Annotated in this window: 42 protein-coding genes and 3 tRNA genes (2 of these 45 running past the window's edge); 30 read left to right on the plus strand and 15 right to left on the minus strand. The window is 34.0% G+C overall.

What is annotated here, in order from left to right; all coding sequences use genetic code 11:
- Together RM520_RS13395 and RM520_RS13400 are read right to left on the minus strand one after the other, a co-directional pair.
- On the minus strand, positions 1 to 17 hold the beginning of the coding sequence (locus RM520_RS13395) for a C40 family peptidase (protein ID WP_311388336.1). 739 nt of this gene lie to the left of the window's left edge; 17 of the gene's 756 nt are visible here — the first part of the coding sequence; the start codon lies at positions 15 to 17; the stop codon falls past the left edge of the window.
- A gap of 17 nt (positions 18 to 34) precedes the next feature.
- Positions 35 to 1,210, minus strand: a complete 1,176-nt coding sequence (locus RM520_RS13400) for an acetyl-CoA C-acyltransferase (protein ID WP_311388365.1) — start codon at positions 1,208 to 1,210, stop codon at positions 35 to 37.
- A 106-nt stretch (positions 1,211 to 1,316) separates the two neighbouring features.
- Here RM520_RS13400 and RM520_RS13405 point away from each other — a divergent pair, with 106 nt between their 5' ends.
- The 5 genes from RM520_RS13405 (at position 1,317) to RM520_RS13425 (ending at position 9,999) form a co-directional block, all read left to right on the plus strand.
- Positions 1,317 to 3,356 carry an HD family phosphohydrolase gene (locus tag RM520_RS13405; protein WP_311388366.1) on the plus strand — a complete coding sequence of 680 codons (2,040 nt, stop codon included), beginning with the start codon at positions 1,317 to 1,319 and terminating at the stop codon, positions 3,354 to 3,356.
- Between the two features lie 161 nt (positions 3,357 to 3,517).
- Positions 3,518 to 5,899, plus strand: coding sequence for a TonB-dependent receptor (locus RM520_RS13410; RefSeq protein WP_311388337.1), 2,382 nt, complete (start codon positions 3,518 to 3,520; stop codon positions 5,897 to 5,899).
- Positions 5,900 to 6,010: 111 nt separating this feature from the next.
- Positions 6,011 to 6,094, plus strand: a tRNA-Ser gene (locus RM520_RS13415).
- A gap of 27 nt (positions 6,095 to 6,121) precedes the next feature.
- Positions 6,122 to 6,196, plus strand: a tRNA-Pro gene (locus RM520_RS13420).
- Between the two features lie 434 nt (positions 6,197 to 6,630).
- Positions 6,631 to 9,999: a hypothetical protein gene (locus tag RM520_RS13425; protein ID WP_311388338.1), complete on the plus strand. Its 3,369-nt coding sequence runs from the start codon at positions 6,631 to 6,633 to the stop codon at positions 9,997 to 9,999.
- 122 nt (positions 10,000 to 10,121) lie between these two features.
- Here RM520_RS13425 and RM520_RS13430 read toward each other — a convergent pair whose 3' ends face one another.
- Positions 10,122 to 10,265 (minus strand): hypothetical protein, encoded by a 144-nt coding sequence (locus tag RM520_RS13430; protein WP_311386357.1) that lies wholly within the window; start codon positions 10,263 to 10,265, stop codon positions 10,122 to 10,124.
- A 109-nt stretch (positions 10,266 to 10,374) separates the two neighbouring features.
- Between RM520_RS13430 and RM520_RS13435 the strand changes: the two genes are divergently transcribed.
- The 8 genes from RM520_RS13435 (at position 10,375) to RM520_RS13470 (ending at position 17,270) form a co-directional block, all read left to right on the plus strand.
- A complete protein-coding gene (locus RM520_RS13435; protein WP_311388339.1) occupies positions 10,375 to 12,441 on the plus strand; it encodes a tetratricopeptide repeat protein in 2,067 nt (688 codons plus the stop codon).
- Between the two features lie 15 nt (positions 12,442 to 12,456).
- On the plus strand, positions 12,457 to 13,842 hold the full coding sequence (locus tag RM520_RS13440) for a caspase family protein (protein WP_311388340.1): 1,386 nt from the start codon (positions 12,457 to 12,459) through the stop codon (positions 13,840 to 13,842).
- A gap of 51 nt (positions 13,843 to 13,893) precedes the next feature.
- The gene (locus RM520_RS13445; protein ID WP_311388341.1) at positions 13,894 to 14,298 is read left to right on the plus strand and encodes a hypothetical protein; all 405 of its coding nucleotides are present in this window, start codon (positions 13,894 to 13,896) and stop codon (positions 14,296 to 14,298) included.
- Between the two features lie 28 nt (positions 14,299 to 14,326).
- A complete protein-coding gene (locus RM520_RS13450; RefSeq protein WP_311388342.1) occupies positions 14,327 to 14,962 on the plus strand; it encodes a hypothetical protein in 636 nt (211 codons plus the stop codon).
- 115 nt (positions 14,963 to 15,077) lie between these two features.
- A tRNA-Arg gene (locus RM520_RS13455) sits at positions 15,078 to 15,151 on the plus strand.
- Between the two features lie 165 nt (positions 15,152 to 15,316).
- The gene (locus RM520_RS13460; RefSeq protein ID WP_311388343.1) at positions 15,317 to 15,838 is read left to right on the plus strand and encodes a 5' nucleotidase, NT5C type; all 522 of its coding nucleotides are present in this window, start codon (positions 15,317 to 15,319) and stop codon (positions 15,836 to 15,838) included.
- Positions 15,835 to 16,551: a carboxylesterase family protein gene (locus RM520_RS13465; protein WP_311388344.1), complete on the plus strand. Its 717-nt coding sequence runs from the start codon at positions 15,835 to 15,837 to the stop codon at positions 16,549 to 16,551. The genes RM520_RS13460 and RM520_RS13465 overlap by 4 nt, the downstream gene beginning before the upstream one ends.
- Positions 16,551 to 17,270 (plus strand): M15 family metallopeptidase, encoded by a 720-nt coding sequence (locus RM520_RS13470; RefSeq protein ID WP_311388345.1) that lies wholly within the window; start codon positions 16,551 to 16,553, stop codon positions 17,268 to 17,270. Before RM520_RS13465 ends, RM520_RS13470 begins: the two co-directional genes overlap by 1 nt.
- A gap of 55 nt (positions 17,271 to 17,325) precedes the next feature.
- On the opposite strand, the gene RM520_RS13475 is transcribed toward RM520_RS13470, so the two are convergent.
- Genes RM520_RS13475 through RM520_RS13485 form a run of 3 tightly spaced genes read right to left on the minus strand, consistent with a single transcriptional unit; the run spans position 17,326 to position 20,221 of the window.
- Entirely contained in the window at positions 17,326 to 18,504 is a 1,179-nt protein-coding gene (locus RM520_RS13475; RefSeq protein WP_311388346.1) for a class I SAM-dependent methyltransferase, read from the minus strand.
- Positions 18,505 to 18,511: 7 nt separating this feature from the next.
- Entirely contained in the window at positions 18,512 to 19,612 is a 1,101-nt protein-coding gene (locus RM520_RS13480; RefSeq protein WP_311386366.1) for an AI-2E family transporter, read from the minus strand.
- A 3-nt stretch (positions 19,613 to 19,615) separates the two neighbouring features.
- Entirely contained in the window at positions 19,616 to 20,221 is a 606-nt protein-coding gene (locus tag RM520_RS13485) for a DUF4159 domain-containing protein (protein WP_409220567.1), read from the minus strand.
- Positions 20,222 to 20,308: 87 nt separating this feature from the next.
- Here RM520_RS13485 and RM520_RS13490 point away from each other — a divergent pair, with 87 nt between their 5' ends.
- Positions 20,309 to 21,082: a DUF1223 domain-containing protein gene (locus RM520_RS13490; RefSeq protein ID WP_311386368.1), complete on the plus strand. Its 774-nt coding sequence runs from the start codon at positions 20,309 to 20,311 to the stop codon at positions 21,080 to 21,082.
- Here RM520_RS13490 and RM520_RS13495 read toward each other — a convergent pair.
- Genes RM520_RS13495 through tsaD form a run of 3 tightly spaced genes read right to left on the minus strand, consistent with a single transcriptional unit; the run spans position 21,079 to position 23,143 of the window.
- Positions 21,079 to 21,783: a 16S rRNA (uracil(1498)-N(3))-methyltransferase gene (locus RM520_RS13495; RefSeq protein WP_311386369.1), complete on the minus strand. Its 705-nt coding sequence runs from the start codon at positions 21,781 to 21,783 to the stop codon at positions 21,079 to 21,081. The two genes, RM520_RS13490 and RM520_RS13495, sit on opposite strands and share 4 nt — an antisense overlap.
- A gap of 1 nt (position 21,784) precedes the next feature.
- Positions 21,785 to 22,117 carry a TfoX/Sxy family protein gene (locus tag RM520_RS13500; protein ID WP_311386370.1) on the minus strand — a complete coding sequence of 111 codons (333 nt, stop codon included), beginning with the start codon at positions 22,115 to 22,117 and terminating at the stop codon, positions 21,785 to 21,787.
- A gap of 3 nt (positions 22,118 to 22,120) precedes the next feature.
- Entirely contained in the window at positions 22,121 to 23,143 is a 1,023-nt protein-coding gene (gene tsaD, locus RM520_RS13505; protein WP_311386371.1) for a tRNA (adenosine(37)-N6)-threonylcarbamoyltransferase complex transferase subunit TsaD, read from the minus strand.
- Between the two features lie 81 nt (positions 23,144 to 23,224).
- On the opposite strand from tsaD, the gene RM520_RS13510 reads away from it, so the two are divergent.
- From RM520_RS13510 to RM520_RS13525, 4 genes are all read left to right on the plus strand, one after another.
- Positions 23,225 to 27,667, plus strand: coding sequence for a translocation/assembly module TamB domain-containing protein (locus RM520_RS13510; RefSeq protein WP_311388347.1), 4,443 nt, complete (start codon positions 23,225 to 23,227; stop codon positions 27,665 to 27,667).
- Positions 27,668 to 27,792: 125 nt separating this feature from the next.
- Positions 27,793 to 28,779, plus strand: coding sequence for a 6-phosphofructokinase (gene pfkA / locus RM520_RS13515; RefSeq protein WP_311388348.1), 987 nt, complete (start codon positions 27,793 to 27,795; stop codon positions 28,777 to 28,779).
- A gap of 29 nt (positions 28,780 to 28,808) precedes the next feature.
- Positions 28,809 to 29,810, plus strand: a complete 1,002-nt coding sequence (gene gap / locus RM520_RS13520; RefSeq protein ID WP_311386374.1) for a type I glyceraldehyde-3-phosphate dehydrogenase — start codon at positions 28,809 to 28,811, stop codon at positions 29,808 to 29,810.
- A gap of 75 nt (positions 29,811 to 29,885) precedes the next feature.
- Entirely contained in the window at positions 29,886 to 30,737 is an 852-nt protein-coding gene (locus tag RM520_RS13525) for an N-acetylglucosamine kinase (RefSeq protein ID WP_311388349.1), read from the plus strand.
- Here RM520_RS13525 and RM520_RS13530 read toward each other — a convergent pair.
- Both RM520_RS13530 and RM520_RS13535 read right to left on the minus strand, forming a co-directional pair.
- On the minus strand, positions 30,730 to 31,110 hold the full coding sequence (locus RM520_RS13530; RefSeq protein ID WP_311386376.1) for a RidA family protein: 381 nt from the start codon (positions 31,108 to 31,110) through the stop codon (positions 30,730 to 30,732). The genes RM520_RS13525 and RM520_RS13530 overlap by 8 nt on opposite strands.
- A 41-nt stretch (positions 31,111 to 31,151) precedes the next feature.
- Positions 31,152 to 33,854: a putative LPS assembly protein LptD gene (locus RM520_RS13535; RefSeq protein ID WP_311388350.1), complete on the minus strand. Its 2,703-nt coding sequence runs from the start codon at positions 33,852 to 33,854 to the stop codon at positions 31,152 to 31,154.
- Between the two features lie 131 nt (positions 33,855 to 33,985).
- On the opposite strand from RM520_RS13535, the gene RM520_RS13540 reads away from it, so the two are divergent.
- The 12 genes from RM520_RS13540 (at position 33,986) to RM520_RS15325 (ending at position 50,344) form a co-directional block, all read left to right on the plus strand.
- Positions 33,986 to 35,236: an N-acetylmuramoyl-L-alanine amidase family protein gene (locus tag RM520_RS13540; protein WP_311388351.1), complete on the plus strand. Its 1,251-nt coding sequence runs from the start codon at positions 33,986 to 33,988 to the stop codon at positions 35,234 to 35,236.
- Positions 35,237 to 35,301: 65 nt separating this feature from the next.
- Entirely contained in the window at positions 35,302 to 36,267 is a 966-nt protein-coding gene (locus tag RM520_RS13545) for an MlaD family protein (protein ID WP_311386379.1), read from the plus strand.
- Positions 36,268 to 36,270: 3 nt separating this feature from the next.
- Positions 36,271 to 37,596: a (Fe-S)-binding protein gene (locus tag RM520_RS13550; protein WP_311388352.1), complete on the plus strand. Its 1,326-nt coding sequence runs from the start codon at positions 36,271 to 36,273 to the stop codon at positions 37,594 to 37,596.
- A 9-nt stretch (positions 37,597 to 37,605) separates the two neighbouring features.
- Positions 37,606 to 38,397: a (Fe-S)-binding protein gene (locus RM520_RS13555; protein WP_311386381.1), complete on the plus strand. Its 792-nt coding sequence runs from the start codon at positions 37,606 to 37,608 to the stop codon at positions 38,395 to 38,397.
- Between the two features lie 41 nt (positions 38,398 to 38,438).
- On the plus strand, positions 38,439 to 38,921 hold the full coding sequence (locus RM520_RS13560) for an ABC transporter ATPase (protein ID WP_311386382.1): 483 nt from the start codon (positions 38,439 to 38,441) through the stop codon (positions 38,919 to 38,921).
- A gap of 101 nt (positions 38,922 to 39,022) precedes the next feature.
- A complete protein-coding gene (locus tag RM520_RS13565; RefSeq protein ID WP_311386383.1) occupies positions 39,023 to 41,935 on the plus strand; it encodes a serine hydrolase domain-containing protein in 2,913 nt (970 codons plus the stop codon).
- 29 nt (positions 41,936 to 41,964) lie between these two features.
- Positions 41,965 to 43,107, plus strand: coding sequence for an N-acetyl-alpha-D-glucosaminyl L-malate synthase BshA (gene bshA, locus RM520_RS13570; protein WP_311386384.1), 1,143 nt, complete (start codon positions 41,965 to 41,967; stop codon positions 43,105 to 43,107).
- Positions 43,108 to 43,110: 3 nt separating this feature from the next.
- Positions 43,111 to 43,551: a hypothetical protein gene (locus RM520_RS13575; RefSeq protein WP_311386385.1), complete on the plus strand. Its 441-nt coding sequence runs from the start codon at positions 43,111 to 43,113 to the stop codon at positions 43,549 to 43,551.
- Between the two features lie 120 nt (positions 43,552 to 43,671).
- Positions 43,672 to 44,856: an OmpA family protein gene (locus RM520_RS13580; RefSeq protein WP_311386386.1), complete on the plus strand. Its 1,185-nt coding sequence runs from the start codon at positions 43,672 to 43,674 to the stop codon at positions 44,854 to 44,856.
- 145 nt (positions 44,857 to 45,001) lie between these two features.
- Positions 45,002 to 48,673 carry an efflux RND transporter permease subunit gene (locus tag RM520_RS13585; protein ID WP_311388353.1) on the plus strand — a complete coding sequence of 1,224 codons (3,672 nt, stop codon included), beginning with the start codon at positions 45,002 to 45,004 and terminating at the stop codon, positions 48,671 to 48,673.
- Positions 48,674 to 48,695: 22 nt separating this feature from the next.
- Positions 48,696 to 50,012, plus strand: coding sequence for an efflux RND transporter periplasmic adaptor subunit (locus RM520_RS13590; RefSeq protein ID WP_311388354.1), 1,317 nt, complete (start codon positions 48,696 to 48,698; stop codon positions 50,010 to 50,012).
- Positions 50,013 to 50,128: 116 nt separating this feature from the next.
- The gene (locus tag RM520_RS15325) at positions 50,129 to 50,344 is read left to right on the plus strand and encodes a DUF3347 domain-containing protein (protein ID WP_432264900.1); all 216 of its coding nucleotides are present in this window, start codon (positions 50,129 to 50,131) and stop codon (positions 50,342 to 50,344) included.
- Positions 50,345 to 50,422: 78 nt separating this feature from the next.
- On the opposite strand, the gene RM520_RS13595 is transcribed toward RM520_RS15325, so the two are convergent.
- From RM520_RS13595 to RM520_RS13610, 4 genes are all read right to left on the minus strand, one after another.
- Complete coding sequence (locus tag RM520_RS13595; RefSeq protein ID WP_311386389.1) at positions 50,423 to 51,115, minus strand: fibronectin type III domain-containing protein; 693 nt, start codon at positions 51,113 to 51,115, stop codon at positions 50,423 to 50,425.
- On the minus strand, positions 51,112 to 56,211 hold the full coding sequence (locus tag RM520_RS13600; protein ID WP_311388355.1) for a PQQ-dependent sugar dehydrogenase: 5,100 nt from the start codon (positions 56,209 to 56,211) through the stop codon (positions 51,112 to 51,114). The genes RM520_RS13595 and RM520_RS13600 overlap by 4 nt, the downstream gene beginning before the upstream one ends.
- A 127-nt stretch (positions 56,212 to 56,338) precedes the next feature.
- Positions 56,339 to 57,091, minus strand: a complete 753-nt coding sequence (locus RM520_RS13605) for a glycosyltransferase family 2 protein (protein WP_311386391.1) — start codon at positions 57,089 to 57,091, stop codon at positions 56,339 to 56,341.
- A 37-nt stretch (positions 57,092 to 57,128) separates the two neighbouring features.
- Positions 57,129 to 57,671: the 3' portion of a GDP-L-fucose synthase family protein gene (locus tag RM520_RS13610; protein WP_311388356.1), read on the minus strand. The gene runs 408 nt beyond the window's last position; only the last 543 of its 951 coding nucleotides appear in the window; its start codon lies off the right edge, out of view; the stop codon is at positions 57,129 to 57,131.

The raw sequence follows: 57,671 nt of genomic DNA on the forward strand, positions 1-57,671 counted from the left end.
CAAATCCCGTATTGCATTGAATTTGAATACTAGATTATTGGCGTTCAATTACAATTGCTGAAGCTCCACCGCCACCATTACATATTGCAGCAGCACCAATCTTGCCATTATTTTGTTGCAAAACATGAATGAGTGTCACCAATATTCTAGCCCCTGAACAACCTAAGGGATGACCAAGTGAAACAGCCCCACCATTGACGTTAACATTTTCGTCAGTTAACCCAAGTAGTTTAATGTTCGCTAAACCAACTACTGAGAAAGCCTCATTGAATTCAAAAAAATCTACATTCTTAATGCTGATTTTGGCTTTATCCAAAGCTTTAGGCAAGGCTTTCGCTGGTGCTGTTGTAAACCATTTTGGTTCTTGAGCAGCGTCTGCATAGCTTTTTATAGTTGCTAATGGTTTTAAATTTAGCTCTTTTGCTTTTTCAGAACTCATCAAAACTAGAGCAGCAGCCCCATCATTTATAGTAGAAGCATTAGCAGCAGTTACCGTTCCTTCTTTTGTAAAAGCTGGACGTAGTGCTGGAATTTTTTCCATTCTTACATTCTTATATTCTTCATCTTCCGTAACCAAAATGGGCTCTCCTCTTCTTTGAGGTACTTCAACTGGGACTACTTCATCAGAAAACTTACCTAATTTCCAGGCATCTGCGGAGCGGTTATACGATTGGATTGCATAATTATCTTGGTCTTCACGACTGAAGTCATGTTCTGTTGCACAAGCATCTGCGCATACACCCATCGCATTTTGGTCGTATACATCAACTAGTCCATCTTTTTGCATACCATCGACTAAAGAAGTGGGGCCAAATTTGACTCCGTTTCGCATGTGCACATAATGAGGTATTAAACTCATATTTTCCATACCGCCCGCAACAATAACATGAGCATCGCCCAAAGCAATGGCTTGGGCAGCTTGCATAACGGTTTTCATACCTGAAGCACAAACTTTATTTACTGTTGTACATGGCACAGTATCAGGAATACCTGCATATATCGCTGCTTGTCTAGCAGGAGCTTGACCTGTTCCCGCTTGCACTACATTACCCATTAAAACTTCATCAACCATTCCTGGAGCTAAATCAATTTTTTCTAAAGCACTCCTGATGGCTGTGGCGCCTAATTTTGGTGCTGGAATACTGGATAAGGAACCCATGAAACTTCCTATTGGTGTGCGTACAGCAGAGACGATTACTACTTCCTTCATCATTAAGAATTTAATCATGCGAAAATACTAAAATTAAACGCATATAATTTTTATTGGTAGGCTTGTTGGGTTCATTTTTCTATTTTTGGAAACAGGCAAGGATACTATGGGAAAATCGTTGGACAACTTCTACAAAAAGCAATCATTATTTTACAAGTATTTTCTTTACTTCATTTCTATTGCTTTGATTGTTTATTTTTTCCCGAGAGGCGGCAAGTTTAAGTACGACTTTCAAAAGGGAAAGCCTTGGCAATATGAAAACCTTTACGCCCCTTTTGATTTTTCAATTAAAAAGACAGCAGTTGAAATTGAAGATGAACAAGAAGAATTAAAAAGTAAAACTGCCGCTTATTACGCTTATGACAATACGATATATCAAAAAGCACTGAATGATTTTAGTGATGAATTTGAATCGTTATTTCAAGCAAGTGAATTACCTAGCTCAAAACAGCAAGAGCTATTTCAATTAGGAAATCAAGTTTTAGATTCAGTTTATGCTAATGGAGTTTTTGAACAACCTGATAAGCAAAGTGAGGTGATGCTTGTGGTTAATAATGCAGCAAGCTCATTAAACTCTGATGATATCATTACTCTTGAAAAAGCTAAGAGTATCATTCAAAATAAGTTTAGAACTGTTTTTCCAGATGAAGTACGATCTAAATTGATTACCGCTGTCTTTGAACAGGTTAAACCAAATTCATTTTATAATAAAGACTTATCAGATAGGGCACTTGCAGACGAATTATCAAAGATATCTTTTACAAGAGGTGATGTGTTAGAAGGAAGATTGATTATCGCTAAAGGGGAGGTGGTAGAATCAGAAAACTACAATATCCTTAATTCTTTAAAAACAGAATTTGAGTCAGAACTTTGGAAGGGAAGCAACTATTATTTTATTCTATTCGGTTATACGGTTCTAGTTGCTTTGGTGTTAATGATGTTATTCTTATTTCTTAAGAAGTACAGACCAGAAATTTATTCAAATAATACGAAGGTGACTTTTATTTTTGTCAATGTATTATTAATGGTTTTTATTACTACCCTGGTAGTTAAGAATAATGAAAACTACGTATACGTGGTTCCGCTTTGTATACTTCCATTAATTCTTAAAAACTTCTTTGATGCTAGGTTGGGCTTATTTGTTCATGTATTAACCATTCTTATTTTAGGATTTGTAGTCCCCAATAGCTTTGAATATATCTTTTTGCAAATAATTGCAGGTATTGTCACTATACTGACAGTTTCTGAGCTATATAAAAGAGCTAATCTGTTTATTTCTGTAGGTCAGATAACATTAATTTATATCATTGGATATTTTGCTTTTCATACCATTCATGAAGGAAATCTTGAGAATATTGAACTAGTAACATTTGGAATTTTTCTATTGAACGGAATGATTACCCTTTTCGCACAGCCTTTAATTTATTTGTACGAAAAGATATTTGGTTTAGTCAGTGATGTATCGCTTCTAGAACTCTCAGATACCAATTCAAAGCTTTTAAAAGAACTTTCGAATAAAGCACCTGGTACATTTCATCATTCTTTGCAGGTTGCGAATTTAGCTGAAGCTGCTGCCAATGAAATTGGTGCGAATTCAATGCTGGTTAGGGTAGGGGCCTTATATCATGATATTGGTAAAATGAATAACCCAACGTATTTTAGTGAAAATCAAATCACTAATGTTAATCCGCACGACGATTTACCACCAAAAGAAAGTGCTAAGATTATAATTGACCATGTTATTGAAGGAATTGAGCTGGCTAGAAAAAATGGTTTACCAGATAGAGTCATAGATTTTTTGAGAACGCATCACGGTACATCGTTCGTATATTACTTTTTTAAAAAACAGCAAGAGCTAGAACCAGAAGCAGACGAGGCACAATTTCGATATCCTGGGCCAATACCATTTTCAAAAGAAACTGCAATTTTAATGATGGCAGATTCGGTTGAAGCCGCTTCAAAGAGTTTAAAATCTCCAACCTATTTAATGATTGATGAGTTTGTTGAAAAAATTGTGAAAGGGCAAATGCAGGCTAATCAATTTTTAAATGCGAATATTACTTTTAAAGAAATTGAAATGGTTAAAAAAGTACTTAAGCAAAAACTCACTAACATTTACCATTTGAGAGTTGAATACCCCGAATAAGGCCTAAGGGTTAGTGTAATAAATTAATATACAGAGGTTTACTAGATTTTGATTCTTCCTGTTTACTGTTGTTAAATTATTTTAAATCATACGTTATAACATATTTTTTTAGTAATTTTGTTGTTATTGCGTGTAATACTATTGATTTTAAAACTAAAGCTATGAATTTAAAAACTACTCTTTCTATTGGTCTATTTTTTTGCTTTTTAACTGTTCCATCGTCGATCAAAGCTCAAATAGGAGGGCCAAATCTACAGGATTTAGAAGTCTACTTTGAATCGGATTTGCCGGAGGATTTTCAGCAAAACGAGCTAGATTCATTAATCTCTTGGCAAGAACGAATATTATTACACATAGACAAACCAATAGTAAACGAAGGGAGTCCTTTGTTTTTTAAGGCTTACACTTTAACAGGACCAAATAGGGTAAGAGCTACTTTGAGTAAAGTTCTTAAAGTGGAATTGATAAGCAAGTCACAAGATGTTCTTGTAACACAATACCATCAAATTCAGGAAGGAATGTCTGAAGGAGTATTTGAAATTCCGAAAAAATTAGAGAATGGTTCTTATACTTTGAGAGCTTATACAAGATGGATGCAAAATTATGGAGAATCGTTTTATGCTATAAAAAAACTGGTTTTAGGTGAAGTTGATGATGCTTTCGCTAATAACGAAGAAGTGGTTGTTTCTTTTCATCCAGAAGGAGGTGGCTTAATTAGCAACTTTAATAATAGGCTTCTGATTAAAGCTTCTACAAAAGAAGGTTATCCGGCAAATATAAAAGGTGATATAATTGATGAAGAAGGTAATAGAATAATGCCTTTAGTTTCTTTTGATAATGGCATAATGTCCACTATTTTTAAACCAAATTCCAATCAAAATTATAGGCTAAAAACTAACGATGGTAGTATTTTTAAGTTGCCAAGGGTGAATGAAAAGGGTTATGTTTTAAATGTTAATAATTTAAATCCAGAACTTTTAAACATTCGTGTACAGGCCTCTCCAGAGATTTCAAACAGGGTAGTTAAGATTAATGGAATCATGGGTGGTGTTACTTATTTTAGTAACAAATTAGATTTAAAAACTTCTCTTGCCGAGCTTCAAATTTCTAAAAAGGGAATTCCTTTTGGAGTAATGACAATTTCTTTGGTTGATGAAAATAATCAACAAGTTTCCAAACGTCCAGTTTTTATTGATGTTGATAATACTTTAAAGCTATCTATCGCTCCTTTAAACGAAAATGGCAAGAGTGGAGAACTAGCTTTTAAGGTTAAGGTTTCTGATAGTGATGATAATCCTGTTGCTACACAAGTAACATTAAGTGCCACGAATACAGTTTCAAGAGTTAACGAGATTAAAATAGAAGAACATAGCGGTTTTAATTGGGAACGAGATGAACTTGTTAAAACAGCAAAAAACTCAGCCAGAACAAATCGCTTTAAAAAAGATTTAGAATTATTGATCTCAAGTGAAAATAGCTCCCCATCTTTTCAAAACCTCCCAGATAAAATTAAATATCCTTTTCAAAAAGGATTAGACCTTTTTGGTTATGCCTATGATTTGAACAACAAGTTGTTAGAAAACACCAAAATTCAAATGTTAAGCGCGTCAGACGCAAATGTGGTAGTGAAGGAGCTGGAAACTGATGGTTCAGGACGAATACGAATAGAAAATTTGCAATTAGTAGGTGACAATGAATTGATTTTTCGTACAAAAGGTGACGATACCAAATCTCGATTAGTAAAACTGGTGCCCATACAAGAAAGTTATGACGAAGACCATAAGCCTAAATCAATACTTGATTTTAAAAAGACGAAAAACCGCGATGCGGTTCAAAGTTCGCCATGGCAACCTATTAGTAGTGACGATATGATAGAATTAGAGGAAGTAGTAGTTTTAGAGAGTAAGATGAAAGAGAATAAAACTACCCCATCTGTTTATGGAATTGTACCGGACAGAGTTGTTTTCCAAGATGTAAAACGACCGGTAACAATTCCACAACTCTTAATGGGTATACCAGGGGTGCAAGTCATAGGATTTGGTACATTGGAGCCTAGACTTAGTCTGCCAAGAGCGGCTGGTATGGGACCGGTTTTATGGGTTATAGATGGTTTTCCGCTAATACAGCCCACATCCCTTCTTGATATTATTAATTTAATCAGTAGTGCAGATGTTGAGAGAATAGAAATACTATATGGTGCTCAGGCAGCTATTTACGGAACTCGAGCCTCAGGTGGTGCAATTGTGCTTTATACTAGAAGTGCAGCTGGACTTGATTATATTAACAGAAAAGAAGGTCGTTTGAATTTTCAGGGTTATTATGAGTCTCTAAGTTTTGATAGTTATTCTGAGTTACTGTCTAAAAGGCCTAAAAAATATGAGGATAAAGCCACGACACTTTTTTGGAATCCTAATATTCAAACTGATGAAAACGGTGAAGCTATTGTTCGTTTTACGCCACCTATTGATTATAAAAACCTTAAAATTAAAGTAAGCACGGTTACTGAAAAGGGAGAAATTGCAAGTACTAAATTGATTTTTTAACTACATTAATTATTTTAATAAAAAACCATCAAAAATAGTTGCGTTGTTGATAATGAAAAAGTATTTTTGCATCCGCGTTTTGCGCAGGTTCTTACAAATATTAAGATTAAAGGAGAGGTGCCGGAGTGGTAACGGAGCAGATTGCTAATCTGTCGACGCGTAAGTGTCGCATGGGTTCGAGTCCCATTCTCTCCGCAATTTCTTTTAATTAAAGATAACCATCGGGGTGTAGCGTAGCCCGGTTATCGCGCCGCGTTTGGGACGCGGAGGTCGCAGGTTCGAATCCTGCCACCCCGACAAAAGCCAGTTCATAAAATGAACTGGCTTTTTTTATTTTGAGCTATAATGAGAATAGAAATCCATTGATAATTTTATATAAATTCTCTCAATAATACTTCATCAGAATCGTTCTTAAATTTGCCAGACAGTGTAATTTTAATTATTCGGACACATCAAAAACGTCAAATTAATTTCATTTTTTATGCGTCTAAATGAATGAACATAGAGCTCTTGAAATTAGAACGAACAGTTTTTCTTGAATTTTTGATAAAGGAGCCTTAAAACCTTAATTTAAGGCAGCTTACCAGCAAATAGTTTTAATATTTTTTCAAACAATTCATTTAATATTGAACAAAATTGTTCTCTATACCATCTTATCCGATAGTTTCACAACAAATTTTCTATAATTCTTTGTTTGGAATCTAAATTTATCCCTAGCTACCAAACAACCAATGATAAAAAGACCAAACGCATTCTTAATTACATTCAGAACATATTTTAGTAATTGGGCAATTTTGAAAAGTAAACAGAAAACCCTCAATTTGAATTCAAAAGAATATTCAACTCTGTTGAGCAAAGTTATTCTGGTAATTTCTTTAGTATGTTGTTTAAATATTTCTGCTCAGACCACAAATATTTCGGGTGTTATTAATGATTATACTGCAGTAACAGCTATAAGCTGCATATCAGGTGGAGAAATTGAAGTTGCCTCCACCACCTCTTTATCTCCTGGAGATAAAGTTTTACTTATTCAAATGAAAGGGGCAATTATAAATGAATCTGCTACAAGTTCTTATGGAACTGTAACTGACTATGGTGCTTCCGGTCAATATGAAGTACAGGAGATTCAAAGTATTTCTGGTAATACAATTTTCTTTACTTACTCATTAGAAAATAATTATGATGTTTTAGGTTCTGTTCAGTTAGTAAGAATACCCGAATATGATACAGCCAATATTAATGGGACCTTAACAGCGCAGTCATGGAATGGAACCACTGGAGGAGTCTTGATATTTTTCGCTAATAATGTATCGCTAAATGCAAATATTGATGTGCAGGGTTTAGGATTTAGGGGTGGTGCCGTTTCAGCCAATAATTCGACAAGAAATCAAGGCGGTTATTATTACCAAGCAGGTACGGGTAATGCCGGCTATAAAGGCGAGGGAATAGCAGAAGTTATAACAACAAAGGAAACCGGTAGAGGAGCACAAGCCATTGGTGGTGGAGGTGGAAATGCACACAATAACGGTGGTGGAGGTGGTGCTAACTATGGTTTAGGTGGTAATGGAGGAACATGGTCCAGTGAAACTTTTATTGGTTTTGGTGGAAAATCAGTCACAAACCAAATAACGGATAATAGAATTTTCCTTGGAGGAGGCGGTGGTGGTGGACATCAAAACAATAATGTAGCTGGAGCCGGAAGTGCTGGAGGAGGAATTATTATTATTCAATCTCAAACAATTACAGCCAATGGAAATCAGATTCTAGCAAATGGAATAGCTGGTGTTCAAGCACCTAATAATGATGGATCCGGAGGAGGAGGTGCTGGTGGTAGTATAATCCTTGAAATTGCTAATCCTTTAACTAATACCACTTTAGAAGCTTCAGGAGGAAATGGTGGAAATAACATTCGAAGTCATGGAGCTGGTGGAGGTGCCGGTGGAGGATTTATAGTGATATCAAGTTCTATTGGAGGCTCTGTAACCACCGTTGTAGCAGGAGGAACAGGAGGAACATCTGGAGGTGCAGTTCAAGCAACTGACGGAACTGTAGGTTTAGTAAGTACTTCTTTAAGTTTAATAACGTCTAATACATCATCTGGTCCAATTACAGAAATATGTAATAATGGTATTGACGATGATTGTGATGGTTTTACCGATTGTTTTGATTCCGACTGTAGTTTAAGTGCGACTTGTGTAGACAGTGATTTAGATGGAATTGTAGACGCGGTGGATTTAGATGATGATAATGATGGCCTTCTTGATACTACAGAAAGTGATGGTTGCCAAGTTCAATTTTCTGAGCTTAATTGGCATGGGGCTGCTGCGGCCAATGTTTCAGCCACTGCAGACCTCTTAACTGTTTCTGGTTCTGCCTGGGCTAATGCCTATTCAGACGAAACTTTTAGTTTGCCAATTAGAATAATAGGAACCGTAAATTCAGTTGGTAATGGTATGTTGGGTATTCTGCCCACATTTATGCCTGAAACTGCTAGTTGGAATGACCAAGGATTTAAATTTCAGTTTAACGGAAGTAATGGAATGTACGTTAGACACGGCAATGTTAACACAGGTTGGAACGCACCTTCTATTGTTGGAACCCAATTCATATTAGATATAGATCAAAATGGTACGATGACTTACTCCCATGATGGCAATATTGTCTATACTGGAACGGTACCAGATACTGATTATAAAATAACACTAAGTAGAGGAGCATTTCAAATTAGTGATTTGAGAATTGAATTCTCAGACTGTAGCGGTGAACTGGATACTGATAATGATGGAACTCCCAATAGATTAGATTTAGATTCAGATGGCGACGGGTGTACTGATGTACAAGAGGCAGGATTTACAGATAATAATGGAGATGGTCGTTTAGGACCAGCTGCACTCACTGTAGATTCACAAGGTTTGGTGACAAGCGGTATAGACGGTTATACTGGTTCTAATACTTCAGTATTGGATGGGGAATGCTCCGATTTAGATAATGATGGAGTCCTTGATTTTTTAGATTTAGATGACGACAATGATGGTATAACAGATTTAGATGAAAACTGTTTTGTAACACCTGAAGATCTCACTTGGCATGGCACTGCAGCGGCTAATATGACTAATCCATCGAGTGGTACATTAGCAGTAACAGGTTCCGCATGGGCTAATGCCTATTCTGACCAAACTTTTTCAGTACCATTTACTATAGAAGGTACAGTTTCAACGGCCGTAAACGGTATGATAGGAATCTTGCCAAATGCCGGAACTGAAACTTCTAGTTGGAATGATGGAGGATATAAATTTCAGTTCAATGCGAGTAATGGTATGTACATTCGACATGGAGCTATAAATCGTGGATGGCAGTTGCCAATTATAGTAGGAACTTCATTCAAGTTAGAAATTTTAGCATCTGGTACTATGAATTATTATCATGATGGCTCCCTGATTTACTCAGGTGTTATTTCTTTAACAGACTATAAGCTTACTATTTCTAGAGGAAGTTTTACCGTTGATGACTTTACTATTTATGAACCACTTTCTACTTGTAATGATATAGATAGTGATGGCGTGCCTAATTTTATAGATATTGATTCTGATGGCGACGGCTGTAATGATGTCTTAGAAGCAGGTTTTACAGATACAGATGGAGATGGTGAGGTAGATGGCAGTGGATATGCAACTAACGGAACTGTTCTAGACTCTGATGGCTATACAATGCCTGCAGACGCTGACTCTAGTGGCATCTATGATTTTCTAGAGGCTGGTATAGCCCCTACTTTTATAAACCAGCCTACCAATAGTGTCGTTTGTTTTGGTTGTAACGCCTCCTTTACCGCTGTGACTGCCGATGCAGATAGTTTTCAATGGCAGATCTTCAATGGCACTGATTGGGATGATTTAACAGATGTAGGAATTTATAGTGGCACATCTACCGCCACAATAAGTTTGACAAATGTTACTCAGTCACTAAATGGTAACCAATATAGATTACAGGTTTCAAATACTACCTATAGTTGTCAAACAACTTCAGAGGAGGTTACTTTAAATACTCGTGTCACTACAATTATAACCAATAGACAACGAACTTATAGAGTTAACAAACATTGAATTTCTAATATTTTGTAATGAAGATATTTAATTTTTGTAATTTTTAAATTGCAGTCATTCCAACAAAAAAAGCCGAATACAATTATTTGTATTCGGCTTTTTTATTCACAATACTTTAAAGCTTATCCCTTCGGGTCAATATTTACTCCTGGTTTTGAAGAAGCAGTTTTAGGGTCAATATTTACTCCTGGTTTTGAAGAAGCAGTTTTTGGGTCAATGTTTACTCCTGGTTTAGAGGAAGCTTTGTTGGAATCTTTAGTCGGCATGATACTTATTTTTTTGTGGTTTATGTTCTATATTAGTGAAAATAAGAACGCTATCCAAATTTAGCTGATTAATCATTGGCTAAATGGAGGGCCTATTCAACCAAACCAAATGAAGTTTAGTGAGTTTTTAATTGAGTGTCGCGAAAAGGATGTTTTCAAACGACTTTCAATTTATGTAGTATCTAGTTGGGTATTGCTTCAAGTGGTTTCATTACTTGCAGATCCTTTGAACCTGCCAAAGTCTTCATTAACGGTTTTATTGTTGATTTTAATTATTGGTTTCCCACTATATATTTTCTTTTTGTGGCAGTATGGTATTAAACTAGAGAATACTTCAAATACTAATATTTCTGATAATAACGCTAAAGCATCTTCTAAAAATGGACTAGAAATAGATCCTCCTTTAACTAGTCAAAACGAGATTCCCTCTGATTATTTACGATTTAGAAAAATGTATTTTGTTTCTACAGGTTTCTTGGGCCTTTTGTCCTTAGTGGCTGTTATTTTTATTATTCGCACCAATTTTTTAAGTACAAAAACTGTCGTTCCACCATTGCTTTCAAGCGAACCTATGAGCGATAAAATTGCTATTGTAAAGTTTGACAATAACACTGGGGATGAAAAATTTGATGTGGTTAGTAAAATGACCGTGGATTGGATAATGCATGGGATTACCCAAAATAAGGTCGCCCAAGTAATTTCTCCTAAGATTATTGATGACTATGCCAATGTGCTTAAAGCTTCAATGCTGCCCTTACCGGAAGTAAAAGTTTTAAGTGAATACTTGAAACCTTCAAAAGTAATTACAGGTAATTTTTACCTAAACAAAAACGAATTAATCTTTCAGTCTTCAATAACAGATGATAAATTAAACGAAACGTTTATCTCTTTCAACCCAATAAAATGTAATCCGCAAGCACCTTTAGAGTGTATTGAAGCTTTAAAACAAAGAATTCTAGGGTATTTTGTAGTTGAAGAAAATCCACTGGAGAATTTACAAGAAACACCACCAAATTTTGAAGCCTATCAACATGTTCTTAATGCTAAAGCTGTTTATGGTAATGACGAAGAGTATCTTAAGCTTATAAATGCCGCGATTAAGGCTGATGATTCCTACTTTGAACCAAAGGTCAATAGAATTGCCCATTTCTACAATAAGGGTAATTACATAAAAGCAGATAGTTTATTGACTTTATTGAGAAAAAAGCCAAGCAGTAATAAGCGGCAAAGTAATCTATTAAACATGTATGAAGCACTTTTAGAGGGCGATAATAGAGCTACTTATGAATATTTAAAAAATGAATATGACACGTATCCAGATGATATAGATACTAATTCAAGTTTGATGACCGTTGCGTTACAATTTGTAAATAGACCCGAAGATGTTGCTCGAATATACTCCAGAATTAATATAAGTGATGTTGATACCAAAGATTGTGCTCAATGTGAGTTTAGATATTATATTAAGGGTATATCAGAAATAGAATTGGGAAATTATAATTCGACTATTGAATTATTGAAACCATTTATAAAGACTAAAGAAAATAAGCTTTTAAAACGTGTTCTTTTAATGGCATATATTAAATCAAATACTGAAGACACTAAAGTTGATAACTTATTAGCAAGTACTAAGTTGCTCATGTCGTCGTCGGACTGGCGAAACTTTTCACTTTTAGCAGGCAAACTTTATTTATTACAATCTAGCCCTGAAAAGGCAACAAAACATTTTCAGAATGTTGTAGAATCTTTGAATGGCATTAATGATTTGTCTAAAGATGAGTTCAAAGATTTAGGAGATGCTTACTTCTATTTGGCTGATTACAAAACAGCTTCAAAATACCTTCAAGAGTATTCTAATATTAAACAGGATAATGGTCTTTATAGCCACCTAGGTACCTTGGCAATTTGTTATCAAATGATTAATGATAAAAAAAATGCTATGGCCACCTTAAATCAACTTGAGAATTATCGAGATTCATTTAAATATGGTCATATCGATTACACCTATGCGCAATACTATGCCTTTATTGGCAATCAAGACAAAGCAATTAATCATTTATTTCGAGCTGTAGCTGATGGTAAATGGTATACAACGGATGGTTATCAAAATGATGTCTTATTAAAGTCTGTAAAAGAATCTCAAGATTTTATTAAAATTTTGAATTTTTGGGACTAATTAAAATAAAGCTCAATGTCTTCTAAGTCTAAAATGTACGCTCTTCTTATAGGTGTTGGTGATGATTTACCATATACTATTAAGGATGCAACTAAACTTTATGATACTTTAATTGATCCTGAGTTGGCAGGATATGAAAAGGATAATGTCATTCTGGTCTGTGATAAAGAAGCAACACGTGATGGGATATTAAATTCCCTGGATAAGTTGATTGAAACTACTAATGAAGATTCATCGGTTTTAATTTACTATTCTGGGCATGGAGGCAAATACATGAGTCAGCATAAGTTTTTTTTACAACCTTATGGTATGACTGCGGAAAACTATGCTACACATTGGGTGATGGCAGAAGAGCTTACAGAAAAAATTAATGCCATAAAATCTAACAAAATCGTATTTCTTTTAGATTGTTGCCATGCTGAGGGCATGACCCAAGAAGGTTTGTTAAATATGGAGGGTTTAGCACAAAAGTTAAACGATAAAGGAGGTATGTGGGTTATTTCATCTTGCCAAGACAATCAAAAATCTTGGCGATTACCAAATGCAGAAAATAGTCTTTTTACTGAATGTTTATTAGAGGTAATCTCCGGTAACCACAAAAAGCCATTTACAGAGCCCAACGTTACCATAACAGATGTTGTTGAACATATTTTTGACGAGGTACCAAAAAGAGCTAGTAAATGCATTGATGAAAACACGGGTGAGCCCATAAATCAACGGCCATTTGCAAAATTTCAAATGTCAGAGAATGTTGTACTTAGTAATTTTCCTAGAAATTTGGAATCTCACGCAGCTACCATTACTGAACTAGAACCAAATATTGAAAAGTTAGACGAACGTGGTTTAATCAAACTTCTCGACGCAATGAGTTTCCTTGGTCGTAGAGATGAAGCTATCAATATTTTAGAAAATCACAAGAAAACTTCAGGTGATGCGGATTTGCTTAATATTTTAGGTAATCTATTTAAAGAAAAGTATTTAGAGACTAATTTTGAAGAGCCAGGTTTAATTTCCTTAGAACACCATAAAAAAGCGCTTGAAATTGCTACTAAAGAGGAAGATGAACAACAAATTTATTTAAATAGCATTAATCTAGCCTTTCTTTACCTACTATTAGATTTAAGTAAAAAAGAGGTGAGATTTTATGCTGATTTAGCTTTTAACGCTGCAAAAAATTATTATTACCCAAGCCCAGAAAAATTTGGAACAATGGGTGAAGCTTGTATTTATTTAAATCTGTTAGAAAAGGCTAAAGAAAATTATAATTTGGCATCAGAAAAAGCTGGAATTAGAACAAGAATGAATCTTTATAAAGATGCTTACGCTGTCTATACCACACTTTATGATGATAATAAAGACGACCCCTTTTTAATATTTTTGAATAATAAATTGCTTTCTTAAGTAATAAAATCAGTAACTTATACACGACTAAACAACCTAATAATTAAACTAATGAGTACTTCAGACAATGAAAATCTTTCTGACTTACTAGAGGATTTAAAGGCTGGTTTTAATCTTCACAGAATAAAAATTAAAGGTAGAATTAGAAATTCTTATATAAAAATAGGCCTTGGTGTGCTCATAGTTGTGGCTTTAATTGCTGTTTCTTATTTAGATGCTACTATTTTTGATGCTATATCCGGCTTGAAAGAGCGTCTAGAATTCGCTGCACCAATAATGGGTGTGCCTACATCATTCACTTTTGCTTCTTTAAATCAAACGAAATCTTTAAAAAAACAAATGGAAGGTATTTATGATTTTGAAGATAAAGTGAGTGAATGGGAAAAGGGCTTATCTGAATTTAACAAAAAAGATGTTTTATCTCTAGAACATGAATTCGAGCGTTATATAAGATAAATTCCAACTAACCAAACAACCATCCATAATGAGTAAAATCCAAGAAAGAATAGCTGAATTAGACAAGGTTTCGAAAAAAACTAGAACGGTAAATAATATTTTGTGGGTATTCGTTTTTGCACTTGTGGCCCTTGCAGGATATTTTGCTTATGAATCTTCGGTAAAAGAAAAGGAGATAGAAAAATTATTGAGTTTGTCTAATGACGCTAAAGAAAAACTTGCTTTAAGTGAATCGACGACACAAGCTAAATTCGATTCTATTATAAGGGCTTCAGATGCTGATTTATGGCAACAGGCTAAAAAAATAAACACCTTGAAAGCTTATTCAAATTATGCTCAAGAGAATCCATATGATTCAATTCATAAGGCTGATTTGATAAAAGCTGTGAATAATCTTCTTAGCAATGTAGGTTATGTTCAGTATCAAGAAACGAATGGCAATAAGCTTTATACAGTTAATACAGAAATTCATTTAGAAGGAGAGTATGTTCAATTTAAGAACGATAAGGCAATTAGGAACGGAGCAATTGGTATAAACGACTGCGGTGCGGATAATTCGAAAAGAATAGATGTCATCAATAAAGGAAAAACCGTAAGGGTTAATAAGTTGTGTGAAGCTCCAGGCAGTCAATCAATTTGGGCAGAAATTGCTTATTCAAATTAAGTTTTTAAGACGTGGTCTAATTTAGTTTTTCTTAGATTCAACTTAATTTTTGAAATAATAAATCCAATAATTTTAAAACTAAATTATACATTACTATATTTGCACCCGCAAAATAGGTCGCGTAGCTCAGCTGGATAGAGCATCTGCCTTCTAAGCAGACGGTCAAAGGTTCGAATCCTTTCGCGATCACAGAATAATAAAGCCTTGTTTTTACAAGGCTTTTCTGTTTCTATTCTCAAAATTTGATACAACTACTACCTTCGTTTTTGGTCTTTAATATTTTTCTTCAAATACTTCCTGCCAACATATTTCCATTTGTGCCTCTTTTTAAAGAACTTCACAAAAAGATATAAGATGACCATTTTTATAGATATGGATGAGGTAATTGCTGATACTTATCAAGGGCATATTGATTTATATAACCAAGAATTTGACAGTAGTTTTTCAAAGTCAGATTGCGATGGCAAAGATTTTTGGCAATTAGTGCCAGAAGCTCATATTGAAAATATTAGAGGACATGCCCGAAAAGAGGGATTCTATATTAACTTAAAAGTCATTGAACATAGTCAAGAAGTTTTAAAACGACTAAGTCAAAAACATGAAGTTTTTATTGCATCTGCGGCTATGCAGTTTCCTAATTCATTAAGGGAAAAGTCAGATTGGCTTGATCAATATTTTCCTTTTATTCCATGGCAAAATCGTATACTTTGTGGAGAGAAGTATATTTTGAATGGTGATGTTTTAATTGATGATAGAAGTTATCATTTACGAAAATTTGAGAATAGAGGAATTCTTTTTACTTCACCGCATAATGCCAAAACGGAAGGTTTCGAAAGGGCGAGTTCTTGGCTGGAAATTGAAAAAATGCTGTCATGAAACAATTAATTTTAATATCAATTGCAGTTTCATTTCTTTTTTTATCGGGTTGCGCGGGTCAAAGTCGTCTTATTGACAATGAATATGAAACCGTTACTAAAGAGAACTTACAGTACTATCTCTACTTTCCAAAAGACTACGATAAGACTGAGGATGAAGAATTTGGTTTACTACTATTTCTGCACGGGGGCGGTGAATCAGGAGCTGAGTTAGAAGAAATTAAAAAGAACGGACCTCCAAAATTATTAGTAGAAGGTAAAGAGTTTCCTTTCTTAATTTTAGCGCCACAAAATCCGCATAAAAGGAAATGGTGGAATATTCATGCAGTAAATCAACTGCTTGACGAAATTGTCAAAACAAACAGAATTGACCCTAAGCGTATTTACCTAACCGGACTAAGTAGGGGAGGCAGTGCCGCTTGGGATTTGGCTGTTCAATACCCAAAAAAATGGGCTGCATTAGCTGTAGTATGTGGTATGGCGCCTGTACCATATGCACACTGGATTGATAAAAAACTCCCAATTTGGGTTTTTCATGGAGATATGGATAAAGTGATTTCTATTGAAGAGTCGGATAAAATGGTTGCTAAGTTAAAGCAGATGAGTTATGATGTTAAGTATACTCGTTATAAAGGTGTAGGTCATAATTCTTGGGCTAGGGCTTATACTACCGATGAGTTATATGAATGGATTAACAATCAAAAATTAGACTAATGACACGTTATTTTTTTCTTTTCGTGTTAATTAGTATAACGGCTTGCAAAAGGTCTGCAGAACGGGTTAAAAATACTCCAGTTGAAGTAATTGGGACAGGTTTAGATACAGTCTTAGAAGTTGTTGAATTACCAGTTAAGCAAAAAGAACTGCGTTCTTTTGAAGGGATAGCGGATAGTACTTTTATTCGCTTGGCTGATTTTAGCAACGATTTTGTTTTTGATATGCGTTATGCAACAGAAAATAATTTTTTAAAAGCTAAAGTATACGATTGTGCGGAATGTTACACCAGAATGCGAACAGCCAAAGCCTTGTTAAAGGCGAACAAAGAGTTTTTAGAACAAGGTGTAAAAATTAAATTCTTTGACTGCTACCGGCCTAATTCTGTACAATATAAAATGTGGGAAATAGTGCCCAACCCCCAGTATGTAGCAAATCCGGTAAAAGGTTCCATACATAACAAAGGTGGTGCTGTAGATATAACTTTAGTCGATTTAGAAGGTAATGAGCTCGATATGGGGACGGACTTTGACTTTTTTGGAAAACGTGCCTATCATGATAACCTGGACTTGCCAATAGAAATCCTTAATAATAGAAAATTACTTAAGGAAACTATGGAAAAGCATGGGTTTTGGTCAATTAGAACAGAGTGGTGGCATTACAACCTATCTGCTGGCAGCAATGCTAAAATTGCCAATTTTAAATGGGAATGCGAGTAGAGGAGATTTTTCTAAATTATTAAGGATTCATACTAATTAACCTTGTGCCTATTTTTTATGTCTTTTGGCCTTTTATTATTATTCGTTTATTGTTAGAATTGGTAGTAAAAAAGAGATAATGGTCTCCGCCTTCTTTTAACTTTATTTTTTTTCGAATACTTGCTACTGATTCAGGAAAGTTGCGTGTAGTGATATTAGCTTTAGTTAAATTTAGTTTTTGAAGTTCTTTTTTGTTACAGGGTAATACATTCTCTATTTTAAACCTTCGCCCGGGAAAATCAATAAACTTTTCAGATGTATATAAATGAGAATGTTCGTGTAGCTTTTTAATTTCAAAAGCTTTGCCTATAGATTTAAAACCACCAGATTTCAAAATTGCTGAATTTGGTTCATAAAGAAACTTTTGAGGTAGGTCAATTTCAGAAAGAGTTGCTTTTTCATCTTCAAGTATAAAATCAAATTCCTCATTTGAATTAGTTTTAAGATTTCTGGTTTTTATTTGAATGGACCCACTAAAACCTTTTTCTAAAATCCAGAGTAATTCTTTGACTTCATTTTTAATGGCAACAATATGAATTTCTTTTACAAATTTTAAATCAGAAATACCTTGTTTGATATCCAAAAGAGGAGCCGTTTTTATTAAAATATTTTTCGATTTTTCAAAAATTTTATCAAGATTTGAAGGAACATCGGGTAAACAATCTTGTAATAAAAACACTTTTCCTTTTACCTCATTACGTCGTGATGGATCAATAAAAATCCAATCAAAACTAAGCTCAGTTTTATTTAAAAAATCCAATCCATCTTCATTATTAAGAATAATGTTTTTAGCACCTAATACTTCAAAATTATAACTAGCTATTTTGGATAGTTTTTGGTTCAGTTCACAGTGGTAAACTTGATCTATTTTTTTTGAAAAAAAGTAGTCATCTACACCGAAGCCACCGGTAATATCGAGTAGTAATTTTCCAGTTATTAAATCCGCTTTGTATTCAGCAGTTTGTTCTGAACTGGTTTGTTCAATATGTAGCTTTTCTGGGTAGTATATTATAGGGGTTTTGAACCAGGTGGGTAGTTTGTGCTTACATTTTTTTTTGGCTTCAAGCTGCTCAACAAGCTCTTTTTGAGTAATATCTTGAAATAATTGTTTTTTTAATAAAACTGACACGATGTCAGTACTCCAATTATTTTTTATAAACTCCTGAACACCAGTTTTTAAAATAGCTTTATTCAAATTAACACTATAGATTTTTAGTTAGCTTCTTTACAATGCTATTATCGCTTAAAAATTCTTTTAAAATTACCTTAATAGCGGTGTACCCGGGTACCGCAATTACCATTCCCACCACACCAAAAAGTAATCCTGCTATAATGATGACCAAGAAAATTTCTAAGGGATGAGACTTTACAGAATTGGAAAATATGAAGGGTTGTGAAAAGAAATTATCAACCAATTGACCGATCAATAAACCAATCAAAACATAAGAAGTTTTAGGTAAAATAATGGTGCTAAAATCAGCCCCAAGGAAGCTTGTCATTGTAAGTGTAATCATGATGACTCCACCGATGATTGGACCCACATAAGGAATGATGTTAAATAGTGAACATAGAAAGGCAATAACAATGGCATTTTCGACACCCACAATAAGCAAGGTAATTGTATAGATTACAAACAAAATAAATAGTTGTAAAAGTATTCCGCCAAAGTATCTAGATAATAAATTATTGATTTTATCAATTGATTTCACCATGCTTCCTTCTTTTGTATTTGGAACAAAAGTTAAAAGTCCGTTTTGAAATAATTTGCTGTCTTTTAAAAAGAAGAATGAGATAAATAAAACGGAGAATAATCCAATACTAAAATTGCTAAGTACGTTTAGAAATGAATTTAAAAAGTTGGGTATAAAATTTAAATTCAAACCTTCTAGAACATTTTTTTCTAAATCAGAATCTTCAATCATTTCATTAACATTCGATGTTGTGATTCCGAAATAATCAACAATTTCTAAGTAAAGCGTATTTAGGTTGTTTTTTAAATCGTCAATATCTAATAATGAAAGATTTCTACTTTGTTCGTTTATTAGCGGAATGAACAATGCCAAAATACCTATAAAGACACCTAGCATTAAAAGCATAGTTAAAATTACTGCAAGCGTATTTGGAAGTTTTAATTTTCTTCTTAAAAACAGGACAATGGGTCTGCCAAGTAAAGCAATCACAGCGGCAATAGCAAGATAAGCTAAGACAGATTGTATTTTAAGTAAAAAGTAGCCAGTTAAAACAATTGCGGTAATTATAAGAACTGCTCTAAGAATTCCGTTAGATATGGTTTTTGATTCCATTGGTTAGGTTTTAAAAACGTAAGCTATAATATTTGCCCCCATTTGTAGGGCTTTTAAACGAATCTCTTCGGGGTCATTGTGCACTGAGGGATCTTCCCATCCATCACCTAGGTCGCTTTCAAAAGTAAAAAGTAATACTAATCGTCCTTCATGAAAAATACCCAAGGCTTGTGGACGTTGTCCATCATGCTCATGAATTTTGGGCAATCCTTCCGGAAAATCATATTTTTCATTGAATATTGGATGATCACTACCCAGTTCCTCCAATGCTTTGTCAGGGAATACCTTATTCAATTCTCTTCTTATGTAGGGTTCCATCCCGTAATTATCATCAATATGCAAGAAACCACCCGCTAGAAGGTAAGTTCTAAGATTTTGGGCTTCTTCATTTGAAAAGAACACGTTACCATGCCCAGTCATATGAAGTAGTGGAAATTGAAAAATATTGACATCACCAACTTCGATAGTTTGCGGCTTATTTTCAATAGTAGTATCTAAGTTTTCATTGCAAAAACGAATTAGATTTGTTAGGGCTGTTGGATTAGAATACCAATCACCTCCACCCCCATATTTTAGAATTGCAATTTCTTGTGATTGAAGGCTGTTCATCACAAAAAAAGTTAAAAAAACTACTATTTTGGTAAGTTGCTGCATTTAAAAACGAATACTATAAGAGAATCAAAAATACAGAATAAGATGTATAAAAAAATCATAATTCCAATTGTGGTCTTGGTGGGCTTAGCAACAATGGCTTTTTATCAAAATAAAGATGAAGCTACAATTGCAAAAGAGCCTAATAATATTGATGAATTTGAATCAATTGTGGTTTTAGAACTCTTTACTTCTCAAGGATGTTCTAGTTGTCCACCGGCAGATGTTTTGTTAGAAAAGGCAAAGGATGATTTTCCGGATAAAGTTTTTGCATTGTCTTATCATGTTGATTACTGGAATTATATAGGATGGAATGATCCATACAGTAAATCGGCCTATACCTTAAAACAAAGAGCTTATAATCAAAAGTTTAAATCAAGAAATAATTACACTCCGCAAATGGTAATAAATGGTTCCGAGCATTTTGTGGGTTCTGATAGACTTACTTTAAATTCAAAGATTGCGACCTATGGAAAACAACCAGCAATGAACAGAGTGTTAGTATCTAAAATTGAAAGAACTGATTCGTTTATCAAGTTTGATTTTGAAATCGAAGGTAAGTTGACTGGTAAAAAATTAAGAACAGTCTTAGTTTTAAACAACCGAATTACATCTGTAAAAAGAGGAGAGAATAAAAATAGAACTTTGAAAAATTCAAATATTGTTATTGCAGAAAACTATTTAGATATCAAAACTGCTTTGGATGCAGGAAGTATTAATATCCCTAGCGATATAAGTATTAATGAAGAAGTAACATTAATGTTAATTCTAGAAGATGAGAATTTAAATATTACGGGAGCCGTAAAAGCTAAAATTTAATTATTTAAGATACTCACCACGGTGCAGGCATAGATAGCTGCTGTTTCAGTTCTCAGGCGATTACGGCCTAAAGAAACAGGAGAGAAATTACTTTCAATGGCTTGTTTTATCTCTTTTTTTGAAAAATCACCTTCAGGCCCAATAAGGATTACTACATCTTTATCGGCTTGTAATCTTCTTTTTAATTCTACTTTCTCTCCTTTTTCACAATGAGCAATTAGTTTTAAATTGCCTTTGGTTTGTTCTAAAAATTTATCAAATGTTACTAATGGATTCAATTTAGGCAAGACAGTTTGCAAAGACTGTTTCATAGCGGATTGTAGTACTTTTTCAAGCCTTTCTGGTTTGATTATTTTTCGTTCTGAATGTTCACATAAAATTGGTGTTATTTCACTAATTCCTATTTCGGTAGCTTTTTCTAAAAACCATTCAAAACGGTCATTCATCTTTGTGGGTGCCACAGCCAAATGTAGCGAGTAGGATTTTGGTATAGTTTTATCTTCTGAAATAAGTTGGGCTTTACACTTTTTAATATCAGCGGTAATAATTTCTGCTTCAAACAAGACACCTTTGCCATTTGTTATGTACAGTATGTCTCCAGCTTTTTTACGAAGTACTTTTACAATATGCTTACTTTCTTCAGCTGTAAAGTAGAATTGTTTAAAACTGTTATCTAATGATGGATTGTAAAAGAGCTGCATATTATTTCTTTAATTTATTCTTGGCATGTTCAACACCGAGTTCAATCCAATATTGCAATTGTTCTTCGGTGTGATAACCTTCTACCGTAACAAAGATAAATTCTTTCATAGGTTTACCCGTGAAATCCATTGGTCGGACAAAGTTCTTGCGAAGTTCATGACTAATTTTTTCTGGAATCACACGAACCATTAATTCTTTATTTATAGTTCCAACGGTCATTTTTCCTTCTAATAAAAAGGCTAAGCCACCAAACATTCTTTTTTCTGTAAACTTCTCAGGAAAAATTTTCAATGCTACATTGATTCTTTTGGCTAGGTTTTCATCGTAAGGCATAATCTATAAACTGTATCGGGCTTTAGCTGTTATGTTTTGTTCAGCAAAATCATCTTCTAAAAACTTCAAATATCCAACAATACCAATCATAGCTGCGTTATCGGTGCAATATTCAAATTTTGGAATATAAGTATGCCATCCTAATGTTTTTTCAGCTTCTTTTAATCTAAAACGTATACCAGAATTTGCGGCTACTCCACCCCCAATAGCAATTTCTTTGATTCCAGTTTGATTTACGGCAAGCTTCAACTTTTGCATTAAGATCTCTAAGATTGTAAATTGAATAGAAGCGCAAATATCTTTAAGATTTTCCTCAATAAACTTTGGATTCTTTTTTACACTTTTCTGAACAAAATAGAGAATACTTGTTTTTAATCCACTGAAACTAAAATTGAGACCCTCAACTTTAGGTTTGGGAAAAATAAAAGCCTGTGCATTTCCTTCTTGAGCATACTTATCAATTAAAGGTCCTCCAGGGTAGGGAAGGCCAAGTAATTTTGCACTTTTATCGAAAGCTTCTCCAACAGCATCATCCAAAGTTTGTCCCAATATTTGCAAGTCAAAATAGTTGTTCACCTGAACAATTTGAGTGTGTCCACCGCTGAGGGTCATGGCTAAGAAAGGAAAAGAGGGTTGAGATTGTTTTTCATCATTTATAAAATGTGCTAAAATATGGGCTTGCATATGATGAACCTCTATTAAAGGAATATCAAGACCCAAAGCTAAAGACTTGGCAAAAGAAGTTCCAACTAGCAGAGATCCCATTAGTCCTGGACCTCTAGTGAAGGCTATTGCCGATAGTTGATTTTTGTCGATATTTGCTTTGGCTAATGCTTGATGTACTACGGGTACAATATTTTGCTGATGCGCTCTTGATGCTAACTCGGGTACAACACCGCCATATTGCTGGTGTATAGCCTGTGTAGCTACAACATTGCTAAGCACTTTATCATTTCGTAGCACTGCTGCAGAAGTATCATCGCATGAAGATTCTATGGCCAGTATAAAGTTTTCTTGACTTTTCACCTATTTTGGAACAAAAGTTGACGATGCAAAGATAAAAGGTAAATCACTATCAAAAAACTTAGAAAAATACTGATTAGAATTGTGCTGGTACTTTTACTGATTCTAGTCATTTCTACCATTGTTTTTTCCTTACCTATTGTTCAAACCAAAATTGCCAAAAAAGCGACCACAAGCCTGAATAAAGAATTTGGAACCAATATCAATATTGATAGGGTTCAATTTTCGCCTTTCACTTTAGGAGCTACCATCAAAGATATTTACGTTGAAGACTACCAAAAGGACACCCTTTTTTATATTCAAAAGCTTTCCACTTCAGTTTTAAGCCTTCGTAATATGGTTAATGGAAGGTTAGAGTTTGGTGATGTTGACGTTGATGGGCTATTCTTTAAGTTGAAGACCTATGAGGGTCAAAGAGATACCAATTTAGATGTGTTTGTTGACAAATTGGATGATGGTAAACCAAGAGCCCCAGGCACTCCTCCATTTTTCATGTCTTCTTCTGAAATAAATCTTTTTGAAAGTCGATTTTCCCTTGTAGATGAAAATCTCGAAAATCAAGAAATATTACAATTTAAAAATTTAAAAGTTAATGCTACTGATTTTCAAATTATTGGCCCGGAAGTAGGAATGATGATTAATGATCTGTCGCTGCTTAGTAAAAGAAACTTAAAAATTGAAAAATTAGCAACTACCTTCAAGTACACCAAACAACAAATGCGTTTTGATTCTTTAGCTATTAAAACAAAAGAATCAACCTTAAAAGGCAATTTGCAATTTGATTATAATAGAGAAGATTTTGGAGATTTTTTAAATAAAGTCAATGTAAAGGCAAATTTTGAAGAATCTACCGTGGCCTTCAACGAAATTAATGCCTATTTCAATGAATTTGGAACGGATAAAATAGCCACCTTTTCAAGTAACGTTTCTGGAGTTTTAAATAATTTAACTGTTACAGATTTGACATTGCTTTCTGATAACACAGGCGTGCGTGGGGACTTTAATTTTAAAAATCTTTTTAAGAAAGAAGAACCTTTTATAATGACTGCCAACATGGATAATGTCACTTCAAGTTATTATCAATTGAGAGGGTTGCTACCAAACATTTTAGGGAAATCAATACCTACATCATTTCAAAAATTTGGTCAATTTACAATTCGTGGTGACGCTGAAATAACAGATAGTTCCTTAGATGTTCAAGTTAATTTAAACACGGCTATTGGCAGTAGTTATGCTGACCTTCAAATGACGAATATCAACAATATTGACGATGCCTCATACCGCGGTTTTATTTCATTGATTGACTTTGATTTAGGAGACTTTATTGAAAATGAAAAATTTGGAAAAACAACGCTTGATGTTAATGTTGAAGGCCGTGGATTTATTGCAGAGTATTTAAATACAGAAGCGATTGGTGAGATATATAATATTGATTTTAACGGTTATATATATCAAGGTCTTAAAGTCTCTGGTATTATAAAAGAAGAACTTTTTGATGGGTCATTAATCAGCACTGATGAGAATTTTAAATTTAGTTTTAAAGGTCTTGCAGATTTTAGTGAGGCGCGTAATGATTTTAATTTTATCGCCAATGTTGATTATGCTGACTTCAATAAACTAAACTTTATAACGGATCCCGTCTCCGTTTTTAAAGGAAATGTGCGGATGGATATTGCGGGTAATTCATTAGATAATATTACTGGTGATATTCAATTTGAGAATACAATTTATCAAAATGTAAATGACACTTATAATTTTGATGATTTTGCTATTTCATCAACTTTTGAACAAGATTCAATTAGAAACATTCAAATCATTTCTCCTGACATTATAACGGGTTATATGAAAGGGAATTTTAAGGTTGCTGAATTAGGCAAGCTTTTTCAAAATTCGTTAGGAAGTATATATACTAACTATAAACCTTTTGAAATATCTGATGGTCAAGAAATAAACTTCAACTTTAAGATTTACAACAAGATTGTAAGTATATTTTTACCAGAGGTTCGCTTTGGTCCAGATACGTTTATTAGAGGAAACATTGTCGCAGATGAAGGAGATTTTAAACTAACTTTTAAATCACCTGAAATTGCAGCTTATAAGAATGCCTTAGAAAATATTGAACTAAAAATTGACAATAAAAATCCTTTGTTCAACACCTTTTTGTCAGTTGGTAATATGGAGACTGTTTATTATGATTTAAAAGACTTTAATCTCATTAATACGACCTTAAAAGACACTTTGTTTTTTAGGACGGAATTTAAAGGGGGTAGCCAGTTTAATGATAGTTACAATCTAAATTTCTATCATACCTTTAATGAAGAGAACAAATCCGTCATAGGTTTAAAAACTTCAGAGGTAAATTTTAAGGATAACAATTGGGTTCTCAATAAATCTGGAAATAGACAAAACAAGGTAATTGTTAATAGAACTTTAGATAGCATCGAAATTAAGGAAATTGTCATGGATAATGGCAAAGATGAACAGATTCGATTAAAAGGAGAATTAGCGGACTCAACGTATAAGAATCTGGAGCTTCAATTTAAAATCGTATCCCTTAATAAAATAACACCTGCCATTGATAGTTTAAAATTAGATGGTCAGGTCAATGGGTTTCTCAATATACTTCAAAAAGAGGGTAAATATCTACCTTCTTCTAGCCTTGATATCACAGACTTTTCTGTTAATGAAATGAGAATGGGTGATATGGAGGTTGTTGTTTTTGGTAATAATGACCTTACAGAATTTGGAGTGAATTCATGGCTTACAGAAGATGGGCAAGAACGTTTCAGTGTTAGTGGTAAAATTAATAATTCAAAAACCGAGACCAGTTTAGATTTGTTAGCTTCTTTAAACGAGTTTAAACTAGAGCCTTTTGCTCCTTTAGGTGAAGATATAATTTCAAATATCAGAGGCCTCCTTAACGGAAATGTTAGAATAACAGGCAATGCTAATAGTCCGGATTTTAATGGAACATTGACTTTAGATGAAGCAGGAATTGGTATACCTTATTTAGATGTTAATTATGATTTTGCGCCGCAATCTAGGGTTAGGTTATATGATCAAACTTTTTATTTTGATAATATTATTTTGAATGATGTTGATTATAATACGAAAGCAACTTTAGATGGGACCATTTCGCACACAGCCTTTAGTGATTGGATTTTAGGTTTAAACCTTGATACAAATGATGACCGTTTCCTAATTCTTGACACAGAATACGACGAGGATGAGTTATACTATGGTACCGGATTTGTTGATGGAACGGGTAGTATATTTGGCTCAACAAATGCCCTTACGATAGAATTTGATGGCGCCTCCGCCAAGGGAACAAAACTAAAAATTCCTTTAAGTGATGTGACCAGCGTCGGTGATTATTCATTTATCAATTTCATAGAAAAAGATGCTACAAATATAATAAAAGGAGAACGTGTATTAGATGACTATCAAGGTCTTGAACTTGCTTTTGATTTGGCTGTTACACCTGATGCAGAGGTCGAAATTGTCGTTGATAGAGAAAGTGGTAGTACTTTAAAGGGAACTGGCGAAGGACTTTTGTTATTTGAGATTAATACAAACGGCAAATTCAACATGTTTGGAGAGTTTGTTGTGGTGACTGGAGAGTATCGTTTTAGACGAGCAGGTCTTATCGACAAAACCTTTGAAGTAAGACCGGGAGGAACCATATTATGGGAGAGAGAACCCTTAGAAGCTCAATTAAAACTGGAAGCAGTATATGCTTTAAATGCTAATCCCGCACCGTTATTAGATAATCCAGGTTTTACAAGAAGAATACCTACAGAAGTTGTGGTTCGTTTAGAGGGGGAATTAGAAAATCCAACGATTGATTTTAATATTGAGTTTCCCGGTACAAATTCTGTGATTAAATCAGAATTGGAATATCGATTATTAGATCCAACGATTGAAAGTAATAATGCTTTTTTCTTATTGGCACAGGGAACATTCTTTAATGATCAGGGGTTAAATCAACAAGCGGTAACGGGTAATTTAATACAAACAGCCTCAGGTCTTTTAAATCAAGTTCTGGGTGGAAATGATGATAGTAAATTCAATTTTGGTTTATCTTATGAGCAGGGCTATGAAGATGTTAATGCTGGTGTAAATACAGAAGATCGTATTGGGGTAACAGTAACCACTCAAATATCAGATCGTGTTTTAGTTAATGGTCGCGTTGGTGTTCCTGTTGGTGGGGCAACGGAGACAGTAATTGCGGGTGATGTTGAAATTCAAGTGCTGTTAAATGATGATGGAACCTTAAGTGCTAAATTTTTTAATAGGCAAGGAGAAATTCAACAGTATTTAAGTGAACAACAAGGCAATCGTAATACCCAAGGTATCGGTTTGTCTTATCAGGTTGATTTTAATAATTTCAAAGAATTAATGAAGAAAATCTTTAGTTCCAAGAAGAGTGAAGAAGAAGCTGTAGAGAAGCCTCAATTAAATTCTAACGTTATGGGTAAAGACAGTTTAATTAGATTTTATCCAAAGAAAGTAAATCCAAGGCAATAAAATATCCCACAATTCAATAAAAAGTTGATACGAAATCGTTTGCGGTATTGAGATAAGTCAAATTAGTCAGCACGTCATTTTTTTATTGGAATAAGTTTGCTAGTTTTGATCTCTCAAAAATAAAAATGGCCAATAAAATCAACAAAATTGCAGTATTAACCTCTGGTGGTGATTCTCCAGGGATGAATGCAGCTATTAGATCTGTTGTACGTACCTGTGCCTTCATGAAAATGGAGTGTGTCGCTATTTATCGCGGCTACCAAGGGATGATTGATGGTGATTTTAAACCTATGAATGCTCGTAGTGTTAATAATATCATCAACAAGGGTGGTACTATTTTGAAATCTGCTAGATGTGAAGAGTTTAGAACGCCTGAAGGACGAAAAAAGGCCCATGACCAGTTATTAAAAGAAGGTATTGATGCCTTTGTTGTTATTGGTGGTAATGGCAGTTTTGCCGGTGCTCTAAAACTTAATGAAGAGTTTAATTTTCCTGTAATGGGAATCCCCGGTACGATTGATAATGATATATTAGGTACTTCTTACACGATAGGTTTTGATACAGCAATTAATACCGTTGTCGAGGTTATTGATAAGATACGTGATACCGCAAGCTCGCATAACAGATTATTCTTTGTAGAGGTTATGGGGCGTGATGTTGGTCATATAGCACTTAATGCTGGTGTAGGTGCCGGTGCAGAAGAAATTCTTATTCCTGAACAAAATTTAGGTTTAGAACGTCTTCTTGACTCTTTAAAAAGAAGTAAGAAATCAGGAAAGTCTTCTAGTATCGTGATTGTCGCTGAAGGTGATAAGACGGGTAAGAATGTATTTCAATTAAAAGATTACGTAGAAGAACATTTACCTATTTATGATGTTCGAGTTTCCGTATTAGGTCATATGCAAAGGGGAGGTAATCCAACTTGTTTTGACCGCGTATTGGCAAGTAGAATGGGCGTAAAGGCAGTTGAAGCCTTAATGGAAGATAAAACTAACTATATGGTTGGTATTAGAGATAATAAACTAATATTGACGCCTATAAGTGAGGCTATTAAAGCACATACCCCTGTTGATGAAGAGTTAATCAGGGTTTCTGATATTATGACAACTTAAAATAAAAATTAAACCTTAAAAAGAATACGATGTCACAGGTAAAAATTGGTATTAACGGATTTGGAAGAATCGGACGACTGGTCTTCAGAGCTTCAGTAAAAAGAGATAATGTAGAGGTAGTAGCCATAAATGATTTGTTAGATGTTGAACATTTAGCTTATTTATTAAAATATGATTCTGTACATGGAAAATTTGACGGAACTGTTGAGGTAAAAGATGGACATCTTGTAGTAAACGGTAAAACTGTTCGTATTACCGCTGAAAGAGACCCTAAGAATCTAAAATGGGATGAAGTAGGAGCCGATTTGGTAGCTGAATGTACAGGTATCTTTACCACTCTTGAAACTGCTCAATACCATATTGATGGTGGCGCTAAGAAAGTTATTATTTCTGCTCCATCAAAAGATGCTCCAATGTTCGTAATGGGAGTTAACCATATGGACGCTAAAGCGAGTGACACCATTGTATCTAACGCTTCTTGTACAACAAATTGTTTGGCTCCGTTAGCTAAGGTCTTAGACGATAATTTTGGAATTGAAGAAGGACTAATGACAACAGTTCATGCAACCACTGCTACTCAATTAACTGTCGATGGACCTTCGAGAAAGGATTATAGAGGAGGTAGAAGTGCAATGTTAAATATTATACCAGCTTCTACAGGAGCTGCAAAAGCAGTAACAAAGGTAATTCCTTCTTTAGTTGGTAAGTTAACTGGTATGGCTTTTAGAGTACCAACTGCAGATGTATCTGTTGTAGACTTGACGGTGCGTTTAGAAAAGGAGACTTCTTACGAAGAGATTAAAAAAGTATTTAAAGAAGCTTCAGAAGGAAAAATGAAAGGTGTTTTAGGGTATACTGAAGATGCCGTTGTTTCTCAAGATTTTGTTTCTGATTCTCATACAAGTATTTTTGATGCTGGTGCAGGTATCGAGTTAAATTCAAAGTTTTTCAAACTAATTTCTTGGTATGATAATGAAGCAGGTTTCTCTAATAAGATGTTAGATTTAGCATCACACGTTTCAAGTCTTTAGAAAATAATATAATTCATATATTCCTGAAAATTTGGGTAATTTCCTTATTTTCAGGAATATTTATTTTAAGTAGTTATGGTTTTAATCGTTGATAGCGGAGCAACAAAATCTGATTGGATAGCATTGGATAAAAATGGCGAGAAGCTATTTGTCACACAAACCTTAGGTTTAAGTCCTGAGGTATTGACTAGAGAGGTTATTGAAGACCGTTTGGCCAATAACTTTGAGCTTTCAAAAAATAAAGAAGAAGTTTCGCAACTCTATTTTTATGGCGCCGGGTGCGGTACCGATAGAATGAAAAAATTTTTGAAAGAAATTTTCAAAGACTTTTTTCCTAATGCGAAAACTGAGGTTCGTGAAGATACGTTTGCGGCGATTTATTCAACTACTAAAATTGGACATCAGGGTATCGTTTGTATTCTTGGGACTGGATCTAATTGTAGTTATTACGATGGGCATCAACTATTTCAAAAAGTCACTTCTTTAGGCTATATTTTAATGGATGATGGTAGTGGTAATTTCTTTGGTAGAAAATTACTTCGTGATTATTATTTTCATAAAATGCCACAAGATTTAGGTATAAAGTTTGCTAAGGAATATGAATTAGAGGCGGATGTTATTAAGCATAACCTATACAAACAACCTAATCCAAATACCTATTTAGCCACTTTTGCTCGTTTCATTATCGAGAATAAGGAACACCCTTACTGTCGAGGGGTTATTGACAAAGGTTTTCAGCAATTTGTGAATAATTATATCATGCAATTTGAACTGGCGACAAAAGTACCTATCAATTTTGTTGGTAGTATAGCTCATTTCTTAAGAGAAGAATTAACAACCGTAATTGAAAGAAATGATTTGATACTGGGTGTAATTCGCCAAAGACCAATTGAAGGTCTAGTAGAATTTCATAAAAGTACTATTTAACAGCAATCATTGAGATTTCTACATTTACGAACATTGGTAAATTAGCAACTTCAACAGTTTCTCTAGCAGGTGCTGTATCGGCATTAAAATGACTGCCATAAACCTCATTTACTTGAGAGAATTGATGCATATCTTTTAAAAAGATTGAAGTCTTTACAACATTCTCAAAATTCATTCCCGCTTCTTCTAAAATAGCTTTTAGATTTTGCATGCATTGTTCTGCTTCTATTTTCACATCACCTTGGACCAACTTACCCGAAGCAGGGTCAATAGGAGTCTGACCGGAAATATATAAGGTGTCTTTAATTAAAATAGCTTGGTTGTAAGGCCCTATTGGCGCAGGAGCTTTACTAGTTGTAATTATTGTTTTCATTTTTTTTACGTTACAAATTGGTTAATGAAAAAATTGAGATTTTAACGTTGACTTCTGTTTTCCCATTTTAAATCTTGTAATAATGAGCTACTTATTCCAATAAAGAAAAACCAGTTTTCATTAGATCCAAAAGGTACCCAATCAAATCTTAAATCAAAACTTTTTAGGTTCCTTCTGAATCCTAATTGGGTCTGGGCAAAACCATTGTTTATAAAATCATATCCTGAACTTACCCGCACATCCCATCGTGGTGATAATGACACATTACCTGAAAACATTAGGTTAGCTCTATTAATTTCATCTTGACGATTTGTATTGTTATAACTCATTCCAAACCGCATACTTAAATCCCATGGCAGTTTATTTCCATAAAGTGGGTTTTCTATATCTTCCTCTGCTTTTCTATCATTACTTGCCCTATTATCCAATCCAAAACCAAATAAATCGTCTGTACTTCCTCCACTTGTAGCTCTATATTCATCGCTAACTGCTTTTGCTTCGTCAACGTCCTCTTTGTCTTTACCAAATATTGCGCTGGTTAAAGAATAAGAAACATCAATTCTACCAGTTGTAAAACGCAATAAACTACCACCATTTTTAACGTTTAGTGTATTTATTCTGGTGCCATTATTATCAATGGTATAAGGATCCAATGTACCTGCGAAATTGATACTCATTTTATTATCAAATAAGCTGGTAGCACCATTCATTGCTATTGGGCTAAGTTTTAAAGAATCCGCTTGAAAATTATAAGCGGTTGAAAAATTCAAATTCTTCAATATGGATACTTTTTTGGCTTCTGTAGCTGTCGAGTCTTTATCTCTTACTTTGGCTTCTAATGTATTTTGAAGCGAAAAAGTCATTGAGTTGGATTGTGTTAAACTTGGTGCTCCGTTTAAGGTACCTTCAAATCTGCTATATTGAACTAATTCCCCATCATTGTCCTCATAGGTGTCATAGAATTGCTCAGAAGAGGGTGTGTATCCCCATCCGACCTGTGGTCTGATAACGTGGCGGATTGCTTGTATTTTTTTATCCTCTCCAAAATTAAAAGTTCCATAGAGGGTTGTTCCAATACTTGCACTAAGTCCATATCTATTATACCTATCAAAACCTGCTATAGTATCTAAAACAACTTCCGTATTACTGTCAGGATTATCTGGATCAACGCCTCGCTCAAAAGTTTCAAAAGCCCATACATCTTCATAATTACCCCCAACGGTGACACTAAAATATTTTGCAACTTTGAAGTTAGTACTAATTGGTAAGGTATGTCTAGCACCTATTTTCGCGTCCTCAAACATTCTTTTTGTAAAAAATAAAGTGTCAGTTGTAGCTATTCTATTTTCTGCCCTTAAATTATATTGAAAGTTCACATTTTGAATTAGTCCTTTTTTAATCCCATCTCTTTTGGCAAATGGAAAAATACGCTCCATACTAGCGCTCAAAGTAGGTAATGTTAGATTGACTTGTTGAGTCCTAGTATTCTGATTATGAGTTGCAGTCAAACTCATATTCACTGAAGGATAATTGGGAAAAGTTTTTGAATATGAAATTGAAGAGGACAAGTTATTATTCTGGTTATTTTGAACATTAATTTGATTGAAAGAGTTCGTAAAATATTGACTACTCCCAAGGTTTACCGATGCTGAAAAACGAGAATTTGGATTAGCCTTAGCATCTTGTGAATGAGAGATTTGAAGGTTATATAAAGTAGACCGACTAAAGTCATCAAATCCTTTTTGACTCGTAATCTGATTTTCAAATCTAAAGTTTACATTCCCTCTATATTTATATCTTTTAATGTACGTAGATTGTGTTCTGAATCCATAACTTCCATTAGTGAAAAAGTCACCGAGCAAAGTGATATCAACATTGTCGTTAATTGGTAAATAGTAACCCCCGTTTTGCAAAAAGTACCCCCTATTTGGATCATTACCAAATGTAGGAAATATGAGCCCCGCTGTGCGGCCAGTCGTTAAAGGGAAATAAGCAAATGGAAGTGCGATAGGTGTAGGTACATCTACGAGATAAAAATTACTAAAACCTGCTATTATCTTTTTGCCTGGAACAAATTTGGCTTTTCTAATTTTGATGTAGTAATCAGGATCAACGGTATCCTTAGAGGTAGTTAGTCTACCATTTTTCAAAAAATAAACAGAATCATTTTCTTTTTTGGTAACCTCAGCTAATACTTTCATAGCGTCTTGACCACCTAAAGCTCCTAAACCAGCACTTTGTTCGGTTCTTGAATTCCAAATAAGTGCTTTCTGTGTATCAAAATTAAAACGAATTGAATCTGGAATTACAACTTGATCACCTTGTTTAAAATTTGGTAATTGTGAATAAGTCCCAGTTGAGTCCTTAATTCTTCCGGCATAGACTTCGTTTTTAATGTAATCCATAATGATAATACCTGCTTTTAGCTCGGTATCTTGGTAATAGATTTCAGCTTCATTATAAAGGTATATTTTCTTGTCTTTTTGGCTTAGTTTGACGTAATCTTTGGCCTTGTATTTAATCTTTCCTAACAAGAGTTGTTTTTTCCCAGATGTAGAATCTATTGTTGCGGAATCGACTGATATTGAATCTTTTGCCATACTCATGGGCAATAAAGGCGCTGTTATAGTATCCTTAATAGCTTTAATAGGTAACGGTACAATAGGGTCTTCTTGAGCTACAACAGTTATCGTCGTGAAAACCAATAGGAATAGGAAAAGATAGAGATGTTTGTTTGCTTGCAACGTGATAAATCCTATTTTTGTAGTAGTTTGGCTCGGTCTTTGGAGTTCAAACTTACATATATTTTTTATTCTGTTAATCTGGCATTACAATAAATTTAACCTTGACAGGGTACTAAAATTAAGCAGTTCTTATGGCTAAAACGCGAATCATTTTCACTATTCTCTTGGGATTCATTTTTCTTAATTATTCATTTATCAAAAATAGTACTGAAGAAAACGCCAAAAATAAGTTCGTCGTTGTTTTAGATGCTGGCCATGGCGGTCATGATCCAGGAAACCTCGGAAATGGATTTCTAGAAAAAAACATTGCACTCGACATTGTTTTAGAAGTTGGTAAGGTTCTAGAGAAGAATCCTGATATTAAAGTGGTCTACACGCGCGATGACGACACTTTTGTTGACTTATTCAAAAGAGGTGAAATAGCTAATCAAGCTAACGCTGATTTATTTGTTTCAGTTCATTGTGATTCGCACAATTCAGATGCCTATGGTGCTGGCACTTTTGTGCTAGGATTACACGCAAACAAACAGAATTTTGAAGTTGCTAAAAAGGAAAACTCGGTTATTTATCTCGAAGATAATTATGAGCAGAAGTACTCTGAATATGATATTAATTCGCCAGAATCTGTTATTGGTTTAACTGTTATGCAAGAGGAGTTTTTGGACCAAAGTATTGAGCTTGCAAAACTTTTACAAACCAGTTTTACTTCTAAGCTTAAAAGAAAAGATAGAAAAGTTAAACAAGCAGGCTTTATTGTATTGCATCAAACTTTTATGCCAAGCGTGCTTATTGAAGCTGGTTTTTTAACTAATAAAAATGAAGGCTCTTATCTGAATTCTACTAAAGGGAAAAAAGAGATGGGAACTGCTATTGCCAATGCAATACTTTCTTATAAGGATGGTGTTGGTGCCAATATAGAACCTTTAACAATTTCAGAAAATACGACCGCTTCAAAAACTAAAGAAGATGGTCTGGAAATATTAACACCGGTTGAGAAAAAGGAAGATGTGGTTGATGCTGATATTTCAGTTGAGAAGATATCAGAAAAATCGGTAACCAAACCTATGATTAAAGAAGTTAAGGAAGAGTCTAAGATAACTTCTTCAACTACCAAAATCCAAGGCGCAGATGGTATAACATTTAAAGTACAATTAATGGCGAGCGCTAAGGTTCTAAAATTAGAAGCGAAAAATTTTAATGGCCTTGATAATATTTCTAAAGAAGCATTTAGCAATTTATATCGATACATGTATGGAAATACAAATTCTTATCATGAAGCAAAAGCTTTAAAATCTAAGGCTGATTCTAAAGGATATACTACTTCGTATATTGTCGCTTATAAGCAAGGTAAACGAATACCACTACAAGAAGCCTTAAAATGATTTTGACATTGTAAGGCTGTCTTAAAATTATTCCTAATTTTGTTTAGAACAGTAAAGCATAACTTTTGAAACTATCTAGAGAAGTTAAGACCGGAATTTTAGTCGTTTTAGGAATTCTAGCCGTCATCTTCGGTTTTAGTTATTTAAAATCTTCTTCGTTTTTTGATGATTCGTCTACCTTCTATGCCGTCTATGATAACGTGGGTGGCTTGCAAAGTGGGACTCAGGTTTCGATTAATGGTCTGGTAGTTGGAAATGTTACTAGTATAAAATTTAAGGACAACAAGTTTCAATCAATCGTTACTTTCAAAGTAAATAAAGGGTACGGCTTTACAAAGAACAGTTTGGCTGAAATTTATGACACCGGAATCATTGGTGGTAAAGGAATTCAAATAATTCCTGTTTTTGATGATAGTCCATTGGCGATATCAGGAGACACCTTAAATTCAGCAGTTAAGCCAGGTATTACTGATTTGGTTCAAGAAAAACTCACGCCATTGCAGATGAAAGTTGAAGGAGCAGTAACTAATGCAGATTCCTTATTGATGAATGTGAATGATGTTTTGGATGCTCGGACTAAATTAGAACTTCGTCAAAGTATCGCAGGTTTAAATAAACTTGTGACATCCTTTCAAGTAAGTGCAAATACTTTAAATGATGTACTTGCTTCAAATAAAAAGGAATTGGACAGTTCTATAAAAAATGTGAACACCATAACTGAGAATTTTGCTGAATTATCTGAAGAACTGGCTAAAAGTGATTTAGCAGGAACTATAAAAGGATTACAGGGGACGGTTGATAATTTGAATGAATTATTGAGTAAAATAGAAAGGGGAGAAGGATCTCTTGGAAAGTTAGCTAATGATGATGAATTTTATAATAATCTTTCAAATGCTTCAAGAGAATTAGATTTGTTATTACAAGATTTTAGATTGAATCCTAAAAGGTATGTCAATGTTTCTGTTTTTGGGAAAAAACAAAAGGATTATGAAGTACCAGAGAACGATCCAGCAGCAACTAAAGAAAATTAATAAATGGAGTATATTCCGAATATAATATTTGCAATTGCTTTGGCAATTGGCTTTGGTTTCTTTGCCAAAAACGTAAAAAAACTTTCGAGAAATATTAAACTTGGTCGTGATATTGATGTAAGTGATAACAAATCACAGCGATGGAAGAATATGGCCAGAATTGCCCTTGGTCAAACAAAAATGGTTGTTAGACCCATTGCCGGCTTTTTACATATTATTGTTTATGTTGGTTTTGTTATCATCAATATTGAGGTTTTAGAGATTATTATTGATGGTCTTTTAGGTACCCATAGAATTTTTGCACCATTAGGTGCTTTATATGACTTTTTAATTGGTTCTTTTGAAATTCTTGCATTACTAGTAATTATTGCTGTTGTAGTTTTTTGGCTTCGAAGAAACATTATAAGGCTCAAGCGTTTTATAAAACCGGAAATGGAAGGTTGGCCAAAAAAAGATGGCAACCTTATTCTCTACATTGAAGTAGTTTTAATGTTTTTATTTCTAACTATGAACGCAACTGATTTTCAGTTACAACAGCTAGGAGCCGAACATTATCGGCAGGCCGGTTCTTTTCCCGTAAGTCAATTTGTTGCACCACTTTTCGATGGCATGTCAATTTCTACTTTGGTTATTATAGAGAGAAGTGCTTGGTGGCTTCACATCTTAGGAATTTTATTCTTTCTTAATTATCTATATTATTCTAAGCATTTGCACATATTGCTAGCATTTCCTAATACTTACTATGGTAAATTAAAACCACAAGGTGAGTTTGATAATTTGGAAGCTGTAACCAATGAAGTTAAATTAATGTTAGACCCATCGGCTGATCCATTTGCCGCTCCAGAAGATGATGCCGAGGTTCCTGAAAAATTTGGAGCTTCTGATGTTCAAGATTTAAACTGGGTTCAATTATTAAATTCATATACCTGTACTGAGTGCGGAAGATGTACTTCAGAATGTCCTGCCAACCAAACAGGCAAAAAGCTTTCTCCTAGAAAAATCATGATGGATACTCGTGATAGGTTAGAAGAGGTAGGTAAAAACATGGACGCTAACAAAGGAGTTTTCGTTCCAGATGGGAAACAACTTTTAGACGACTATATCTCCAAAGAAGAATTGTGGGCTTGTACGACCTGTAATGCATGTGTAGAAGCATGCCCTGTAAGTATAGACCCCTTATCAATTATTGTGGAGATGCGCAGGTATTTAGTTATGGAACAATCGGCAGCTCCATCTGATTTAAATAATATGATGGGTAATTTAGAAAACAATGGTGCCCCTTGGCCTTTTAATCAAATGGATAGATTGAATTGGGTTCAAGAATCTTAAATTTTTGTAATGGAAAATAATATGAATGTACCAACGATGGCTTCGCTTTTTGCAGAAGGTAAACAACCTGAAGTACTTTTTTGGGTTGGTTGTGCTGGTAGTTTTGATGATAGAGCTAAAAAGATAACTAAGGCATTTGTCAAAATCTTGAATAAAGCTGGCGTTAGTTTTGCGGTATTAGGTACAGAAGAAAGCTGTACTGGAGATCCGGCAAAACGAGCTGGGAATGAATTTCTTTTTCAGATGCAAGCAATGACCAATATTGAGGTTATGAACGGCTATGAAGTAAAGAAAGTAGTCACGGCTTGCCCACATTGTTTTAATACTATTAAGAATGAATACCCCAGTCTTGGAGGTAACTATGAAGTTGTTCATCACACCACTTTTTTAAAACAATTGGTAGACGATGGTAAAATCACTTTGGAGGGTGGAACATACAAAGGAAAAAGAATTACGTATCATGATCCATGTTACTTAGGAAGAGCAAATAGTGTATTTGAGGCTCCTAGAGAACTAATTGCCAAATTAGACGCAGAATTAGTTGAAATGAAAAACTGTCGCAAACGTGGTCTTTGTTGTGGTGCTGGTGGGGCACAAATGTTCAAAGAACCCGAACAAGGTGATAAAGATGTAAATATTGAAAGAACAGAACAGGCTTTAGTTACGCAACCAGAAATTATTGCTGCTGCCTGCCCATTTTGCAATACTATGATGACTGATGGAGTAAAAAACAAAGAGAAAGAGGCTTCTATTGCCGTGCTCGATGTTGCAGAATTAATTGCCAATGTTGAAGATTTATAATTTTGGTAGAGCTGGTTTAAAAGTATTTGAAAAAAAGAATTATGCTAGTGAATTTTAAAGAACTTCCCGGGAGTGCAAGAATCTGGATTTATCAGTGTAATCGTAGTCTTTCTGAACTTGAGCTTAAAGAGATAAATGATTCTTTTTCTAAATTCTTGGAGCAATGGACGGCCCATGGCAGTGATTTGAAGGCTGGTTTTGAAATTAAGTACAAACGATTTATTATTTTAGGTTTAGACCAAACACAATCCAGTGCTTCAGGTTGTTCTATTGATGCTTCGGTTCATTTTATACAGAATTTGGAACAGAAATACAAAGTAGATTTATTAGATAAAATGAACGTTTCTTATAAACAAGGAGAATTTATAGCATATAAGACACTAGTTGATTTTAAGAAAATGGCAAAGCAACGTGCAGTATCCAAAAACACTGTAGTATTTAATAATTTGGTCGCTACAAAACAAGAATATATAGAAAACTGGGAGGTAGCTGCTTCTGACAGTTGGCATGGTCGATTTATGTGAATTTCATCCTAAATACCTTTGATTTCCCCTATTTTCTGCAGTTTCCTCGATGAAATACAATATTTTTAGATGCTATTAGTTGATTCCCTAGACAATTTAGTATGCAGAGAAACTTTTACTTGACCTTTTTTTTATTAGTCTTTTACATTTGTTCCTCACAGGTAAATCCTTTGGTTGTTTCAGATACATTAGCTCAAGAGAGCTGGGTTAATTCAAAATACGAATCTATGACCCTAGAAGAACGCATTGGGCAATTGTTTATGGTTAGTGTTGCTTCAAATCAAAATAAGAATGCTACAGATAAGGTTGAAAAATTAATTCGTGAACATCATATTGGAGGGGTTATTTTTTCAAAGGGAGGTCCAATGCGACAAGCCAAATTAACCAATGCTTATCAAAAGGCTTCAAAAACACCTTTGTTAATTGGTATGGATGCCGAGTGGGGGCTTGCAATGCGCTTAGATTCAACTTATGCCTTTCCGTGGAATATGACCTTAGGTGCTATTCAAAACGATTCAGCCATTTATGAAGTTGGTCGTCAGGTTGGAAAACATGCAAAACGTTTAGGTGTTCATATCAATTTCGCTCCTGATATTGACATCAATATTAATCCGAATAATCCTATTATTGGTAACCGTTCTTTTGGTGAAGATAAGTTGAATGTTGCCAGAAGTGGTATTGCGTTTATGAAAGGAATGGAAAGTATGGGGGTATTATCTTCTGGAAAACACTTCCCAGGACATGGTGATACGGCAACCGATTCACATCATTCTTTGCCTTATTTAGAATTCAGTAAAACACGATTGGATAGTATTGAGCTCTATCCATACAAAGAACTTATCAAAGAAGGTCTTAGCAGTGTTATGGTGGCCCACCTAGATATTCCCAGTTTAGAGAAGAAAAAAGGTTCACCATCCTCCTTATCAAAATCAATAATTACAGATTTACTAAAAACTGAACTTGGTTTCAAAGGTCTTGTATTTACAGATGCTTTGAATATGAAAGCGGTTTCAGAATTTGCTCCAGAGGGTGAAGTGGAGTTATCAGCTTTTAATGCGGGTAATGACATGTTATTAATGCCTGTAGATGTTTTAAATGCAAAAGCAAAGATTTTAAAGGCTTATCAGAAGGGCAAAATAAAAGAGGAACGGTTAAAAGAATCGGTTAAGAAAATTTTGATGGCCAAATATAAATCGGGACTAAATAATTTTACCCCAATCGATTTAAATAATCTTTATCAAGATTTGAATCACAAAGAGAATGACCTGGTTTATGAGAAGGCCATAGAAAATGCTATCACTGTTGTCAAAAATAAGTTTGGCTTATTACCAATTAGAAAACTAGATAATAAGAAAATAGCATATGTCCGTTTTGGAGAAGAATCGGGTGATAGTTTTCTTAATTCTTTAAAAAAGTATGGGGAGGTAACAGAAATTAAGGCAAAGGATATTTCCGGTTATAAAGAAAAATTAAAAGAATATAACCTTGTTATCATAGGATTACATAAAAATAATGAAAGCCCTTGGAAGAGTCATAAATTTTCAAAAAACGAACTTTTTTGGCTTCAAGAAATTTCTAGGCTACGCACTAGTAATACTATTTTAACAGTATTTACTAAACCATATGCATTACTTGATGTTGTTAATTTTGATACCATTGATGGTGTGGTAGTTGGTTATCAAAACAGTAAAATGGCCCAAGAAAAAACTGCTGAAGCCATTTTCGGTGCAATTTCTACCAAGGGTAGATTACCAGTATCTGCCAATTGGATTTTCCCAGTTAATTCAGGCGTTGATATTAAAGAAATTGCTCGTTTAGGGTACAGTTTTCCTGAAAGAGTAGGTATTGATTCTGAAAGATTAGCTGCTGTTGATAGCCTTATGTTAATGGGAATTGATTCTATGATGTATCCCGGAGCGCAAGTAGTGATTGCTAGAAAAGGTAAAGTTATTTATAATAAAAGCTTTGGTAAACCCACTTATGATGCTAAGGATAGTATTACCGATGATTATATGTATGATTTAGCTTCGTTAACTAAAATTTTGGGAACCTTACCAATGATAATGAAAATGGAAGAAGAATCAAAAATAAAACTTAATGATACTTTTCAAGATCTTATACCTGAATACGAAGAATCTGAATTGAAAGATGTCACAGTTTTAAAAGCATTATCTCATTATGGAAGATTACCGTCATGGATAGCATTTTATGTAAGTACTTTGGATAAAAATAGAAAACCATCAATTGAGTTTTATAAGAATGTTCCAACGGAAGATTATTCAATAAAAGTTAGTGATGGATTATACTTGGCCAATGTTTATAAAGATTCTATTTATAATCGAATAGGTAGACAAGAGCTTAAATCAAATCGATATCGTTACAGTGATGTAGCTTACTATGTATTTAAAAAATATATCGAAGACACCTATGATAATTCATTAGATGTTTTAGTCAATAATTTTTTATTTAAGTCAATTGGGGCTAGCAGAACTGGGTACAATCCTATAGAAAATTTTGAAAAAGATAAAATTGTACCATCTGAAGAAGATGACTATTTCCGCTATCAAACTGTTCAGGGTTATGTTCATGATATGGGGGCTGCAATGCAAGGTGGAGTAGGTGGTCATGCAGGCCTTTTTAGTAATGCGAATGATGTAGCTAAAATTATGCAGATGTATTTACAAGGTGGTTATTATGGTGGAGAGCGTTTTCTTGATGAACGAACGGTCAAGAAGTTCAATACCTGTTATTTCTGTCATAAAGATGTAAGAAGGGGAGTAGGTTTTGATAAACCTCAGTTAGAAGATAAAGGTCCTACATGTGGCTGTGTTTCAAGAAAGAGTTTTGGGCATAGCGGTTTTACAGGTACCTATACTTGGGCTGATCCCGATGAAGAAATTGTTTATGTATTTCTTTCGAATAGAACATATCCTAGTATGAGAAATAATCTATTAGTCAAATCAGGCCTTCGAACTCGTATTCAACAAGCTATTTATGATTCTCTTATCAATTAGTCAATAATTAATACCCTAATTTTACACCTATGAAAATAGCGATTGTATGTTACCCCACCTTTGGAGGTAGTGGTGTCGTAGCGACAGAATTAGGAATTGCATTGGCAGAAAGAGGACATGAAGTGCATTTTGTTACTTACCGTCAACCAGTTCGATTAGAATTATTAAACAACAATATTCACTTTCATGAGGTGCATGTTCCTGATTATCCACTTTTCAGGTATCAACCTTATGAGTTAGCTTTATCAAGTAAGCTTGTAGATACGATTAAACTTTATGGTATCGAATTATTGCATGTGCATTATGCTATTCCTCATGCATATGCAGGTTATATGGCTAAAAAAATGTTGAAAGAAGATGGAATCTACATACCAATGATTACCACGTTGCATGGTACGGATATCACTTTAGTTGGTAACCATCCTTTTTATAAGTCCGCCGTCACTTTTAGTATTAACAAATCTGATGTGGTCACCTCCGTTTCTGAAGATCTAAAACAAAAAACGTTAAACATTTTTGATGTTGAACAAGAGATTAACGTTATTCCAAACTTTATAGACCGAAAAAAGTATAGTGCTGGTTATACTGATTGTCAACGCACGTTAATGGCCAATGAAGATGAGAAGATAATCACACACATTAGTAATTTTAGAAAAGTAAAGAGAATACCAGATGTAATTAATGTATTCAATAAGGTTTTAAAAGAAGTGCCTTCTAAGTTAATTATGGTTGGTGAGGGACCAGAAAAGGAAAACGCAGAGAAATTATGTGAAGAACTAGGCATATCAGATAATGTACTTTTCTTAGGTAATAGTAATGAAATAGATAGAATTCTGTGCTTTTCAGATTTGTTCTTGCTGCCTTCTGAAACTGAGAGTTTTGGCCTTGCTGCACTAGAAGCAATGATTAATAAGGTCGCTATAATTTCTAGCAATACCGGAGGAATTCCAGAAGTGAACAAACATGGTGAAACAGGTTTTTTAAGTGATGTTGGAGCAGTAGATGATATGGCACAAAATGCAGTTTACTTATTAAGTGACGATAAAATCTTAGAAAAATTTAAAGATAAGGCTCAGAAAACGGCTTCAGAGTTTGATATTTTAAATATACTACCCTTATATGAAGATGTTTATGAAAGGGCCTATAAGTCTCGATTCAAAAATTCATATTAATCTATGTTCCGCTATGTTGTAATTTTAGGTATTCTTATTTTATCTTGTAAGAGTAAACAAAAAGCCTTGCCCGAATCAAATAATAACGATGCTCAGGACATGATTGTGATTATAGAGGATAGTTACTTTCCAACAGAAGAACCCTTCAATCTAAAGATAGATGACCAAAAATCTTTAAATAATTTTTTTTCAAAACTTAATAGGACCCGTAAGCCTGGAATTTCTGTACCCATTGTAGATTTTAAAGAATATTCAATTATAATTTCTTGTGTAGGAGAACAAAAAGATGTGGATAGAATTGAACTTTTGCGAAAAAGTGAAACTGATAATAGTATTGAAATTGAGATAGTTTTTTTTGAAAATAAGGACTCTCAGGATTTCCTTTTTTACCCTTTTGCTATTTATAAATTAGCTAAAACCAATAAGAAAATTATCTTTAAATGATTGCCATTATAGGTATTGATGCGTTTATGGTCGATGTTTTTTAACCTTTGAAAGTTTTATTGTTAGTCTTTTATTGATTTTGCCTTACATTTGCGCCCGTAATCCCCAAATTACTATATCATGAAGTCTTTTAGACTAATTCTATTTGTTTTTTTATCTACATGCGCGCAATTCATTTGGTCGCAAGGCCAGGATATTCAGCTAACAAAAAAAGATAGTATCGTTGTTAATTCATGGGTCTTTGGCTTAGGTTTTAATGCTGTTGATGATGCTGGTTCTGAGTTTGAGAACGTATTTAATTTTAGCGATAATTGGAATGCAGTACCATATCCTTCTAGAATCAGTATTGGAAGATATTTTAAAAATGGTCTCGGACTAGAGGCTGTTGGATCATACAATGTCTATAAAGAAGGTAAAATGGTTGATGGTCTTTTGAACATGGAAGATATTGATTACTATGCCTTAGACTTAAGGGTAAACTACGATTTGAATAAAATTATAGGTGAGACCGGTTTTTTTGACCCATATGTGGGAGTTGGTTTAGGGTATACTGACGCTAATAATCAAGGTAGAGGTACTTATAATGCAAGTGTCGGATTTAGAACATGGATTTCAGAAAATTGGGGTTTAGATTTTAGTTCTACCGGGAAATGGACTATGAATTCTGAAAACTCTACTAATCATATACAACATGCAGCAGGAGCGGTTTATCGTTTTGGTATAGAAAAAGGTTTGTCTACCAGAGGTTTAGAAAAGTTAGCACTGCTTGAAGAACTTGAAAAAGAAAATCAAAGAGTTCAGGATTCTATTGCAGCTGCTGATGAAGCAGAAAGAAGAGCCAAAGAACTTGCGGATCGTTTAAAAAGGGAGGAAGAAGCTGCTAAATTGGCCGCTTTAGAAAAAGAAAAATTAGAAAAAGAGAATTCTAAACGTAATTTGGTTGAAAATGAAATAAAAGAATTAGGCAATGTTTATTTTGATTTAAACTCATCTTATTTAAGCGATAATGACAAAACTCTTTTAGATAAATTGGTTGATATCTTAAACAATAATCCAACTTTAGTCATTAAAATAACATCTCACACCGATTCTAGAGGAGCAGACAAATATAATTTGTGGCTTTCCGCTCGCAGATTGGAACGAACTTTAAATTATTTAAGCGAAAAAGGAATAGCTTCAAGCAGAATTCAGAGTGAGGCTAAAGGCGAGGTTGAATTAACTAATGAATGTGACGACGATGTTTATTGTTCGGAAGAAAAGCACAGTCGAAACAGACGTTCTGAATTTTCAATAATCAAAATCTAAATGACGATTATTAATATTTGTGTAGAACCATAGGCATATGCCTATGGTTTTAATTTTTATAAAACTTTTTAAGATTGGGTTTTATCAAAAAATTGCAATTAAATAAGTCTTTTTAAGTTAATTATAAGGTGATTAACTTCATTAAATGCTGAATAGAAGTATTTCGTTTTTTGTAGACAATAAGTTTGTCGTATTTGTGACCATTCTTTTGGTCATCATCTTTGGTGTCGTGACATCACCTTTTGGGTTTGGCCTAGATTTCATACCAAAAAATCCAGTATCTGTTGACGCAATACCGAATATCGGGGAGAACCAACAGGTTGTTTTTACGGAATGGACTGGACAATCACCACAAGATATTGAGGACCAAATCACATACCCACTTTCATCTCACTTATTAGGAGTCCCTGGTGTAAAGTCAGTTAGAGGTAGTTCAATGTTTGGGTTTTCCAGTATATATATAATATTTCAAGATGACATTGATTTTTACTGGTCTCGGTCAAGGATACTAGAAAAATTAAGTGCATTACCAAAAAATCTTTTACCTAGTAATGTCCAGCCCAGATTAGGTCCGGATGCAACTGCTTTGGGTCAAATTTTTTGGTACACACTTGAAGGTAGAAATGAAAATGGCGAAGTAACTGGTGGCTGGAATCTTCAAGAGTTAAGAAGTATTCAAGACTTTTATGTAAAAAATGCATTGGCTTCCACTGAGGGTGTTTCAGAAGTTGCTTCTGTAGGAGGATATGTCAAAGAGTACCAGATTGATGTGAATCCTGAATTAATGAAACAATACGGAATTTCATTAAACCAAGTGGTTCAAGCTGTAAAAGATAGTAATCAAGATATTGGAGCACAAACAATTGAAATTAATAAAGCTGAATATTTTGTCCGAGGTTTAGGCTATATTAAGTCTTTAAGTGATATTGAAAATACTAGTGTCATTTCAAAGGATTTTACGAGTATAAATATCAGAGATATTGCAAATGTCTCAATGGGTCCTGCCGAACGACGGGGTATTTTAGATAAGGGAGGAGCAGAAGTTGTTGGTGGTGTTGTCACGGCAAGATTTGGTGAAAACCCAATGGAGGTTTCAATAAATTTAAAAAATCAAATTAAAGATATTAGTCATGGATTACCCAAAAAACAACTGGCTAACGGAACGATATCTCAATTGACAATCGTTCCTTTTTATGATCGTTCCATCTTTATTGATGAAAGTTTGAAAACGTTAGGTAGCGCATTGTATTATGAAATCTTAATAGCCATATTAGTAGTTCTGATTGTTCTTCGAAGTATAAGGGTGTCTTTTTTGGTTTCCATATTAATTCCTCTCGTAGTTTTATCAGTTTTTATTACGATGAGACTTTTTGCGATTGACGCTAACATTGTTGCCTTATCAGGTATAGCTATTGCCATAGGTACTATAGTTGATATGAGTATTATTCTTACAGAAAATATGATTAGACATAGAGATGAAAACCCTAATCAAAAGTTTAGTCATAATATTCTTAATGCGACTAAAGAAGTTTCAGGTGCTATTTTAACTGCGGGTTTAACCACAATAATAAGTTTTATTCCTGTATTCAGTCTAACAGGACCTGAGGGCAAACTGTTTATGCCTTTGGCTTTTACAAAGAGTATAGCATTGTTTTCCTCAATGATTATAGCTCTTTTTCTAATTCCCCCAATTGCAACATTTTTTCTTAAACCAAATCAAAAGGCCGATAGAAAATCCTTACTTCCATTTATTGTAACGCTTATTGGAATCTTAAGTATATATTATAATTCCCTTTTTGGTTTTGTTTTACTTGTTTTAGGTTTGATAGGTATCGCATATTACTTTGATAAAATAGATTCGAAAATTTTAAAGACTTCAAACTTAGTAGTAATCATCTTTTTTATTGCATTGCTATTAGGAAAATATTGGCGTCCTCTAGGTTTTAAAATTCACCTATTAAATAATATCATCTTTGTTATTGTAGTCGTTGCACTAGTGATTTTACCTTTTTATTATTTTGTGAGATACTATGAAAACATTTTAAGTTGGGTTTTATCGAACAAAAAAGTCAGTGTTTCAATACCTATTGTTGTAGTAATTCTTGGTTTTTTGACTTTTTCTAGTGCAGAGAAAGAGTTTATGCCAAAGATGGACGAGGGCCAGTTTCTTCTAATGCCAACATCATTACCGCATTCAGGTATTGAAGAGAATAATAGGGTTCTAAAAAGTTTAGATATAGCTGTAAATGCCATACCCGAAGTGGATTATGTTATTGGTAAGGCAGGTCGTGTTGAATCTGCATTAGATCCTGCTCCGTTATCAATGTATGAGAATATGATTTCGTACAAAACTGAATATATTGAAAATGAAGAAGGGGAATTAGTCCGTTTTTCTGTTGATGAGAAAGGTAATTTTAAAACGAAATCAGGTAATTCCATTAGCTCAGGTTCTTCAGTAAATTTTAATGATTTAATTCCTGACAAGAACGGAAAATACTATCGAAATTGGAGGAATCATATTAAAAATCCAAACGACATTTGGGATGAAATTATAAAAGCTACAAAATTACCTGGAATAACTTCAGCACCTAAATTACAGCCTATTGAAACGAGATTGGTAATGTTACAAACCGGTATGCGTAGTAATTTAGGCATCAAAATAAAAGGTAAAAACTTGGCTGATATCGAAAACTTTTGTCGAAGTTTAGAGGAAAAGGTGAAGACTATACCTGGTATTTTACCTGAATCAGTTTTTGCGGACAGAATAACCGGAAAACCTTATCTTTTATTAGAAATTGATAGAGAAAAAGCATCAAGATATGGATTAAGTATCGCTACTATACAACAAACTTTAGCAGTAGCAATAGGAGGAAAACTGATATCAGAAACCATTGAAGGAAGAGAGCGTTATAATATACGAGTTCGATACCCAAGAGAGCTAAGAGGAAGTCCTGAAGATATTGAATCAGTTTATCTAAATCTTGTCGATGGAGGTCAATTACCCTTAAACGAAATAGTAAATGTAAAGTACCAAAAGGGCCCTCAAAGTATTAAGAGTGAGGATGGATTTTTAGTTGGATATTTAATTTTTGATAAAGAAGATAAAATCTCTGAAGTAACAGCTGTAAAACGAGTTGAAGCGTACTTAACTAATGAGATTAAAAATGATAATTTAAAGATTCCTACTGGAGTAAATTACCAATTTAGTGGGACTTATGAAAGTCATATAAGAGCTCAAAATACCTTAAGCCTAGTAATACCGGTAGTGTTATTAATTATTTTTTTAGTCTTATATCTACAATTTAGGTCAATTTCTGTATCGTTAATGGTTTTCTCAGGAATTACAGTTGCTTTTGCTGGCGGATTCTTTTTGTTGTGGTTATATGGTCAGTCTTGGTTTTTTGACTTTTCCATTTTTGGAATAAATCTTAGAGATTTGTTTAATATTCAAACGGTAAATTTGAGTGTAGCTGTATGGGTTGGATTTATTGCACTTTTTGGAATCTCAACTGACGATGGAGTAGTAATGGCTACCTATTTAAACCAGTCATTTAATTCAAATAAACCTAAGACAACCATAGCGATTAGAGCAAGTGTTATCGAAGCTGGAAAAAAGAGAATACGCCCTTGCTTAATGACAACAGCGACGACAATTTTAGCTTTAATCCCAATTCTAACTTCATCAGGCAAAGGGTCTAGTATCATGATTCCTATGGCAATACCTTGCCTGGGTGGTATGTTAATGGCATTAATAACGCTATTTATCGTCCCATTGCTTTATTGTTGGAGAAAAGAAGTAATTTTAAATAAGGTTTAGCGAACTAAATTTTAACTCTTATATGTTAAAAAAATTAATTACATATTTTGTGTTTGCGATCATCGGGTTACTCTTGGGTTACTTCATTTTTGGGACAACTTCCGAGGTTAGTGACCTCGAAATTAATGAATCAGTAAATCCTATTGGAAAATGGTCCTGTTCTATGCATCCACAAATTGATGGTGAAGAGAACGGCGTTTGTCCTTTATGTAATATGGATTTAGTATTTACTTCAGATGTTAAAGAAAAATTATCGTCTTACCAATTTAGAATGAGCGATGATGCTATTACTTTGGCCAATATTCAAACAATTAGAGTAGGCATTGAGCCCCCTAATAATAGTATTTTAAAACTATCAGGGGTAATTACAACCAATAAAGAGAATGATGCCGTACAAACTACCCTTTTTGATGGTAGAATAGACAAGTTATATCAAAACTCTATTGGGGAAAAAATAAGAAAAGGGCAAGAAATTGGTCTTATATATTCTCCTGAACTTTATGCTGCACAAGATAAATTGTTGACTTCAATATCGTATAGAGATACACATAAAAAATTATTTAACTCAGCCCGAAATACACTTGGATTATGGAAACTGAATGATAAACAAATTGAGGAAATTCTTGAGGCAGGAAAACCAATTGTTAATTTTCCTTTATTTGCTGATGTAACAGGCACAATAACTGAAATATTAGCTTCTGAAGGTGGTTATTATTCTCAAGGAGATCCACTATTTAAAACTTCTGATTTACGAACTCTTTGGGGTGAATTTGATGCCTATGAAAGTCAACTTAGTTTTTTGAAAATAGGACAAGAAATAGATATTCAATTGACTAGTTTCCCTAACGAAAAAATTAATGCTAAAATAACGTATATAGAACCTTTGGTAAACAAAGAAAAGCGAACTGTTTTGGTAAGAGTATTCATAAAAAATCAAAAGGGTATTTTAAAGCCTGGAATGTTTGCTAAAGCCCTTGTGAATCAAGTGAACTTAAACAAAGAACTGCCGATTTTGCCTAAATCAGCCGTTTTGTGGACTGGAAAAAGATCCGTTGTTTATAAAAAACCATTTTCTGATAAATCAATTTTTGAAATGGTTGAAGTTGAATTAGGTCGACGATTGGGAGATTTTTATGAAATTCAAAGTGGAATTCGAGAAGGGGACGTAATTGTCAATGAAGGAGCCTTTACTATTGATGCTGCTGCGCAGTTGAAAGGAAAAAAATCTATGATGTCGAACAAAACTATTGACTCAGAAATTCATCATCACGAGAATATGAAGATGGAATTAAAAGATGTTCCAGAAAAAAAAGATTTAAGCGCTCATTATAATAGGTAGATATTGATTTCATCATTAAAAATTATTTTGGGCTAAAACAGTTATTTGTTAGTGGAGGTGCCGTAAAGTAAGGTTATCTTCAATTTCAATTTTAAGGGATTTGAAAAAAATTCAAATTGACTACTTCATTTGATTCGATAGAGACTCACTTAGCTCAAATAACGAAAAAACTGGCCAGTATAAAGTCACTAAATGAAATCGAGCATCAAAGAGAAGAATTTAAGTTTCTTTCGGATTCAATGATTAATCTTATGTTTTCTTTCAAAAATTTTGGCCATCCTTTATATGTTCAATATTGTCATTGTGTTGATGATTTTAAAGGGGCTAGTTAGCTGGTTATAAATGATAATGTATAATCCTTACTTTGGTGTGGCAAGGCATAATTGCGGTAGAGTAGCATTAATTCTAAACTAATCTGCAACATTAAAAGTAAATGTATCTGAAATGGATTCATTGCCATTTTGGTCGCGAGTTACCACTTTCCAAAAATATTCGGTTCCAGACATAATCGTTATATTAGATAATGACGTTGTATTCAAATCAGTAGCAAACAGTTCAGGAGGGTTATTAGAACTGAAATAAACATCATAAGCAACAATATCATTGTCTAAATCTTCCGCAGTCCATTGAAGTGTAATTGCCGTCGTTGTAGATTCAAATACCTCGCCATTAATTGGAGAAACATTAGTGGCAGGAAAGGGAATAAAAGATTCTATTCCAGGACCAGCATTGTAAAACACTTCGGTATTGCTCTGTATTGTTTCGTCTGAATTATTTAAAAAAGTGGCCACATACCATTCATAGGGTGTTCCTCTTAATAATCTGATAGGTAAGGAATTTTCTGTAGCGTCAAAGAAAACTTCTTCACCAGAAGTTAAATTTACGAGTGATACTCGATAACCATCGGTTACTTCTGCAGCACTCCATTCAAAAATCACCTCACTTTCTGTTTCTGAAATAATAATACCTGCCGTACATTCTGAATTATTTTCTGGAAAAATGAGTTCGACCTCTGAAGGAAGAACTAAAATCGTTTGTAAGATATCTACATCAGGTCCACAACTAATCAAAAAAATCACCATTAAAAGGAATAGTCTCTTCATCGCTTCACTAATTTAAATATTTGTTGCGAATCTTTTAGCGTCAATTTTAGAATAAAAACCCCAGAAGGTAAATTTTCAAATTGTAACTCAATTTCGTTTTTATTTTCAATATCTACTGTGTTTTCTATTAACTGTTTCCCTGAAATAGAGTAAATTATATAACTAATGCTAGTTTCATTAATTCGAGAAGTATTTAATAAAATTGAATTATTAAATGGATTTGGATATAACCATGCATCATTAGAAATTACAATATTTTCTTCAAAAACACCTTGACATTCTTGGCCAGTACTTACTTTAAGCTCATTGATTTTTTCTGGTAAATCAAGCGTAATTTCATTTGCTGTAGTTGTAAAACTTTTTGAGTTTAATGATATCACAAATTGTTCACTACCAGCCATTTGTAATGTAACGGACTGTTCTTCCTGATTGATTATGCTAAATACGCTTAATGGCTGAGGTGCTTCAATAACAACTGTAAAGCAAACCTCATAATTTTCAAGGTCCTCGGCAGTAAGACATAATTCATAAGTATCGGCGGGTAATTCATTAATTAATACGGATTCATTAAAGTTTCTTGTTACCGCAAATGAGGTACTGGTCAAACTTGCTGTATATTCATTTACTAAATTGGAATTAATCAAAAGTTCTCCGTCAAAGACACCTCGACAAGTGGTACTTGTTGTACTTATTGTAAAATTGTCATTTGGTAAAACAGTCACGCAACCATCAGTATCTACTAATGAATTGGGTAAAGTGTTTGGACATAAATCATCAATATTTGGAACCCCATCGTTATCATCATCAGGTAGTATTTCACAACCATCGGAATCTACCGTAATTCCGGGTTCAGTATTAGGACACAAATCTGTGTTGTTGAAAACCCCATCATTGTCGTCATCCAATTGCGATTCTGAGCACCCATTTAAATCAGTGGATTCACTTGTTGGAGTATTTGGGCAAATATCATTCATATCAACCACTCCATCACTATCACTATCCAATTGAGATGATGAACAACCAGTAGAATTAACTGACTCTCCAAATGGAGTGTTATCACAAATATCATCTAAGTTGGAAACACCGTCATTATCATCATCTAATTGAGATTCTGCACAGCCATTTTCATCTAGAGCCTGACCGTCTGGTGTATTTGCGCATAAATCATCTGCATCGGTTATCCCATCAAAATCAGAATCGGGTAAAATGATTAACACAAAATCTTCAGTACAGCCTTCGTCTGTTGTGAATGTATAAGTTCCTTGATTTGTTACTCTTAAAATTCCAAAATCATAAGGTCCATTTTCAATGGAGTTATCCGGAAACTGTATTGTAAATGTATTAGATTGTCTAATGCCCAGCTGAAAAGCAGTTCCTTCTATTAACGTTAATTCATTCTCCCCAATAAATTCTTCCTCATTGATTAGGTACTTTGGGGTAATACTGAACTGGTCACAGGTTTCTACGGGCAAAACAATCAACTCAAAATTTTCGATGCAATTATTTTCGTCTGTAATTTGATAATTACCCGAATCAGAGGTTGTTAATGTTCCAAAATCATAAACTCCACTTATTATTGAATTATCGAGTAGTGTTATTTCAAAGTTATTGTTTTGTAAAATACCAAGTTCAAATGTGGTGCCTTCATCTAGGGTTATTTGGTTTAAACCAAATGATGTTGCTCCGTTTATGGTGTATTCTGGAGTAATGCTAGCGCTAGTGCATGTAATACTGGGGAGAACGTTAAGTGTAAAAGTTTCTTCACAACCTTCATCAGTGGTAATGTTGTAAATACCATCCTCATCTATTGTTAAGGCCCCAAAATCATAAGGACCGCTAACTACACTACTATCTAAAAGGGTTATAGTGAAAGTATTTGACTGCAAAATTCCTAATATAAATTCATCTCCCTCATTTACTTCTATCTCATTAAGTCCGTTTGATGTTGTTCCATTAACTGAATACTCAGGTGTAATACTTTCAGCAGTACAGGTTGAACTATTTGTTACATTCAGTAAAAATTCCTCAACACATCCGGCTAAGGTTTCAAAGGTATAAGTACCAGAATCTGAAATTTCAAGAAGCCCAAAATCATAGGAACCATTAACTATGCTATTGTCAGGTAAAGTTGTAGTGAAAGTTGTTGATTGTCTAATGCCTAAAACAAATGATGTTCCAACCTCCAGTGTAATTTCATTCAGTCCAGAAGAAGTTTCTCCATTGATAACATATTCAGGTGTTATGCTAAATTTATCACAACCAGCTGGTGGGTTTATGATAAGATTAAAATCTTCAATACAACCATTTTCCGTTGTAAAAGTATAAATACCTCCCTGAGACGTATTAACAACACCGAAATTTAGTTCTCCATCAACAACTACATTGTCGGGTTTAGTTATAGTAAAACCTGTAGATTGTACTATTCTTAAAACAAAACTATCTCCTTCTTCAATAGTTAATTCATTAGAACCACTATTTATGACTCCATTAATGTCGTATTCAGGTGTTATACTAAATGCATTACATACTTCTGGAGCCGTTACATTAATAATTAAACTTAATGTGCAACCTTGCGTTGTCATTATACTATAGGTTCCAGTATCTGATTCCCCTGCACTACTTATGTTTAGTATACCTTGGTTAAAAGAACCATTTGGTAGTCTTATCTGAAAGTCAAAATCCTGTTCAATTGAAATACTTAATATGTCTCCTTCAGTTAAATCTAAAGAAGTAGCATTGGTTAAATTACCATTAACTAATATTTCAGGGGTAACAAAACCGTTTGAACAACTATTTGATTCTTGCCATGCTGCGATATTGTCAAAACTAATATTACCTGCATTGTTGAAATTACCTCCGGCCAACAAAATGGAACTATTAGTGTTGAAAGCAAGGGAATTTATCCCTGTGGATACTCCAACTGTTTTATTTGGACCTAGTGCCTGCCAGCCATTTGAACTGCTCCAGCGAGCGATATTGTTCATAATTTTATTTACATCTTCAATATCTGAGGCTGTTTCAAAACTACCCCCAGCATAAATGTAAGTTCCATCATATGCCAGAGCACTTACATTTCCACTTAATCCATTTCCTAGAGCTTCCCAATTCTCATTATTTCTATTCCATCTAGCAATTCTATTAGCGTTTATATTTCCTGCAATTGAAAAGTTCCCGCCAGCATAGATATAATTTGGAGTTACATATATTGATTCAACGAAGCCACTTGTTCCATTACCTAAAGTCCCCCAGAAATTTCCATCCCATGTTGCAATTCGCAATGCTGTTTTACCACCAGCGGTGCTAAAATTACCACCAACAATTAAGTTGTCATTTTCATCAAAAGCAATGGACCTAATTTCATTATTTGTACCTATTGTACTGGTACTGGAATCGATAAGATTACTCCAATTGCTTCCGTCCCATTTTGCAATGTTATTCGCAGTTATACTATTATCTACGTTAATGAAGACTCCGCCAACGAATAAATTATCCTGACTATCTAGACCTAATTTTGCAACTGTACCGCTTGTCCCTCCCTTAAGAGCCGACCAGATACTCCCGTTCCAAACAGCAATGTTAGAAGCTGTAACACCATTTACTTCAGAAAAACTACCTCCAATGTATACATTACCCTGTGAATCAGAGATAATGGCATTTACGGTACCATTTGTTCCATTTCCTAATGAATTCCAGCCATTTTCAACAGAATAGTAGGCTATGTTGTTGGCAGAAATATTTTCAACTGAGCTAAAATCACCACCAACATAATAATTATCTGATCCATCATTATGAATAGTCTGAACGATGCCGTTAGTGCCTTCAAAGCCAGTTTTTAACCAATCTCCTATACCATCAACTGCAGTTGTAGTAGGGCCTGAACTATCACCAGTTATTTTATATATATGAACATCATATCCATAATCTAAAAAATAAATATTTTGAGCTTCATCAAGACCAAAACTGGCAACTTTTTGTCCATTTGTTCTAAAAAGGAATTCGGTAGTTGCATTACCAGTTGTTGAATCATAATCTAATGCCCAAACTCTTCCCGAGATATAATCACCATAAATGTATTTATTGGAAATAGAAGAATTGTTTATTGGTCCGCGATACACGTATCCTCCGGTGATTGATTTATCATTGTCACTATGGTCATATTCAAGAATTGGCTTGGTGTCGGGCGAAGTTATTAGACTAACGTTATTGTCATAAGTTGTAAGACCTTCGTATTTACCCCAGCCATAATTAGCTCCTTTAGTAATGATGTTGATTTCTTCTCTACGACCTTGTCCTACATCGGCACCCCACATGATATTATTGACATTATCAAAAGAAAATTTCCATGTATTTCTGATACCCCAAACATAAAGCTCGTCTAAACCTGACAAACCTACTCTCGGGTTGTCAGAAGGTATTTCATATCGCCCATTGGGCTCTTCTGGATTTGATTCAACCGGATTATCGCCGTTTAGATCTACATCTATTCGTAAAATGCTTCCAAAAACTGTGTTCAAATCTTGACCATTACCAGCTGGGTCTCCACCGCCACCGCCATCGCCAATAGAAACATACAGATATCCATCAGGACCAAATGCGATTTTACCGCCATTATGATTTCCTTGGTCAAGATTTTTGATATACTGAAAAAGTTCTAATTCAGAGGAGGGGTCAACCTGATTTGGATTATTAGAATCCACTGTGAATCTCGCAAGATTCATATTCACCAGTCCATTTATAAAGTCTGTATAATAAACATAAACATAACCATTACTTGTATAATCTGGATGAAAGGCCATTCCTAGTAGACCAACTTCTTGTCCAACGCTAATATTAATTTTTGAAGAAATATCTAAAAAGACATCAACATCGGAACCCACAATTGATTGGTCATTTGGGATTACTCTAACTTTACCTAATTGTTCTACGATAAAAAGTCTATCTGTTCCGTCGTTGGCATTTAAAAGTTCTATTGGTAAATCAAAATCAACATCAGTAAATACTTTCTCATAAGATATTTGACCAAATAATGATGAAAAACTTAGTAGCAAGGAAAGATATAGGAAACGAGTTCCGTTTACAATATTCTTGGGGCGCATGTAGTAGTTTATATAGATACGATACTTAGGGCATGTAAGGATTACGTAACTCTACAAAGATATAGATAAATAGTATATCTGTTAGGATTAAAAAGGTATGTGGAGGTAATAAATCGTTGAAATAAAGCTATTTGGTAATAAATTGTTTTAATTTGGGTAAAATACGATATATAGGATATAACGCACTAACCTTTAAGTCATTAACTTTAAATGCCTTCATGCATTCTTTGTTTCCACGAATAATATTTTTAATGCTTTTATTACTTTCTCCTCCTAATCGCATCCTTACTATAGGGCTATCTAGATAAAAACCATTTATATTATTTTTCTGTAGTAGCCTTAGCATTATCTCAAAATCAGCGGCTATTTTAAAGTCCAAATTGAAATAACCATACTTTTTGTAGACTCGATTCTTTGCAAAAAATGTCGGGTGAGCGGGATGCCAACCATATTGAAATCCTTTTTGTTTGTTGTATTCACCAGTTGCCCAGTTCCTTACTATGATATCAGGATTTTGTTGGTTGACATAATATAAATTACCATAAAGGCAATCAAGATTATGTTCTTTAAACTTTTTTACCACAGTACTAACAACATCATTTGAATTATAAAAATCATCTGAATTTAGAATAGCTACAATTTCACCAGTCGCCATTTTCAATCCTTTATTCATAGCATCATAAATTCCTTTATCTGGTTCTGAAACTATTTTCACAACCCTGCTATCACTATTTTTTATTAACTCTAGGGTATTATCTTTTGAAACGCCATCAATGATTATATGCTCAATGTCTAAATAATCCTGATTGTTGACACTTTGAATGCATGATTCAATAAATTCAGCACTGTTATATGTACCCGTGATAATACTAACTTTCATTATGTGAGTTTTAAATCAAATGGTTTTGAAATCGATTTTAAATTTTAACTTCTTTAAAATCACCGATGTTATCTAAAAACCATTTGTAAGTGGTTGAAATACCAGAATGTAACTCAACTTTAGCATTCCATCCCAAAGAATTCATTTTTGAACTATCCATAAGCTTTCTAGGAGTGCCATCTGGTTTTGTGCTATCCCAGAGTATTTCACCTTGATGACCAACCTCTTTTTGTATTGTCAAAGCCAATTCTTTTATTGTTACATCTGTTCCTGTACCAACATTATATAAGTGTTCGGGTAATTTGTTTTCAACAGCAAATAGAACGGCTTGAGCCATATCATCTACGTGTAAAAACTCTCTCATTGGTGTGCCACTTCCCCATAAGGTTACGGGAGCATTATTATCTTCTTTTGCTTCATGAAATTTACGAATCATAGCGGGTAAAACATGAGACGATTTTAAATCAAAATTGTCAAATGGCCCATAAAGATTCGTTGGCATAAGACTAACAAAGTCTTTATTAAATTGATTTCTTATAGCTTCACATAACTTAACTCCTGATATTTTAGCAATTGCGTA

The sequence above is a fragment of the Croceitalea vernalis genome, assembly GCF_031846405.1.
Taxonomy (GTDB): Bacteria; Bacteroidota; Bacteroidia; order Flavobacteriales; family Flavobacteriaceae; genus Croceitalea; species Croceitalea vernalis.

Bases quoted from the DNA above. Each gene is read 5' to 3' on its own strand.
- RM520_RS13470 (WP_311388345.1), top strand. From the start codon at position 16,551: ATGACACGTTATTTTTTTCTTTTCGTGTTAATTAGTATAACGGCTTGC.
- RM520_RS13450 (WP_311388342.1), top strand. From the start codon at position 14,327: ATGAGTAAAATCCAAGAAAGAATAGCTGAATTAGACAAGGTTTCGAAA.
- RM520_RS13560 (WP_311386382.1), top strand. From the start codon at position 38,439: ATGCTAGTGAATTTTAAAGAACTTCCCGGGAGTGCAAGAATCTGGATT.
- RM520_RS13400 (WP_311388365.1), bottom strand. From the start codon at position 1,210: ATGAAGGAAGTAGTAATCGTCTCTGCTGTACGCACACCAATAGGAAGT.
- RM520_RS13555 (WP_311386381.1), top strand. From the start codon at position 37,606: ATGGAAAATAATATGAATGTACCAACGATGGCTTCGCTTTTTGCAGAA.
- RM520_RS13465 (WP_311388344.1), top strand. From the start codon at position 15,835: ATGAAACAATTAATTTTAATATCAATTGCAGTTTCATTTCTTTTTTTA.
- RM520_RS13530 (WP_311386376.1), bottom strand. From the start codon at position 31,110: ATGAAAACAATAATTACAACTAGTAAAGCTCCTGCGCCAATAGGGCCT.
- RM520_RS13430 (WP_311386357.1), bottom strand. From the start codon at position 10,265: ATGCCGACTAAAGATTCCAACAAAGCTTCCTCTAAACCAGGAGTAAAC.
- RM520_RS13435 (WP_311388339.1), top strand. From the start codon at position 10,375: ATGAAGTTTAGTGAGTTTTTAATTGAGTGTCGCGAAAAGGATGTTTTC.
- RM520_RS13550 (WP_311388352.1), top strand. From the start codon at position 36,271: ATGGAGTATATTCCGAATATAATATTTGCAATTGCTTTGGCAATTGGC.
- pfkA (WP_311388348.1), top strand. From the start codon at position 27,793: ATGGCCAATAAAATCAACAAAATTGCAGTATTAACCTCTGGTGGTGAT.
- RM520_RS13410 (WP_311388337.1), top strand. From the start codon at position 3,518: ATGAATTTAAAAACTACTCTTTCTATTGGTCTATTTTTTTGCTTTTTA.
- RM520_RS13490 (WP_311386368.1), top strand. From the start codon at position 20,309: ATGTATAAAAAAATCATAATTCCAATTGTGGTCTTGGTGGGCTTAGCA.
- RM520_RS13595 (WP_311386389.1), bottom strand. From the start codon at position 51,115: ATGAAGAGACTATTCCTTTTAATGGTGATTTTTTTGATTAGTTGTGGA.
- RM520_RS13590 (WP_311388354.1), top strand. From the start codon at position 48,696: ATGTTAAAAAAATTAATTACATATTTTGTGTTTGCGATCATCGGGTTA.
- RM520_RS13580 (WP_311386386.1), top strand. From the start codon at position 43,672: ATGAAGTCTTTTAGACTAATTCTATTTGTTTTTTTATCTACATGCGCG.
- RM520_RS13525 (WP_311388349.1), top strand. From the start codon at position 29,886: ATGGTTTTAATCGTTGATAGCGGAGCAACAAAATCTGATTGGATAGCA.
- RM520_RS13445 (WP_311388341.1), top strand. From the start codon at position 13,894: ATGAGTACTTCAGACAATGAAAATCTTTCTGACTTACTAGAGGATTTA.
- RM520_RS13605 (WP_311386391.1), bottom strand. From the start codon at position 57,091: ATGAAAGTTAGTATTATCACGGGTACATATAACAGTGCTGAATTTATT.
- RM520_RS13500 (WP_311386370.1), bottom strand. From the start codon at position 22,117: ATGCCTTACGATGAAAACCTAGCCAAAAGAATCAATGTAGCATTGAAA.
- RM520_RS13540 (WP_311388351.1), top strand. From the start codon at position 33,986: ATGGCTAAAACGCGAATCATTTTCACTATTCTCTTGGGATTCATTTTT.
- gap (WP_311386374.1), top strand. From the start codon at position 28,809: ATGTCACAGGTAAAAATTGGTATTAACGGATTTGGAAGAATCGGACGA.
- RM520_RS13460 (WP_311388343.1), top strand. From the start codon at position 15,317: ATGACCATTTTTATAGATATGGATGAGGTAATTGCTGATACTTATCAA.
- RM520_RS13425 (WP_311388338.1), top strand. From the start codon at position 6,631: ATGATAAAAAGACCAAACGCATTCTTAATTACATTCAGAACATATTTT.
- RM520_RS13480 (WP_311386366.1), bottom strand. From the start codon at position 19,612: ATGGAATCAAAAACCATATCTAACGGAATTCTTAGAGCAGTTCTTATA.
- RM520_RS13485 (WP_409220567.1), bottom strand. From the start codon at position 20,221: ATGAACAGCCTTCAATCACAAGAAATTGCAATTCTAAAATATGGGGGT.
- RM520_RS13600 (WP_311388355.1), bottom strand. From the start codon at position 56,211: ATGCGCCCCAAGAATATTGTAAACGGAACTCGTTTCCTATATCTTTCC.
- RM520_RS13405 (WP_311388366.1), top strand. From the start codon at position 1,317: ATGGGAAAATCGTTGGACAACTTCTACAAAAAGCAATCATTATTTTAC.
- RM520_RS13565 (WP_311386383.1), top strand. From the start codon at position 39,023: ATGCAGAGAAACTTTTACTTGACCTTTTTTTTATTAGTCTTTTACATT.
- bshA (WP_311386384.1), top strand. From the start codon at position 41,965: ATGAAAATAGCGATTGTATGTTACCCCACCTTTGGAGGTAGTGGTGTC.
- RM520_RS13575 (WP_311386385.1), top strand. From the start codon at position 43,111: ATGTTCCGCTATGTTGTAATTTTAGGTATTCTTATTTTATCTTGTAAG.
- RM520_RS13585 (WP_311388353.1), top strand. From the start codon at position 45,002: ATGCTGAATAGAAGTATTTCGTTTTTTGTAGACAATAAGTTTGTCGTA.
- RM520_RS13440 (WP_311388340.1), top strand. From the start codon at position 12,457: ATGTCTTCTAAGTCTAAAATGTACGCTCTTCTTATAGGTGTTGGTGAT.
- RM520_RS13495 (WP_311386369.1), bottom strand. From the start codon at position 21,783: ATGCAGCTCTTTTACAATCCATCATTAGATAACAGTTTTAAACAATTC.